This window comes from Anabaena sp. FACHB-1391 (assembly GCF_014696755.1).
GTDB classification, from domain to species: Bacteria; Cyanobacteriota; Cyanobacteriia; order Cyanobacteriales; family Nostocaceae; genus Dolichospermum; species Dolichospermum planctonicum.
The window spans coordinates 1-57,671 of the sequence record NZ_JACJQS010000031.1 but is presented as its reverse complement, the minus strand read 5'-3'; the positions used below and the strand labels follow the sequence as shown (position 1 = coordinate 57,671).

48 protein-coding genes and 2 pseudogenes (1 of these 50 running past the window's edge) are annotated in these 57,671 nt (G+C 38.6%); 20 read left to right on the top strand and 30 right to left on the bottom strand.

What is annotated here, in order from left to right; translation table 11 throughout:
* Positions 1-919 carry the 3' portion of a UDP-glucose 4-epimerase GalE gene (gene galE, locus H6F62_RS14955; protein WP_137909042.1) on the top strand. Its footprint begins 80 nt before the window's first position, so the window shows 919 of its 999 coding nt (coding positions 81-999); its start codon lies beyond the left edge, outside the window; it ends in the stop codon at positions 917-919.
* Positions 920-983: 64 nt separating this feature from the next.
* On the opposite strand, the gene H6F62_RS14950 is transcribed toward galE, so the two are convergent.
* The 3 genes from H6F62_RS14950 to H6F62_RS14940 all read right to left on the bottom strand — a co-directional run bounded on the left by H6F62_RS14950 (position 984) and on the right by H6F62_RS14940 (position 4,707).
* A complete protein-coding gene (locus tag H6F62_RS14950) occupies positions 984-1,631 on the bottom strand; it encodes a hypothetical protein (RefSeq protein ID WP_190372368.1) in 648 nt (215 codons plus the stop codon).
* Positions 1,606-2,811 carry a sulfite exporter TauE/SafE family protein gene (locus H6F62_RS14945; RefSeq protein ID WP_137909040.1) on the bottom strand — a complete coding sequence of 402 codons (1,206 nt, stop codon included), beginning with the start codon at positions 2,809-2,811 and terminating at the stop codon, positions 1,606-1,608. Before H6F62_RS14945 ends, H6F62_RS14950 begins: the two co-directional genes overlap by 26 nt.
* 354 nt (positions 2,812-3,165) lie before the next feature.
* Complete coding sequence (locus H6F62_RS14940) at positions 3,166-4,707, bottom strand: GTP-binding protein (RefSeq protein ID WP_137909039.1); 1,542 nt, start codon at positions 4,705-4,707, stop codon at positions 3,166-3,168.
* A 373-nt stretch (positions 4,708-5,080) separates the two neighbouring features.
* Here H6F62_RS14940 and H6F62_RS14935 point away from each other — a divergent pair, with 373 nt between their 5' ends.
* Positions 5,081-5,626, top strand: a complete 546-nt coding sequence (locus tag H6F62_RS14935) for a hypothetical protein (RefSeq protein ID WP_228036528.1) — start codon at positions 5,081-5,083, stop codon at positions 5,624-5,626.
* 98 nt (positions 5,627-5,724) lie between these two features.
* The gene (gene bchM / locus H6F62_RS14930; RefSeq protein ID WP_137909038.1) at positions 5,725-6,420 is read left to right on the top strand and encodes a magnesium protoporphyrin IX methyltransferase; all 696 of its coding nucleotides are present in this window, start codon (positions 5,725-5,727) and stop codon (positions 6,418-6,420) included.
* Positions 6,421-6,839: 419 nt separating this feature from the next.
* Here bchM and H6F62_RS20605 read toward each other — a convergent pair.
* The 5 genes and pseudogenes from H6F62_RS20605 to H6F62_RS14905 form a co-directional block, all read right to left on the bottom strand.
* Positions 6,840-7,013: pseudogene (locus H6F62_RS20605) on the bottom strand (CsbD family protein); the annotation flags it as partial.
* 204 nt (positions 7,014-7,217) lie between these two features.
* Entirely contained in the window at positions 7,218-7,679 is a 462-nt protein-coding gene (locus H6F62_RS14920; protein WP_190372366.1) for a BON domain-containing protein, read from the bottom strand.
* Between the two features lie 265 nt (positions 7,680-7,944).
* The gene (locus H6F62_RS14915; protein WP_137909035.1) at positions 7,945-8,541 is read right to left on the bottom strand and encodes a general stress protein; all 597 of its coding nucleotides are present in this window, start codon (positions 8,539-8,541) and stop codon (positions 7,945-7,947) included.
* Between the two features lie 69 nt (positions 8,542-8,610).
* Complete coding sequence (locus H6F62_RS14910) at positions 8,611-8,793, bottom strand: CsbD family protein (protein ID WP_190372365.1); 183 nt, start codon at positions 8,791-8,793, stop codon at positions 8,611-8,613.
* Between the two features lie 66 nt (positions 8,794-8,859).
* Entirely contained in the window at positions 8,860-9,756 is an 897-nt protein-coding gene (locus tag H6F62_RS14905; protein ID WP_137909033.1) for a DUF2382 domain-containing protein, read from the bottom strand.
* Between the two features lie 696 nt (positions 9,757-10,452).
* Here H6F62_RS14905 and H6F62_RS14900 point away from each other — a divergent pair.
* The 3 genes from H6F62_RS14900 to H6F62_RS14890 all read left to right on the top strand — a co-directional run bounded on the left by H6F62_RS14900 (position 10,453) and on the right by H6F62_RS14890 (position 13,597).
* Complete coding sequence (locus tag H6F62_RS14900) at positions 10,453-11,139, top strand: hypothetical protein (RefSeq protein ID WP_137909045.1); 687 nt, start codon at positions 10,453-10,455, stop codon at positions 11,137-11,139.
* 73 nt (positions 11,140-11,212) lie between these two features.
* The gene (locus H6F62_RS14895; RefSeq protein WP_137909032.1) at positions 11,213-12,970 is read left to right on the top strand and encodes an ABC transporter ATP-binding protein; all 1,758 of its coding nucleotides are present in this window, start codon (positions 11,213-11,215) and stop codon (positions 12,968-12,970) included.
* Between the two features lie 327 nt (positions 12,971-13,297).
* Positions 13,298-13,597 carry a hypothetical protein gene (locus H6F62_RS14890; protein ID WP_190372364.1) on the top strand — a complete coding sequence of 100 codons (300 nt, stop codon included), beginning with the start codon at positions 13,298-13,300 and terminating at the stop codon, positions 13,595-13,597.
* 28 nt (positions 13,598-13,625) lie between these two features.
* On the opposite strand, the gene surE is transcribed toward H6F62_RS14890, so the two are convergent.
* Complete coding sequence (surE, locus tag H6F62_RS14885; protein WP_137909030.1) at positions 13,626-14,318, bottom strand: 5'/3'-nucleotidase SurE; 693 nt, start codon at positions 14,316-14,318, stop codon at positions 13,626-13,628.
* 403 nt (positions 14,319-14,721) lie between these two features.
* Positions 14,722-16,314, bottom strand: coding sequence for a S8 family serine peptidase (locus H6F62_RS14880; protein ID WP_190372363.1), 1,593 nt, complete (start codon positions 16,312-16,314; stop codon positions 14,722-14,724).
* Positions 16,315-16,616: 302 nt separating this feature from the next.
* Here H6F62_RS14880 and rpe point away from each other — a divergent pair, with 302 nt between their 5' ends.
* Together rpe and moaA are read left to right on the top strand one after the other, a co-directional pair.
* Positions 16,617-17,324 carry a ribulose-phosphate 3-epimerase gene (gene rpe, locus H6F62_RS14875; RefSeq protein ID WP_137909028.1) on the top strand — a complete coding sequence of 236 codons (708 nt, stop codon included), beginning with the start codon at positions 16,617-16,619 and terminating at the stop codon, positions 17,322-17,324.
* Between the two features lie 167 nt (positions 17,325-17,491).
* Positions 17,492-18,478 carry a GTP 3',8-cyclase MoaA gene (moaA, locus tag H6F62_RS14870; protein WP_168358868.1) on the top strand — a complete coding sequence of 329 codons (987 nt, stop codon included), beginning with the start codon at positions 17,492-17,494 and terminating at the stop codon, positions 18,476-18,478.
* Positions 18,479-18,735: 257 nt separating this feature from the next.
* Here the strand turns inward: moaA and rpsD are convergent, their stop codons facing one another.
* The 8 genes from rpsD to H6F62_RS14830 form a co-directional block, all read right to left on the bottom strand.
* Positions 18,736-19,344 carry a 30S ribosomal protein S4 gene (gene rpsD, locus H6F62_RS14865; RefSeq protein ID WP_028082312.1) on the bottom strand — a complete coding sequence of 203 codons (609 nt, stop codon included), beginning with the start codon at positions 19,342-19,344 and terminating at the stop codon, positions 18,736-18,738.
* 869 nt (positions 19,345-20,213) lie between these two features.
* A complete protein-coding gene (gene hetR, locus H6F62_RS14860; RefSeq protein WP_137909027.1) occupies positions 20,214-21,113 on the bottom strand; it encodes a heterocyst differentiation master regulator HetR in 900 nt (299 codons plus the stop codon).
* 494 nt (positions 21,114-21,607) lie between these two features.
* Positions 21,608-24,067, bottom strand: a complete 2,460-nt coding sequence (locus tag H6F62_RS14855) for an EamA family transporter (protein WP_190372362.1) — start codon at positions 24,065-24,067, stop codon at positions 21,608-21,610.
* A 380-nt stretch (positions 24,068-24,447) separates the two neighbouring features.
* Positions 24,448-25,680, bottom strand: a complete 1,233-nt coding sequence (locus tag H6F62_RS14850) for an inorganic phosphate transporter (RefSeq protein WP_190372361.1) — start codon at positions 25,678-25,680, stop codon at positions 24,448-24,450.
* Between the two features lie 1,017 nt (positions 25,681-26,697).
* Entirely contained in the window at positions 26,698-28,440 is a 1,743-nt protein-coding gene (locus H6F62_RS14845) for an FAD-dependent oxidoreductase (RefSeq protein ID WP_137909023.1), read from the bottom strand.
* Positions 28,441-28,810: 370 nt separating this feature from the next.
* Positions 28,811-30,703, bottom strand: coding sequence for a biosynthetic-type acetolactate synthase large subunit (ilvB, locus tag H6F62_RS14840; RefSeq protein ID WP_190372360.1), 1,893 nt, complete (start codon positions 30,701-30,703; stop codon positions 28,811-28,813).
* 126 nt (positions 30,704-30,829) lie between these two features.
* The gene (locus H6F62_RS14835; RefSeq protein ID WP_137909021.1) at positions 30,830-32,083 is read right to left on the bottom strand and encodes an MFS transporter; all 1,254 of its coding nucleotides are present in this window, start codon (positions 32,081-32,083) and stop codon (positions 30,830-30,832) included.
* A 147-nt stretch (positions 32,084-32,230) separates the two neighbouring features.
* Positions 32,231-32,803: a hypothetical protein gene (locus tag H6F62_RS14830; protein ID WP_137909020.1), complete on the bottom strand. Its 573-nt coding sequence runs from the start codon at positions 32,801-32,803 to the stop codon at positions 32,231-32,233.
* Positions 32,804-32,936: 133 nt separating this feature from the next.
* Here H6F62_RS14830 and H6F62_RS14825 point away from each other — a divergent pair, with 133 nt between their 5' ends.
* The 9 genes from H6F62_RS14825 to rfbB all read left to right on the top strand — a co-directional run bounded on the left by H6F62_RS14825 (position 32,937) and on the right by rfbB (position 42,033).
* Positions 32,937-33,917 carry an aldo/keto reductase gene (locus H6F62_RS14825; RefSeq protein ID WP_137909019.1) on the top strand — a complete coding sequence of 327 codons (981 nt, stop codon included), beginning with the start codon at positions 32,937-32,939 and terminating at the stop codon, positions 33,915-33,917.
* A 39-nt stretch (positions 33,918-33,956) separates the two neighbouring features.
* The gene (locus H6F62_RS14820; RefSeq protein WP_190372359.1) at positions 33,957-34,769 is read left to right on the top strand and encodes a PD-(D/E)XK nuclease family protein; all 813 of its coding nucleotides are present in this window, start codon (positions 33,957-33,959) and stop codon (positions 34,767-34,769) included.
* Positions 34,770-34,824: 55 nt separating this feature from the next.
* Positions 34,825-37,167, top strand: a complete 2,343-nt coding sequence (gene recJ, locus H6F62_RS14815; RefSeq protein WP_137909017.1) for a single-stranded-DNA-specific exonuclease RecJ — start codon at positions 34,825-34,827, stop codon at positions 37,165-37,167.
* Between the two features lie 312 nt (positions 37,168-37,479).
* Entirely contained in the window at positions 37,480-38,034 is a 555-nt protein-coding gene (locus tag H6F62_RS14810; protein ID WP_137909652.1) for a methylmalonic aciduria and homocystinuria type D protein, read from the top strand.
* 148 nt (positions 38,035-38,182) lie between these two features.
* Positions 38,183-38,506 carry a phasin family protein gene (locus H6F62_RS14805; protein ID WP_137909651.1) on the top strand — a complete coding sequence of 108 codons (324 nt, stop codon included), beginning with the start codon at positions 38,183-38,185 and terminating at the stop codon, positions 38,504-38,506.
* A gap of 108 nt (positions 38,507-38,614) precedes the next feature.
* Positions 38,615-39,106 carry an FKBP-type peptidyl-prolyl cis-trans isomerase gene (locus H6F62_RS14800; RefSeq protein WP_190372358.1) on the top strand — a complete coding sequence of 164 codons (492 nt, stop codon included), beginning with the start codon at positions 38,615-38,617 and terminating at the stop codon, positions 39,104-39,106.
* 116 nt (positions 39,107-39,222) lie between these two features.
* Positions 39,223-39,861, top strand: coding sequence for a DUF6391 domain-containing protein (locus H6F62_RS14795; protein WP_137909654.1), 639 nt, complete (start codon positions 39,223-39,225; stop codon positions 39,859-39,861).
* Between the two features lie 130 nt (positions 39,862-39,991).
* Complete coding sequence (locus H6F62_RS14790) at positions 39,992-40,993, top strand: glycosyltransferase (RefSeq protein WP_190372357.1); 1,002 nt, start codon at positions 39,992-39,994, stop codon at positions 40,991-40,993.
* Positions 40,994-41,010: 17 nt separating this feature from the next.
* On the top strand, positions 41,011-42,033 hold the full coding sequence (rfbB, locus tag H6F62_RS14785) for a dTDP-glucose 4,6-dehydratase (RefSeq protein ID WP_137909648.1): 1,023 nt from the start codon (positions 41,011-41,013) through the stop codon (positions 42,031-42,033).
* Between the two features lie 81 nt (positions 42,034-42,114).
* Here rfbB and H6F62_RS14780 read toward each other — a convergent pair whose 3' ends face one another.
* The 3 genes from H6F62_RS14780 to H6F62_RS14770 form a co-directional block, all read right to left on the bottom strand.
* Positions 42,115-42,969 (bottom strand): indole-3-glycerol phosphate synthase TrpC, encoded by an 855-nt coding sequence (locus H6F62_RS14780; RefSeq protein WP_190372372.1) that lies wholly within the window; start codon positions 42,967-42,969, stop codon positions 42,115-42,117.
* A gap of 23 nt (positions 42,970-42,992) precedes the next feature.
* A complete protein-coding gene (locus H6F62_RS14775) occupies positions 42,993-43,304 on the bottom strand; it encodes a HetP family heterocyst commitment protein (protein ID WP_137909646.1) in 312 nt (103 codons plus the stop codon).
* Between the two features lie 559 nt (positions 43,305-43,863).
* On the bottom strand, positions 43,864-44,169 hold the full coding sequence (locus H6F62_RS14770) for a hypothetical protein (protein WP_190372356.1): 306 nt from the start codon (positions 44,167-44,169) through the stop codon (positions 43,864-43,866).
* 351 nt (positions 44,170-44,520) lie between these two features.
* Here H6F62_RS14770 and H6F62_RS14765 point away from each other — a divergent pair, with 351 nt between their 5' ends.
* Positions 44,521-45,582, top strand: a complete 1,062-nt coding sequence (locus H6F62_RS14765; protein ID WP_242026027.1) for a LuxR C-terminal-related transcriptional regulator — start codon at positions 44,521-44,523, stop codon at positions 45,580-45,582.
* A 1,118-nt stretch (positions 45,583-46,700) separates the two neighbouring features.
* On the opposite strand, the gene leuS is transcribed toward H6F62_RS14765, so the two are convergent.
* From leuS to H6F62_RS14730, 7 genes are all read right to left on the bottom strand, one after another.
* Entirely contained in the window at positions 46,701-49,280 is a 2,580-nt protein-coding gene (leuS, locus tag H6F62_RS14760) for a leucine--tRNA ligase (RefSeq protein ID WP_190372355.1), read from the bottom strand.
* Between the two features lie 127 nt (positions 49,281-49,407).
* Entirely contained in the window at positions 49,408-50,295 is an 888-nt protein-coding gene (locus H6F62_RS14755) for a DUF3365 domain-containing protein (protein ID WP_190372354.1), read from the bottom strand.
* A 59-nt stretch (positions 50,296-50,354) separates the two neighbouring features.
* A complete protein-coding gene (locus H6F62_RS14750; protein WP_137909615.1) occupies positions 50,355-52,298 on the bottom strand; it encodes an SUMF1/EgtB/PvdO family nonheme iron enzyme in 1,944 nt (647 codons plus the stop codon).
* Entirely contained in the window at positions 52,291-52,752 is a 462-nt protein-coding gene (locus tag H6F62_RS14745; RefSeq protein ID WP_347238713.1) for a hypothetical protein, read from the bottom strand. Before H6F62_RS14745 ends, H6F62_RS14750 begins: the two co-directional genes overlap by 8 nt.
* A 210-nt stretch (positions 52,753-52,962) precedes the next feature.
* Complete coding sequence (locus tag H6F62_RS14740; RefSeq protein WP_228036523.1) at positions 52,963-53,427, bottom strand: zf-HC2 domain-containing protein; 465 nt, start codon at positions 53,425-53,427, stop codon at positions 52,963-52,965.
* Between the two features lie 101 nt (positions 53,428-53,528).
* Positions 53,529-54,185, bottom strand: a complete 657-nt coding sequence (locus tag H6F62_RS14735) for a sigma-70 family RNA polymerase sigma factor (RefSeq protein WP_137909614.1) — start codon at positions 54,183-54,185, stop codon at positions 53,529-53,531.
* A 19-nt stretch (positions 54,186-54,204) separates the two neighbouring features.
* Complete coding sequence (locus H6F62_RS14730) at positions 54,205-54,342, bottom strand: hypothetical protein (RefSeq protein ID WP_162501217.1); 138 nt, start codon at positions 54,340-54,342, stop codon at positions 54,205-54,207.
* Between the two features lie 45 nt (positions 54,343-54,387).
* Here H6F62_RS14730 and H6F62_RS14725 point away from each other — a divergent pair, with 45 nt between their 5' ends.
* Entirely contained in the window at positions 54,388-55,092 is a 705-nt protein-coding gene (locus H6F62_RS14725) for a L,D-transpeptidase family protein (RefSeq protein WP_190372369.1), read from the top strand.
* A 7-nt stretch (positions 55,093-55,099) separates the two neighbouring features.
* Here the strand turns inward: H6F62_RS14725 and H6F62_RS14720 are convergent, their stop codons facing one another.
* Together H6F62_RS14720 and H6F62_RS14715 are read right to left on the bottom strand one after the other, a co-directional pair.
* The gene (locus H6F62_RS14720) at positions 55,100-55,963 is read right to left on the bottom strand and encodes a M23 family metallopeptidase (RefSeq protein ID WP_190372353.1); all 864 of its coding nucleotides are present in this window, start codon (positions 55,961-55,963) and stop codon (positions 55,100-55,102) included.
* Between the two features lie 191 nt (positions 55,964-56,154).
* Entirely contained in the window at positions 56,155-57,114 is a 960-nt protein-coding gene (locus H6F62_RS14715; RefSeq protein WP_137909611.1) for an AEC family transporter, read from the bottom strand.
* A 99-nt stretch (positions 57,115-57,213) separates the two neighbouring features.
* On the opposite strand from H6F62_RS14715, the pseudogene H6F62_RS14710 reads away from it, so the two are divergent.
* Positions 57,214-57,671 (top strand): annotated as a pseudogene (locus H6F62_RS14710) (type II restriction endonuclease); the annotation flags it as partial.

Genomic DNA, 57,671 nt, shown 5'->3' with positions numbered 1-57,671 from the left:
AGCCGGTTATGAGGTGGTAATTCTAGATAATCTGGTGTATGGACATCGGGATTTGGTAGAACAGGTTTTACAAGTAGAATTGATCCAAGGAGATACAAGCGATCGCACTTTATTAGATAATCTCTTTCAGACTCGCAATTTTGCCGCAGTTATGCACTTTTCCGCCTATGCTTATGTAGGAGAATCTGTTACCGATCCTGCTAAATATTACCGGAATAATGTTTTAGGAACATTGACATTATTAGAATCAATGTTAGCAGCTTCTATTCATAAATTTGTCTTTTCTTCCACCTGTGCTACCTATGGTGTGCCGGATTTTATTCCCATTACCGAAGATCATCCCCAAAATCCCATTAATCCCTATGGTGCAACCAAATTAATGGTAGAAAGAATATTAACTGATTTTGATGTAGCATACGATTTTAAATCGGTGCGTTTTCGGTATTTTAATGCTGCTGGTGCTAACCCCCAAGGATTATTAGGAGAAGATCATCATCCCGAAACCCATTTAATCCCTTTAATATTGCAAACAGCATTAGGTCAACGGGAAGCTATTAGTATTTTTGGTACTGATTATCCTACTCCTGATGGTACTTGTATCCGCGATTATATTCATGTCAATGATTTAGCAGATGCCCATATTTTAGGACTAGAATATCTATTAAATGGTGGTAAAAGTGAGGTTTTTAACTTAGGAAATGGTAACGGTTTTTCAGTTAGAGAAGTAATTGCCGCAGCCGAAGATGTTACAGGTATGATAATATCAGTCAAAGAATGCGATCGTCGTGCCGGAGATCCTCCCGCATTAATTGGTACAAGCGAAAAAGCTCGAAAAATCTTGAATTGGCAACCTCAATATCCAGATATTAAAGATATTGTCTCTCACGCTTGGCAATGGCATCAAAAAAGGCATAAATAACTTTTGCTGTAATTAATCAGCACAGGGATAATTGGGTTTTGAAACGCTAATTTTCTCCTTTTCCCTAGTTTTTCTTCTTAATTTGCACCAAAAAAATGACAATTCCTCCAAATATCAACAAAATTCCTAACCAAATCAAAGGTTGTGTTAACCCAATTTTTCTCCCTTGCTGCTTTGAAATCGCATTTTCCACCCCTTGAGGACTATTAACAACCTTTCCCGTAGCCACAGTCACAAGAAACTTTAACTCAAAAGGTAGAAAACTCCCGACAGTCACAGGTGTACCACTCAATTCCAACTGATAAGCCCCTGGTTTAGGAAAAATAAATTCTGTTCCTGGTATGCCTTGATACCGTTCAGCCTGAATGGGTTTTAATAGAGGTTGAATTAATGCCGGTTCTCCTGTGACATGAGGTTCAGCATAAACAGCTAATTGACAATCACAATCTTTTAAAGGAATTACCTGACCACCTTTACGGGTCAGGAGAAACCAAGCTTGAGTAACTTCTCCAGCGCGGGGATTATCATTAGGTTCTAAGTGGACAGTACCACCCACGTCTGCTGATATTTTTACTGTATGGGCTAAAACTTGAGTATTTTCAGCTACTATTAAACTAGATAAAACTAATAATAATAGATACTTTATTTTGATTTTGTGACGATTAAAAATAGTGAAGATATTTAATCTACCGCGATTTCTTAGGAGGAACATAAAACTTTTCTAACCCTAAACATATCCAAAAATATCGAGAACGTACCAATAAAACACCAAAAGTAATTATCCCCAACAAAATGACGGTTAATTGGTTTTGGAAGTAATGAGAACCCATTAAAACCGTATGAATAGCACTTAATAATAAAGCTGGTACACTAAAAAGATGAATTTGCCGCCAATATTTACCTAATGACTTTTGCAGAAAATCAAAACTTGTACAAGCAGCAGGAGTTATTAATACTAATGCTACAGCCCCAGCACCTATTCCCCATTGAAATTCTAACGGTAAAAACCAAAAAGCGCTGAAATTCCATTTGAGGGAGTGTTCAAGATGATGAATAGTATGTACCCCAGATAGCATAAAAGCCCCAACTCCCAAAGCCCGACGGTAACGCAGTGGTGCAGACCAAAAACTATTGACAGGCCGAGCAATCAATGAAAGAATTAAACAGATTAGGGCGGCGTGGCCGTTATAGTCTGTCATGGTGTCTCCCGTCCGCAGTAGGGTAATAACACCAATAATCAAAGTTACCCACCCCCCCAACTGGAATAATTGACTACGGCGATCTTTACTAATTAATGCCGTAGAAACACCTACACCCACCATGATGGGTAGTGTGCCAATCCCAAAAGCTAACATTGTCCCTGCACCTTGCCACAAATTCCCTGTAGCCGCTGCTTTGATTTGGGCAGCGTATAAAAAACCACAGGGCATTAGTCCCCATGTCATGCCCAAAAGTGCCGGTGTCCACCATTGAGTTTGTGAAGATAACTTCATCATGCCCGCACTGAGGCGGTTGTGTAAGTTACCTTTTAATATAGGGTGTAAAAGGGGAATATGCGGTAAAAAACCCGGTTTAATTTGTCCTAAACCAAACCAAATCAGCATCGTACCCGTAATTATGGCTACCCAATGCCGCAAATCGCTACCAATTCCCGCTAGTTGTCCACCTTCTACTAATACTGAACCTAGTGAGCCAATGCCAGCACCGACTAAAGTATAACTCAACATTCGCCCCAAGTTCAGTAAAGTATGAAATTTTAATTGTTGTTGCCAACTCGGATTTTCTGGCTGCTTAGAAAGGGAAAAGGCCACTGTTAATGGTCCACACATTCCAAAGCAATGTCCAAAACTGCCCAGAAAACCTAGCAGGATTATAAGTGACAAGTCTAGCATATTAATTAAATTATGGAAACTGGGGAAGTATTCTATTTTTCATCTCTTACCATGAGGTTCATGTCAAAAGACAAGCTGTCAAACTTAGTCTTAGTGTTGCCAGACTCGGATTCCGGTAGAGGGACTAAAAATTACTGTATAAAGACACATATATACTAAAAAAGACCCCCGGTTAGAAACCGAGGGATTCTGCAAGTCGGAATTATCGCACAAAGACATTCGCGTACCTAACATAGCAAAGCAACAAATCAAAACAATGCCAAAATGCCAAAATGCCAAAATCTAAAAATGTAATTTATATGTAATTTATATGTAATTATATGTAATTATATGTAATTTATAACGTCAATATTTTTACTTATATTCTTCTTTGTCTGTAAAGCTATCAGTTAAAGGTTTAACGACTTTAGCGATCGCTTCTTGAACAAAAACTTTGATAAACTCATCTCGACGATTAATCTGAAACTGCTGTTGTACTACTTCTGTCATTCCCCCGTCACCCCAATCTTGATCATGACGAAAATACTCAATAAAGCTTTTCCCAGCAATGCGGGTTAAATAAGCGGCTGTTACACCTTGAATTGCTCTACCGACAATAAAAGTAGTTACATTGAGTTGTAAAGCTGTTGATAATAATTGAATTGCCCCTTTGACGATACCTAAACCAGCGATAGTTTTTCCTAAAGATAGGGCTAATTCTTTACCCCTTTCCATGTTTAAATCGCAACCGTATATCTTACCAATTTCTACTACCATTTGGGCATTAACGGCAGCAGTTGCCAGTAAATCTACTACTGGTAATGGTGTTACAGAAACCACACCTGCCCCAATCCATTGGTAACGGACGATGACTTTATCAGCTTGACGACGACGCTGGGAGTCTATGAGTTTGCGGGCTTCTTCTCCTAAGCGCAGAGATTGTAAGAGAATATTATCCGCAATTAAATCCTCACCTTCAGCCCGTAAGATAGAAGCCATGCGCCGCAACAGGGGGATAATATCCGGTTCTGGTTGGCAGGTTTCGCCGGTTTCTAACTTAGCTATTTGCGGGTTAGCAGCGATCGCTACCACATCATTAGTAGCAATAAAACTACGTACTCTCTCCCGCAATCTCCCCAAAATCACATCCCTATCAGTATCAGTATATAAATCCGTTTTATTTAGCACTAAAAGCGATCGCTTACCAATTTCCGCCAACCCCCGCAGTGGTTCATATTCAGAACGGCGTAAATCATTATCTACCACAAATAGCAGTAAATCCGCTTCCGTAGCCAAAGCCCTAGCCAGTTGTTCCCGTTCCGTACCCTCCACCCCTGGTTCTAAAATCCCTGGAGTATCGGTAATTAATATCTTCCGTTCCAAACCCTTCAACCGTAAACAATAGGTTTCTCCCACCTGAGTTGTCCCCATAGGCGCGTTGACTTCACCCACTATCCGCCCCATAATGGCATTAACTAAGGACGTTTTGCCGGCGCTTCCTGTACCAAAGACAACAACTTGAATTTCTCCCCTAGCTAAATTAGCCTCAATGTCCCTAGTGCGACTGAGTAAAGCTTGGCGTGTCACCTCATCTTGAATTTGGGCTACTTGTTGACGCACTGCTTGTAAAGTGGAAGAAGCAGCATCAGATTTAGCCGCAGGAATTTGGGCTGGAGTCACTCTTTGGCGTTGTCGTCGGGATTTTTCCTCTCCTTTTCGCAGCACTAGTACATAATAGACAAAGGCGGCGATTAAACCACCAATCAAGAAAATTAGCAGTAATAATAGTAAATTACCCAACAATGGTGAATAGGACAACTGCCAGTACAGCCGAGAGAGAGAATCAATCAGCCATAAGGTTAACGCCAAAATGACGATTAGGCCAACAATCAGTGTTACTACGCGAGACAAAGGCATGAATGATAAATTTATTACTTGTATAATGGGTTGTTTAATTTTCTCAAGTATAAAGTACCAGGTATCAAGTACAAAGCACTTTTTTCCATATCCTAGCCTGTAGTCAGAACTTTAGTCCTGTTTTTCCAACCCTACCGCCACAAAATCAGGGATAAAGCCCAGACAACAAAGAAAAAAATATAAAAAATATAATTTTTGTGACATCTATGTAAATCCGATCTGGGCAAAGATGATTCTCCGGCTTGGAGAGTAGAGAAAAATAGTCTTTCATTTACCTGAAATATGCTGTAGAATCATATAATTCCACTACTTAATCCTCAATTCTGCTATAGAATTGATCATGAGAAACATTAAAAATAACGGGTAAAAATCAATGGGACTGTTTGATCAAATTCTTGGGGCTGTTAATAGTTCCACTCAAGTCGGTGGCTTAAATGACTTACTAAATGTTGTTAGTAATTCCACTCAAGGTGGTGGTTTGGATGACTTGCTAAATATTGCCAATACAGTTAAACAATTAGGTAATAACGTTGGTGCAGACTCCTCGACAATCCAATCAATTTTATCAGTTGTTGGTAAAGAAGTACAATCATCTTTGCAGGTGAAGCAAGCTACCGACGGAACTGAATCCGTACAGGATTTTGTCAATCAATTTGCAGGAACTTCACCTAATTCTGAAGCGGTAAATACCCTATTTTCTCCAGATATTCAAGCAAAAGTCACTGAAAACGCCGCCCAGGTCGCCGGCTTAAATGTTGAGAAAATTCAAGAACTATTACCCAGTTTAGTGCCTTTAATCTTGAGTTTCTTGCAATCTAGTGGCAATCCGTTCTTAAATAAATTTCTAGATATTGATGGTGATGGTAATGTTGATATTGCTGATTTACTTAAATTAGCTAGTCGCTTTTTAAGAATTTAATCCTGATTCATCCCGACTGCATTTGTTCAAACATTATAGCAGGGAATCCACCGACAAATGATAACTTTAAGAATTGTAAACCGTTAACAATTGAGTTTATGAATGCAGCCGAGGATAAAACAATAGTCCGCGAATACTTTAACTCCACAGGCTTTGATCGGTGGCGACGCATCTATGGTGATGGTGAAGTCAACAAAGTCCAGTTAGATATTCGCACTGGACATCAGCAAACTGTAGATAATGTCATTGGCTGGCTAAAAGCTGACAACAATTTACCAGAATTATCAATTTGTGATGCTGGCTGTGGTGTGGGTAGTTTAAGTATTCCCTTGGCTATGGAAGGCGCTAAAGTCTATGCCAGTGATATTTCTGCTAAAATGGTATCAGAAGCCCAAGATAGGGCTGTAAAGGCTTTTTCCAATACCATAAATCCCTCCTTTGCGGTACAGGATTTAGAATCTTTGAGTGGTAATTATCACACCATCATCTGTTTAGATGTTCTGATTCATTACCCCCAAGACAAAGCCGATGAAATGATTTCTCACCTGTGTTCTTTAGCACAATCAAGAATTATTCTCAGTTTCGCGCCCAAAACCTGCTTTCTGACTATCCTCAAAAAAATCGGTAGTTTCTTTCCTGGACCGAGTAAAGCCACTCGTGCCTATTTACACCGTGAATCTGATGTCATTAAAGTCCTACAAAAAAATGGCTTTTCAGTGCAAAGACAGGCTATGACTCGTACACGCTTCTACTTTTCTCGCTTACTAGAAGCAACTCGTATACCTGCTGAGTAATCAAAAGTATTATGTTCAACATAAAAACTCTAAAAACCTAACCCCTAACTCCTTCCCTACTGGGGAAGGGGAAGGTAAAAACAAGATTTTCAAAGTCTCTCCCGTAATAAACTAACCATTCTTATAATATGAAAAATATTAAAAATAAAAATAACTGGAGGCTGGGTGCAGCAACAGCGCAAGCAACCCAACCAAATCCTAAAATTGTTGGGTAACATAGGTTAACCCAAACTATAAATCTTAATCAAGAACTACTTAAAAGTATCGCGGATTTGATCTTTCATTTTATCTGCGGGGTTACGAGATTCGCTTTTCGTATCCTTAGTTTTTCCCCCAGGTAGGTAATTAGGATTAACAATACTATTGTCTATTGCCCTTTCAGTTTTAGCTTCAATATCTTTTGTCACCGACTTTGACTTTTGTTTCCAAATCCCATCTTTTATATCTTCAACTGCATTACGAACCTTGCTTTCCGCTTGCTTTGCTTTTCCCATAAATTGATCTTTTTTGTTTCCTCTAACATTACCAATAGCTTCCTGGATTTTACCTTCAATATTCTTAGTTGTTGCTTCCACTCGATTCATGCTTGCAATTTGAGTTAGGCTATTTGGTTGAGTCAACAAAGTTGTAGCCAAACTATCCTCAGCAGCAAAAGCTGTAGAAGTTACCAAAAATAAAACTAAAGTAATGGTGAGAAAAAATTTGCGAAATGCTTGAAGTAATATCATTGAATTTTGCTCCCTCATTTATAGATTGGTAATTAGTTGGTAATTAATTTATTAAAGGCCTGATCATGGTCAATTTCGCACAGCCGGGGCAATTTTAACGACAACTTTCACACTTTTAACGCCTCTGATTTCCTTAGCAAGAGGATCGATTTTGTTTAATTGTTCTTGAGTTTGTACAGTTCCAGCTACGACAACTTCCCCATTTTTAGAAGTAACTGTTAGTTGACCAGAGGGAATATTGGCTTCCAGTTTAGAGCGCACCTCACTGGCAATATCGGCATTAGCCCGATCTGAACTTCCCCCAGTGATGTTATGACGTTCCTCACGAGCGCGAATATCTGCATTAAGTTGATCTCGACGGACTTTGCTAGTTGCATCTTTTTGGTTACTTTCGACTGTTTTATCTGTGGGAACTTCACCAGTTTCCTCAGTCGAATTGGGCGCACTGCTGCTAGTTTTAGCCTTATTGTCGCAGGCAACGGTTCCCAGAAGTAGAATCCCGCCGAGAACTAAAGGCATGATTTTTTTCATGGTTCAAATCCTTGACCAAAAATCTGGGATACAAGCCCCGTCCTTTTAGGACGGCTTTATGTTAAAATTTGGTTATAGTCGCCATAGGGCATTGGGAGACTTTAAACGGACATGGAGGGACGATAAGACCACTTGTGGCGTGTTCCAGTGAAGTGTCAAGAATCATCGCACCTTCAGGTCGGTGAGTATGTCAATGTCCCGTTATTACCCCTTAAAACTGGGTTCTTTCCGGTGGAGAAATTCAAAAACATTCTTTAGCAGTAAATTAGAAACCAGAGACAGCAGTATCGGCATAACGACTAGTCGCCGGGGGATTGTAAACTTCCCATTCATGCAGTCCTTTACTCTTGAGAATCGTTTCTGCCCGCATGATTTCCGCCTCTGTACCATCTACAATCACCAAATAATTGCCATCAACCACATAATCGTGATAGACCTGGGCCCGGTGTTCAGGAATTCCTAAACCCACCAGTCCACCAAGCAAACCCCCAACTGCTGCGCCAATTACACCACCAGTTAGGGTTGTAGCGATCGCCGTAGCTGCTGCCCCTGCTAACATTACCGGACCGACTCCAGGGATAGCTAGAGTTCCTAACCCCACCAGCAAACCGGTTAGTCCCCCAACTACTCCTCCTGCTTCCAATCCAGTTTTCGCTCCTTCGTCAACATGAGTGGTTTCGGTTACGTCTCTAATCCGTGTGTCACCAATCCGGTAACTCTGACTCAACTTTTCATTGTCTTTGGCAATTACAGATACCTGATTCATGGCAAATCCGTTATCTCGCAATTCACTCAGAGCATTCTCTGCCTGTTGGTGACTAGAAAACACTCCTACCGCTCGTTTATGAGAAATCAAAGTCATTTTTTTCTCCTCTCAAAAAGTGAACAAGTGGCAGGTAATCAGGGAAAACCCCCGCCCTGCCTGTTTATGCTAGTCAATCAGTTTTTTGGCTTCATCTTTTACATCTTCAACTGCGTGGCGAATTTTGGCTTCTGCTTGTTTTTCTTTACCTTCTGCTTGAGTTTTTGGATCTCCAGTTACATCACCTACTACTTCTTGAATCTTACCTTCAATGTTTTTAGCAGTTGCCTTGGCTCTATTTTGCATACTCATAATCTGCTCCTGATAGAAAATGATGAAAATTAATTAATTGATATCAAATGATGTGAAATCTGGGTTTTATCTCCTTTCCACATTCGGATGTTCTTGGGTGTTAATATCTAACTCTTCTCGACGCAGAGTTTCTTCGGCTTCAATGGTTTCGTGATCTACAACTTTATCAACTCTGACTTCTTCACGTAAGAAGGCTTCTTTATGAATGTCCGCAGTTTCTTCATAAAGATTTATATGAGTTACTTCTGTTGTCCCAAAGCTATCAGCCCCTAAAGTAACTGCTTCTCCCGCATTTGTAGGAGTTATTTTTTCAATTACAACTCGTTCTTTATCTATTGGTACAGAAACCCGCGCTTTTTCTGTTTCTGTATGTTTACCAACAATAACTTCTCCCGTCTTCGTGCGGATTTTATTGGCAATTAATCTTTCTTGATATAGTTTGAATGTTTGATGATCTTGCTCATTCAGGGCATATAAAGCTGGTTCTTGTTGATAGTCATAGCCACTGCCATTACCAGACTTCTGAGGTGGGGCTATAGGCGCTACCATGGTAGCTCCAGCAGTTCTAGAGGCAGCTGTATCCATAGAACCAGAACTTTCTAAGAATGCTTCCGAACGATATACTCCTCTTACTTGTTCTTCATAGTTATAATCAATTTCTTTGTGTTCGTTAAATTCAGGTAAATTCTCCGCTTGTTGCTTGGTCATTCCCACTGTATAAATCCGTCCAGAGGTATGATCAACTCGTGAACGACCAACCGGTAATAAAACTTTTTTACCGAAAATCCATAAGCCTAAATCAACAACAAAATACCGGAAATGTCCTTTTTCATCTACTAAAATGTCACTGACTGTACCAATCTTTTCATCTACACTTACATAGACACCCATGCCTTTGATGTCTTTGCCTTCAAAACTATCACGATAATTTGGATCAAATTCTTTGATTTTTAAAAGAGTCATAATTTTTTCCTCTCCAATTTATTAGCTTGTTTCCGGGTTTAAATTCCTATTGTGTGCAAATTTCATCATGAATCATGATCTGAGGTCATTGACTACCCGGAAAGCGATTAAGTTCAAGTTCAATTGATTATTCTCAACATTAGAACCTGGTAAAATTGAATTTTTAGTTCTTAGTTGTTCTGTTCTAATAGATTCATATTAGATATTTTTATGATTAAGACCTTCCATCAAAGGCCTGATTATGTTTGTATGTCATTAGATAGATATTCTCAATTAAGTAAGTTTATAAAAATCAATACAATTTTCACTTAAACTAATAAAGATACCCCACCTCTTTTTTGTTGTAAATAGTAAATATTTGTTGTAAATAAATTTAAATAAATTATGAGTATTTATGATCACTTAAATTGATTGTATAAACGCAATCAGTTTAACTCCTGTGGGGTGAGCATTCCTTATCACTAGACATTAGTAACACTATCCAAACTTAATACACGGATATTTTTCCAAAAATTCCTTCAGGAAAATTGGCAATAATACACCCAGTGTCAAAAAATTGCACTAAAATCACTACGACGGTAATCTTTGGGTGTCAGGTATGGGGTATTTTGAAGTCAGCTTGACGATAAAATTAATCCACTATCTGTAGCCTATGGGCTTACGTCCCTAAAAAATTAGAGAGTTAACTTACTTATGATGTTTCAGTTGTTAAGCCGGGTCTTGCTATGGCTCTTAATTGGTGTTGTAGCCTATTCCTTGTTTCAAAGATTCTATCCCACAGGAACTTTTGTCGGTAGATTCATTTTAGGGCTGGTAATTGTTGTTTTAGCCTTGGCTTTTCTTAATCCCAATGAACCAGCAGTATCTTCTTTGTGGCGGTTTATCTCCTTTCCCCTCAAGCCCTTGGGTGCTTCGGTTTTAATGTTGTGTTTCGCTGCTCAAAAAATCAAAGGAGGTGGTATAGACAAACCGGGCGGTTACTTACTAGGATGGGCTTTAGGTATTTTACTTTTATCTAGTACACCAGCGATCGCTTATTTCTTAGTTAGATCACCAATTGCTACAGTGGAGGGTAATAATCTCAATTACCAATCTTCTTCATCTGCTTTAGTAGCCTTAGCTCCAGTCAATACTAGTCCTAGTATCTCAGATATACAGCAAGATATCATCCTACATCAGGAAGAGATCAATTCTCCCATTATAGCTTTCAATAGTATGAATAGGAACATTCCCTCCTATCTACTCCAAAATCCCCAAGAAATCAGAAACCGTGGGTTACGGGTAGAGGATTTTGTCCCTAGTGCAGAAACGCTGCAACTTACTACCCAAGTATGGGAAAGTTATCTCAACCAAATTTATGTTTTCTTGCGTGGTCGCCCGTGATCATGTTTAAAATGTGACTGGGGTTAGGGGATGAAGGTGGGAACAGATTAATCATTAATCATCAATTGCTGGCATGGCCAAATCGCACAGACTTGCTAAAATCGCTCACTATTTACGTCCCTATTGGCGGGAAACTATATCAGGTATTATCGCCTTATTACTCGTCAATGGACTGGGGGTGTATATTCCTTTGTTAATTCGTTCTGGAGTAGATACACTTTCAATTTCCACGAATGTGAGTTTTCACCAGGTAATACATTACGTGGTGATCATTACTCTACTCAGTTCCGCCATGTGGATGGTACGAATGGCTTCCCGTATTTGGATATTTGGTGTGGGAAGACAGGTAGAATTTGACCTCAAACAGCGGATTTTTGAACATTTACTCCGATTAGAACCTGCTTATTTTAACGTTAATACCCCTGGGGATTTAATTAGTCGCGCTACTAGTGATGTAGATAATATTCGACGATTATTAGGCTTTGCTGTCTTGAGTTTGGCAAATACCATGTTCGCCTATGCTCTAACATTACCAGTCATGTTATCCTTGAGTGTAGACCTGACATTGGCATCATTAGCAGTTTATCCCCTGATGTTTCTCGTGGTGCATTTTTTTAGCGATCGCCTGCGTGACGAACAAACCGCTGTCCAGGAAAAACTTGCAAATATCAGCGAACTTGTCCGGGAAGATATTAGTGGTATTACTCTCATTAAAATTTACGCCCAAGAAAAAAATGAGCGTCAGGCTTTTAATCGAGAAAATCAACAGCTATTAACTGCTAATTTGCAATTAGCCAAAACTCGTAACACTCTATTTCCTCTCATTGGTGGTTTAGCTAGTCTCAGTTCTTTAATAATCATCTGGTTAGGTACAGCACGAATATCTACTGGTTCTCTAGCAATTGGGGATTTTTTGGCGCTACTAATTTATGTAGAGCGTTTGGTTTTCCCCACGGCTTTATTAGGATTTACCATTACAGCTTATCAACGAGGTGAAGTTAGTATTGACCGATTAGAGACTATTCTCAGTGTAACCCCCAAAATTCAGGACACAGCTAATAGTCAACATATTGAAATCCGTAATATCCAAGGAGAACTAACAGCAGTAAATTTTAATTACACTTACCCTGGTGTCAATACCCCAGCTTTAGATCATCTCAATTTTACCATTGCCCCTGGGGAAATAGTCGCCATTATCGGTCCTGTGGGTTGTGGAAAATCAACTTTAGCCAATGCTATCCCTAGATTATTAGATATTCAGCCCGGACAATTATTTTTAGATGGCTGGGATATTACTCAACTCGCTGTGAGTGATTTAAGAAAAGCCATTGCTTACGTACCTCAAGATAGCTTTTTATTCAGTACCACCATCAAAAATAATATCCGTTATGGCGACCCCCTAGCCCCAGAAGAAAATGTAATTTACGCGGGCAAAATGGCGCAAATTGATTCAGAAATCGGTAAATTTCCCAAAAAATACGAAACCATTGTGGGAGAGCGCGGTATTACCCTTTCTGGTGGACAACGACAACGCACAGCTTTAGCAAGAGCTATGTTAATTGATGCCCCAATTTTGCTTTTAGATGATGCCCTTTCCAGTGTAGATAATCAAACTGCTACACAAATTCTGGCTAATCTCTCCACAGGTACAAAAAGAAAAACTGTGATTTTCATTACTCACCAACTTTCCGCAGCGGCCACCGCTGACCGAATTTTGGTCATGGAGCAGGGCAAAATCGTCCAAAGCGGTAATCACTCAGAACTTGTAGAACAGCCTGGACTTTATAAGATTTTGTGGAATCAACATCTTGTAGAAGAACTACTCCATTGAACTAAAATAGCTTGATTTTGTGAATAATTAGTGGTTATATTACTAATAAGAGAACTCCAGAAAAAGAAATACTCAGGGTTTGGAGAGATATTTTGGGTAGATTTTATCACTTCCCAAGCATTCTCTTAATAATCAGGAATTACGTAAAACGGAAGGAAAGTAAGGGTAATTCATGAATTACCCCTAGGTAATAATAAGGCTTATAGCTACACCTGACTGTTAGCTATATTCTGTTTAAGTCCTAATAATGCTGATGATTTCACTGTTGGCTGAATATATAGGAATATCACTGTAATGATTTTTTCTCAAAATTGGAGCAAGCCAGAAATGATTGCAATTGGAGTGGAAACCAAAGTCAGCAGGTTAGAATCTATTGTTGAACAAATTGGAGACGCTGTACTGTCTACAACTGAAACAATTGAACGTCTTGGTCAAAGAGTAGATTCCCTGAGTTTACAACTAGAAATCCAAGGAAAACAAGTACAGCAGCAAAGTTATCAGATTTTTGCCTTGTGTGACGCTGTCCAAAGTCTGGCGGACTCTCATAAGGAGTCAATACGACAAATCACTCAATTGTCACAAACTTTAGATGGACTCCTATCTTTAATCCAAAATTCAGATGAATAATTACCACAGTTGATGTTAAAAGCTAATGTTAAACTCTTAACTTTGTCACCGCAATTTTTCCAGAAAAACATATATCAACATCACTATTAGGAGTTCGCTCTCGTTGCCCGTATTCTCCTATGTAGCAAAAACCATCATCTTGTATGCGATAATTAACAGGTAAAGGCTTTGTACAAGGTTGACAAAATATTACCTCTGGAAATGCCGCCTCTGGTGACAAATGGGGTAAATTGACATTCCAAAAACATCCGGGTTCTAGAGGAAGTTGAATTAAATTCTCTAATAATTGGGAAGTCCATTTACTAGCTGCATCCCAATTATAATCGAGATTGCCGCGACGATAGTGAGAAACAGCAATTCCTGGAATACCGTGTATTGCTGCTTCTCTCGCAGCAGCGACAGTACCGGAAATATATTGATCAACTCCTAAGTTTCCACCAGCATTAATACCTGAGATTACGTACTTGACATTTGGATCAAGATGTGATATTGCAACTCTCACACAATCAGCAGGAGTTCCTCCTACTGCATACTCCAAATCAGAACGACGTTCGACGTTAATTGGCTGATGGGTAGTCACTTGATGTCCACAGCCTGATTGATGTAATTGTGGTGCCGCAATAATCAGTTTAGTCTTGTCATATTTAGTGCTTACGGCTTTGAATAAAGCTGCAATACCTGGGGCATCAATACCGTCGTCATTGGTTAAAATTATAGTCATTATTCGTTAGTGAGTGGTCACTTGTCAATCTGGAATATGGTTTGGTGGGTGATACTACCGGAAGTTATTTTAATTCACCGCCATATAAATGTAACATAACTTGAGTAATTTTAACATCTTTGTTGTTTATATTTGTTGTTTATAATTGTGATTTAATGAAATTACTTGAGTAGTTTAGTATAGAAATGGTTAAGGTGTCAAGATGGGACAGTTCCCAAACTTGCTGCTAGTTAGTGCTTTTACCTTTGGTATTGGTATCACCGCTTCTTTACATGGTGCAAACACTCATAACTTGTCTGGGTTAGCAGTATGCAGTATGTGACAATTATACTTGTGGTGTAACATAGCTGATAGCGCGTTTTTTAGTGGTTCATCTTCATTATTGCAATTATAAAAAAATAGATCACTTTTCACCTACAGTCCACCAAGCTAAAGCATAAGGTTGAACAGCTTCATTAACCTGCTTCTTAAATTCTACCCGAATTTTATAATTACCATTAGTAGAAACTGGACAAAAGATATGTTCAATATTATCCACTTCACTCACAGAAGCACACATAACAACTTCATTGTTCTTCCCATTTTCCTCAACCAAATAAACATCAAGATTATTTAATCCCTGATCTTTAAATGTTTCCCCCAGATCATATTGTTGATTATTATTTTTATCATTTAACTCTACCAAACGATCCCAACTTAAAGTAATAGCTACAAAATTATTTGCTTTTAAACCGCTTTTAAAAACATATTCCTGAGCAGTATTAGCATTAACTCTATCATAATTCCAACCAATTGATGGTATAGGCGCATTAGCTTTCCATTGACCACCATTTAATTGTTGATAAGCTCGAAAAGCATTTAGATGACCTGCTCCCATTTGAGCATCTAAGGGAATTTTTACATCTTGATAAGCTTCCGTTACTAACCAATCTTGATTTTGTTTATCAACTAATGTTCTCGTCATTCCTAACCGTAAACCATCACCACTATCTTGAATTTTATCTGCTGCATTGAGTAATATAGCTTTCATCACTTGATGACGACGAGCATCAATGCTCCAATTTAGTTGTTTATTTCGCAATTGTCTATCAGTAAACTCTTGCAATAATGCTACAGTAGCAGTAACCTGTGGTGCAGCAAAACTAGTACCTGTAGATTTATTAATTTTACCATCGGGATTAAGTAAAGGAATATTAGTACCAGGAGCAACTAAACTAATTGCTCTTCTATTACCAATATTAAATTCCTTTCCAGTTAAACGATCTTTTATTTCTTGACTGTTATTAGTCAAATTAGAAACGTGAACTTTATCAAAAATTCCGTTTCGTTCTGAGGAAAAAGCCACATTAATTGCGTTAAAATTGTCTGTAGGAATAGGAATCCCGCCTTTACCTTGATTTCCCGCAATAGTATACACAACATCATGCACACGACTAGACCAGTCAATACATAATGTGAGTAAAGCATTTCCATCTAAAATAGCTTCTGGTCTAGAATCACGATTTAATGGTTCACCAAAACTAAAATTAATAGCTCGAACATCACCACCATTTTGTAAAGCGATGTGTTGCGCTGATAAACACTCCTCCGGTTGACCATTTTTTCTCATAGACCCCACAGCGGAAGAATATAATCGTGCATTGGGTGCTACACCAGGAAAAGCTTTATCTTGACTTACCATGACAGCAGAAACATTATAGGCATGAGACTCAACATTAAAATTTGACTTAGCTACAAGATTGCGGATAAAAACCGCTGTTGGTGATACAGCACGATTTTTAGACACGGCTTTGTCCCAGCCAAACATTCCTGGACGACCGATTTCTACTTGACCAATAGCAATTTTTCTTCCGGTTAAATTATAAGGAGCTTGATGTAACTTCAAAGCATCAATACCTTTATAATCTAAAAAATTTGTAACTTTTACACCAGCAAAGGTTGGTAGAGTTAAGCAGGAAAAACTTAAACCCCAAAAAATTATCCAATTTTTGTTCATGAGCTACTAAGTAAAATACAAGACTTAAAAGATATGGTACAAAAGGCAATGTATAAAATCTAAGAAGTGAAAGAGAAGATGCAAAAGGCAATGTATACAATGCTAAAGGTAAAAGAAAAAATGCAAAAGGCAATGTATAGGGTATCAGAAAGATATGATTTTTATCTTTTCTTTCTTCTCCTGAGTCCCGACTTCTGACTCCTGATTTTCACTAAAAAACTTTTTTACTCTTGCCTTAATTAATAATTTATCCATATTTTGTTACAATACCTACAGACGAAGACGCTTAAAACCCACTAACCATGACCCAAAATTCATCTCAAAAGCCCATAGTTATTGCTCCATCTATCCTATCAGCAGATTTTAGCCGTCTGGGTGACGATATTCGCGCCGTAGACAAAGCGGGAGCAGATTGGATTCACGTTGATGTAATGGACGGACGTTTTGTCCCTAATATTACAATAGGTCCTCTGATTGTGGAGGCGATTCGTCCGGTTACAACTAAACCCCTAGATGTCCACTTGATGATTGTTGAACCAGAAAAGTATGTAGAAGGTTTTGCTAAGGCTGGTGCTGATATTATATCCGTCCATGCTGAACATAACGCATCTCCTCACTTACACCGCACTTTGGGACAAATCAGAGAACTTGGTAAGCAGGCTGGAGTTGTACTGAATCCTGGTACACCTTTGGAGTTAATTGAATATGTGCTGGAATTGTGCGATTTAGTGCTAATTATGAGCGTTAACCCCGGTTTTGGTGGTCAAAGCTTCATTCCTAGCGTAGTTCCTAAAATCCGCAAATTGCGTCAAATGTGTGATGAACGCGGTTTAGATCCTTGGATTGAAGTTGACGGGGGTCTGAAAGCTAATAATACTTGGCAAGTTTTGGAAGCTGGTGCTAATGCTATTGTAGCAGGTTCGGCTGTATTCAATGCTCCTGATTATGCTGACGCGATTCACAATATCCGTAACAGTAAGCGTCCAACTCCAGAATTAGCTGCTGTTTAATTTAAATACTTCTGATCAAGTACAACTTAGATCCTCGATTTCTTTGAGAAGTCGGGGATTTATTTTATATTTTTATAAAATTTGATGCCTTTGAAAAATCAGTTAAGATGATGTTAGTACAATCGCTCTAAGTAATTGACTTCCCTAATATGACAACCAGCGCAACTATAAACAAGGTGGACTACCTCCGCATCAGTTTAATTGATCGCTGCAACTTTCGTTGTCAATACTGTATGCCCGAAGGTGCAGAACTTGATTATATCGTCAAACAGCAATTATTAACTGATGAGGAACTGCTTACCCTCATTCAAGAGGTATTTATCCCCGTTGGTTTTACCCGCTTTCGTTTAACTGGTGGTGAACCTTTACTCCGTCCTCATGTAGTTGATTTAGTTGAGAAAATTGCTCATCTTCCCCAAACTGAAGATCTAGGAATGACTACAAATGGATTTCTACTCGCTCCCATAGCCCAAAATCTCTATGATGCAGGTTTAAAAAGAATTAATATTAGTTTAGATTCTTTAGATCCACATATATTTGCAGAAATTGTCGGTAATCATGGACGTGGACGCTGGCAACAAGTGTGGGAAGGTATCCAAGCTGCTTATAGGGTGGGATTTAACCCGTTGAAATTAAATGTAGTGGTAATTCCTGGCGTTAATGACCATGAAATTTTAGACTTGGCTGCTTTAACTATTGATAAACAATGGCACGTTAGATTTATTGAATTTATGCCTATTGGGAACAAAGACCTATTTAGCGATCGCGGTTGGGTATCTTCAGCAGATTTACGTCAATCCATTTATGAGCGTTGGGGCTTGACAGAATCGCAAGTTTGTGGTAATGGACCTGCGGATATATTTCAAATTCCTGGGGCTAAAGGCACACTAGGATTTATTAGCCAAATGTCAGAATGTTTTTGCGATCGCTGTAACCGGATGCGTCTTAGCGCCGATGGTTGGCTACGTCCTTGCTTATTAAATGAAACCGGTCAAATTGACTTAAAATCATCTTTACGCGCTGGTATTAGTACCACAGACCTACAAACACAAGTGAGACAAATTTTAAATATCAAATCAGAAATAAACTTTAAACAACGTGACTCTGGTACTCTCGGCACTTATGCCCGTACTATGTCCCAGATTGGTGGTTAGTCAGTTAATATCAGGGAATCTTAGATTTTATAGGGCTGACACAATTGTCACAAAAAATAAATTATAATCTTCTGTTTTTAGCTAGAGATTTAGCTCTGATGATTGTTCTCGTAGACTCTCGAAGAGAGGACTAAAGTCCTCACTACGATTTAGGGTATTATGCCAGCAAGTTCTGTTTTAGATTTTGGATTGTCAATGCCAAGAAAAACAATTCCCATCCAAAATCCAAAATCCAAAATCCAAAATCCAAAATTGTCCTAGGCTTGACGTGAGTAGTATTCCACCACAAGTAGTTCATTAACTTGTAGTGCCACCCATTCCCGTTCAATTATACTATTGACCTTACCAGCCAATTTAGTTTTATCAAACTCTAAATGACTAGGAAGATTAGCTAAACCGGGATATTGCAGGTTAGCTTCCACTAACTTCTTAGAAGCTTCTCTGTTTCTCACAGCAACTTCCTCACCGGCACGGCATTGATAGCTGGCAATATTTACTACTCGACCATTAACAGTTACGTGACCATGATTCACCAATTGACGAGCGGCCGGGATTGTCGGAGCCATACCCATACGGAAAACGGTATTATCCAAGCGCATTTCTAACAATTGCAGTAATACCTGTCCAGTAGAACCAGCTACTCGTCTAGCTTTACGGACATAGCGCAGCATTTGTTTTTCGGTCAAACCGTAGTTCATGCGGAGTTTTTGCTTTTCCTCTAAACGGATAGCATACTCAGATCGCTTTTTACGGTTTTGACCATGTTGTCCTGGGGGATAAGCGCGTCTAGCACTCTTCCGAGTTAAGCCTGGTAATTCGCCTAAACGACGGACAATTCTGAGGCGGGGTCCTCTATATCGGGACATGAGTTTCCTTAATTTAATCCTTCTAAAATTTTATTCAGACCTACTATTATGACATAGTTCCCAATCATAATAGACATTTTATAGGTAAATTGTCTTCTATTTACAGATAATATTCACAGCAATCAATCAGTTAAATCCACCAACTTTTGGCGTATTTTTGGTGATTACACCGACCTGACTGAATGGGAGAAGATGGGGAATCAGATTCTCAGGTAGCATAACCTTGGTTAATTGGAGAATAGTTATCGAAAGAAAGCAAAAAAATTAGTAACTTTGGGAACAAATCAACAAATTATTGCTTCACTGTATTTACAGCATCATTGATAATTATAGGTGATTGTTAACCAGTAGTTTAGCGACTATGACTGTTACCGATTCCTATCGAGACGACCATCAGGTTTGTACCTACTAGCTCATTGAGTATAAGTACCACAGCTAAACCAGCATCTCAAATTTTTGCCCCAACACTTCAACCACGGGAGTGATCCTGATTATGTAGTCAGAATTTATCAGCCTACACAAATTACACCTGTGGTTGCCCTTGATTTCTGTCACCACAATATCCACAGGATTTAGCAACCTGTGTAGATAGGATTAGTAACAGTGATCAGATATCAACAAATTTAGACACTTTTGTTAAGTGTGTCCCCGGTTTACGTCGGCAAATTGATTTGTGTCCCACCTAGGCATGAGATACTTTTATTGATGCCAGTGAAGGATATAGAGTTTTGGCGGATTATCTACCAATATATTGGGTTACAATCCAAATAAGAGAATATAGGCAAGCCCATCAGTTCCCATGAATAAATAGATTTATCACTGTACTCCTGGTAAGTGTGCCACCCTACGCAAGATACAAATAGTGTCTTCTATTCATCCTTATGACCAAAAACCATTTGTAAGATCATTGGTACTCCCCCCTCCTGGTGATATTTATCCCCCCAAGAACGAATAACTTCGTCTAATTCGTCTATTGCTTGCTCGATTTGATCAGCCGGAATATCCAGTTCTTCCACAGCCCGCATCGTGTTTGGTTTCCGATCTGCCCAATATTTCATCATCCGGAAATATCGGGCTGTATCCTCTACCATCGTGTATGTGCGCTCTTGATCATCAGCAGGAGAATAAAAAGGACGAGTTAGAGCATAAAAGGGCATACCCCAAGGAGAATCAATGCGTGTTACTGTTCCTGAATACAAGAGCCGACGCTTGATATGTTCTGCTAATGCTTCACTCAAGGGCATTTGGTGACTAGGGGGTAAGTCCTCCTGCGATCGCTTATGAAGAAAGTCAATTAACTCCATAAATTCAAATGAGGTGACTAACTTAGCATCAGGAAGATTTTTCGGTAGCTTTTGCTCAATTTGTTTTTTCTCTTCGCTGGTTAGACTCGTACCAGGAACACGGGATCTTCCTGGTTGCCAAGGATATTTTTCCATCCAGACATAAGGAAGTTGAATCAGATAGCGAGGTTCTTGGGAACCTAGCATTTTTAGCAGTTTGCCCTCAGTTAAAGCTTGTCTTACTTCTTCAACAATTATTTTAACTCGCTTTGGCTCAAGGTGGTGCAAATGTCCGGTCATTCGCAGGTTTTGTCCCTGCTCTAAATAGGTCATGTAAATTGCACACTTGGCTGCTGTTGCGGCTGCATCTAAAAATGCTCCATGCCTGTGTCCACCTGTCCGCATGGCACTGAAGGCTAGATAAAGCATGATCTGATCCATAGCACTAGGTCCAAGACGCTTAATCAGATCTATGTCGTTGGTCATATTCTACAGACGGTTTAATGGCTCGGTTACAAGTATGATGTTCAAATTAAATTACTGATTATACACCCATTTTGAAAAAATGATCTCTCAACTTCAAACCTAAAAAAAATGATCTCTCAACTTCAAACCTAAAATTACTGGTTGACTCGGAAATTTTTAGGTAGTAAATGTTCAGGGAGCAAATTGGCAATTTTTTGCCTCAGACTAACTAACCCCTCCCTCTGGTATGACTCGGAAACTTTAAATATCGAGGGTTTTGGGATGCAGGGTTACAGAGGAGGACGGGTAAAGTAGAATGATTTGCATTTTTTCTATTAGAACCCAGTATAACTTTCTCTTTCTTAAATATCTATATATTTTGCAAAAAAATTTCTTCCAGTCTTTTCTTACGTATGATTTTTGATACTCGTTAATCTGGACTGAATAAGTTCTAAAGGGAGGACAGGTAATAGGTAATAGGAATTTTACCATTACCAGTAGCCACTGAGAACTGACTATTTAGAAGGTTGTGGCTGATTTGGTGTTTTTCTCCAGCTAATACAGGCCGCACCCACAGTAACTAATATAACTCCCATAATCTGTACAATATCCAGGGATTCTTGCAGCATTAAACCGGCGAAAATTACCGTAAAAATTGGGACTGTAGCCCCAATTAAAGAGGAGAGAGGAGCGCCTAGTTTACGAATGCCAAAATTATTGAATAAGTAACCGCACAAGGTTAAAACACCTAATATAAAAGCACTTAAAACCAGTTCGAGTACATTAGATGAGTTAATTACTAAACCTAAATTACTTGGTAAAGGTATGATTAAGCACGTAAAACTTAATAACAGCATGGTAGTAAAGTTAATTAGTGTCAAAGATACGGGATGTAATTTGAGTTTGGTGGCGCATATTCTAGTAACAATGACGTAAATTGCAAATACTAGCCCGGATAGAATGGCTGTAGTGCTTCCTAATGAGGTATTGTTCACCACTACCTGACCACCCAAAATTAACAATTCACCAGCGAAAATTGCCGCCATTGCACCAGTGATAAATAAATTAGGACGCTCCTGAAACAAAAACCACGACAGAAAAACACTCATAACCGGATAGATAAAGAAAAGAGCGATCGCCATGGACGTGGTTACTTCACCAATAGCCAGATAAACAAGTACCTGTGATAAAAATAACAAGAAACCGCTAATTACTGATAAAAATAAAGCCTGTTTAGTGTTGTTCTGGCTGGGAATTGCTTTCCCCCGTAAGGAAGCAAATAAATTTTCTAAGTCTTGCCAAATTGGGGGATGTAATATAGGCGACAGCAATAACATTAATGGCACAACCACTAATAAACGTAGCATTAAAATTAAGAAAATATTACCCAATGTAGGCAAGATCAACTGCTGTGTTTCCAATCCTCCCGAAGAATTAAAATTAGAACCCGTAAAGAAGATTGCCTTAATGGCCACATTGTAAAGAGACGAAACCACTGTATACAAGGAAATCAAGAAAAAACCTATCTGCAACTCTGACGAGTTGGGAGATGTTCGTTGTCTTTGTTGTCTCGGAGTTGTTTGTTGTTTGGGTGTTATTTCCCGCCTTAATTTTGGTGCAGGAGGTCGTCTGGTTGATAAATTAGCAGTTAAGACAGAACTAAGTTCAGGTGGTGTATTTCCTAGTGCTGGTGCTGTTAATACTTTAGAAGTCAAGACAGCAGTAAGTTCAGGGTTTTCATCTTCTGGTGAAGTAGTTGGTAAATCTGGATTTATCAAAGAACCGGTTTCAGGGTTTTCATCTTCTGGTGAAGTAGTTGGTAAATCTGGATTTATCAAAGAACCGGTTTCAGGGTTTTCATCTTCTGGTGAAGTAGTTGGTAAATCTGGATTTATCAAAGAACCGGTTTCAGGGTTTTCATCTTCTGGTGAAGTAGTTGGTAAATCTGGATTTATCAAAGAACCGGTTTCAGGGTTTTCATCTTCTGGTGAAGTAGTTGGTAAATCTGGATTTATCAAAGAACCGGTTTCAGGGTTTTCATCTTCTGGTGAAGTGGTTGGTAAATCTGGATTTATCAAAGAACCGGTTTCAGGGTTTTCATCTTCTGGTGAAGTGGTTGGTAAATCTGGATTTATCAAAGAACCGGTTTCAGGGTTTTTCGCTGCCGATGGAGATAATATAGCGATTGTTGCTGCTGATGTAGAATCACCCTGTGGTAATTCATGAGGAATCAAAGCAACCGGTTCAATAATGATTTTTTTTGTAGATTTTTCCCCATTACCATTTTGATGAGTTATGGTTTCGCCACGTAGACTATCAGCCAATTGTAAAACTGTTGGCGCGCCTCCCATGGCTATATTTAGAGAGTTTGTGTCTCTATTTTTTTCTAGTTCATTGCGTAGCCTGTTAACAAACTCTGCTAATATTGTTTCTCCTTGCTGCTGTTGACTATACATCCGCGCCAACTGTTGAGAAAGATCACTTTGATAGTTTTTGAGTTCTTGTGATAGTGAACTAAAGGCATTAGTGACAGTATGATCAAGACTGTCTATCATGGTACTAACATTCTGTCCGTTCTCATTAACTGCACTATCATTAAATTGAGTATTTTTAAGTGAAAGTTGGTTAGAGGGGTTATGCTCTAAGGTTTGCGTAGCTAAAGTTTTCAATGAGGATTGTAATTGGGAAGAGATGTGTTTAGCTAAAACTTCTGCTAACTGACGAATTAACACCTGCTGTTCAGTAATTTGTCGTGATTGCTGTAACTGTTCTTTTTCCTCAATTAATTTTTGAATATCTTGAGATAATCGGTTTTTTTCCGCTTCTAGCCGTTTTACATCTTCCTGTAACGTCCTCAAGAGATTTTGTTGAAGATTTTCTAAATCCTCAACTACATCCCACAGAGCATTTTCTGCGGCTCTGGATAGCTCACCTCTAATGCGTGGGTTTTCTGGTCGCTTCTCAAATCGCCCCATCAGTTTCTAGCCTCTAACACCTTGATGATTAAGTAGCTGCTCCGAATACCGAATCAACACTTATATTAAGTTTCCTTCAGAAAATAGAGGAAACTGAACAATTTCACTAGATTTATAAATTTACTTAACTTATACAAGATTAGTACCCATCTTATGATTACGGAATTATAGTTGTGAACAGGTCGGCATCTCTTAGCTAAAAGAATGTCTGATATGTGTCTATTCCTTTTAATTATAGTGATTAATGGGCAGAAATTGTGGAAAAATCTTCTCTCTTTTCCAGAGGGTGTGGCAAAATTCAAGAATTTACAGGTGGGGTCTGAAGTCGAGGAGGAAGAATTTTCCTATTTATTAACTTATTACTTATTACCTATTATCTATTATCTATTAGCGATAGTGAAGATAATAGCGCTCATGGCGGCGCTGATGGGGACTGTAATTAACCAGGCGGCGGCAATATTTTGGATAGTGGAAAGTTTGATAGCTTGAAGATTTTGTACCAGTCCAATACCGACAACTCCACCGACAAGGGCGTGGGAAGTGGAAACGGGTAAACCTAAACGGGAAGCTAGTAAAATTGTCATTGCTGTGGCCAGTTCGGCGCAAAATCCACTGCTAGGTTCTAAGGAAATAATATTTTTGCCAATGGTGGTAATAACTTTTTCTCCCCAAACTGCTAAACCTGCCACAATTCCCACAGCACCTAAAAGCAGAATCCAAAGGGGAATAGTGAGTTGATCATTAGGGACTTTACCTTGTTGATTGATGTAGTAAATTACTGCCAGGGGAGCGATCGCATTACCAACATCGTTAGAACCGTGAGCAAATGCGACAAAGCAAGCACTGATAACTTGAAATTTGGCAAATAAACCTTGAATTTGATTGTCAATTTGACTATTTGCTAATTCTCGCCAACTGATCAAAGTCAGGGCTATTGCAGCCATTCCAGTGATGAATAGGGTAATATCGTGAGGAGGAATATTCAATTTTCTCTCTGTAAGTAAAAACTGGCTGAAAGGTTGAGTAATTGTGGGGAGAACAATAACACCAAATATACTCAATAGCAATGTACTTAACCAGGGAGTCCATTCTTGTAACTGGGACAGGGGATGAAGTTGATTAAAAATCCAGTGTCGAATTAGACCATATAAACCAGCGGAGATTGCACCACTAATTATGGGTGTTAAAATCCAGCCAATGGTAATTAAACCGACAGACGACCAATCTATTGCCTCTATTCCTAATGATACCCAACTAAAGCCAGCGATCGCCCCGACAATGGCATGAGACGACGATACAGGTAAACCCCTGGATGTGGCAACTTGTAGCCATATTCCACCCGACAGGAGTACCGAGATCATGCCCATGACTAAAGTTTGTGGTGTCGTAGCAAATAAAGCTGGATCAGCAATTTTTGTTCCCAAGGTAGATGTTACCTCTTGTCCAAATAAGACAGCACCAAGAAACTCTAACACCCCAGCCATAATGATTGCCTGTGTGAGTGTAATCGCTTTAGAACCCACAGAAGTTCCCATGGCATTAGCGACATCATTTGCACCCAGATTCCAGGCCATATAGAAGGCTAAAAGGGCGACTATTACAAGTATTGCCATAAAATAAACTATGCGCCCCGGTTAACAGGTAAAGATTTTGATGAATGATTTACATTTTCCATTTTTTTGGCTGTCAAAATTCAGGCGAGTTAGTAAGCTCGACAAAATAACTTGATCTATCCATCACTTGAGGGGAATGTCTCCTTTCACGACTGATAGCTTTTAACCTTATGCACCAAGTACAACTCTCGAGTCTAGATGTTGCCTGTGGTGCTGGACAAAAACTAAAGTTAATGAGACATTCTTGTAAGAGACAAGGATTAACTATATTCCTGATTAAGAGGAATACAGGTTAAGAGGGTAAGTAATTACCGGATGTTTTGATGAAATAGTGAACAATTTTCTGTCGATATGAAGTGCTGTAACTGTCTATGTTTTTAGCAGAGAAATTGAAATACTTATAGCTTAGGTGCTGAAGAGCTATATAACTGATCAAAGATATAGTGCTTGTAACTAGCTATATCTAGTGTCAGTACAAGAGAAACTTATCGACGATAGAATCCCACAAGTGTAGTGCTGTAAATGTCTATGTCGTCTCAATACAAGAAGTGGTAGGCAGAATTAATTGTCTGATAATCCGGTAATATCATCTTGATCGTTGGCAGGTATTAATATCTAACTACCTGTTAAATAACAGAACTGACAATACTCCCAGTTATCCATCTAGACTTCTGCGACCACTACCTCGATGAGGATTGGGCGTTTGTGGGTCATTAGGACTAGGTTTAGAGTTATCAGCCAGGTTGAACTTCGTTTCACCAAAAGTGAAACTCTCGTTGGTCAAAGGTGAAGGCTGGTAATCGGACTTGAGCCTAGACAGAGTGGAAAAACGAGTCTGTACTGCTTCGCAGTTAAAAGCTAAGGAGCCAAATACCAGACTCGATACTAAAAGTGAAATGGCAGCACGCATAGTAGATGTCTATTTTAGAACTCTCTACTTCATTAATCCTTGATATTTATATGTCTATCCGGAAAATTTGCAAAAAAGTATTGTATTTTACTGAATAAAAGTTAATTTTATACTTCTTCAAGATGCTCAACAAGTAACCAATTCCCAGAGGGATTTGGCCGCCCCCAAATCTTGAGTATTTTTGCTGAGGGAAGAGTTTGTAATTGCTGGTCTATATGCGATCGCAATGCCACAAGCTGCCAATTTGTCGTCGTTAAATTGGTTTTTTCTGTGATATTGAATTGGTAGTTTTGCTCGTCCAGCCGTTTAAATTTCCCTGTAAAGCAGTTGAGGTTGAATTTATTATCGGTCTGGTCCAAAATACAAGGACAATTACCATCAGCAGGATAAGCTTCTGGGTGGTCTAAATAATAAGTTTGCCAGTGTAACCAATCAGGATGATCAGTTGATAAGTTAAACAGGGGAACAATTAAGACTGGTGCATAGTCATCCGTCAATAATGCAGCCTGCAAACTCTTCACTGGTAAATCTCTGGGCTGACATCCTAGCACAACACTCATAGCAGCTGCCATACCGGCGGCTTGACCAATTCCCATGACCACAGGTTGGAGTCTGGTGGCCCCATTAGCAATATGGGAAACGGAAATGTTCTTTTCGCAAACCAGAAAACCATCTGTATTGGCGGGGATGAGCGCGGAATAGGGGATAGTAAAGGGTGTTCCTGTCCATCTTCCACCCCAACGGATAGATTTAGGTTGCAATAAAAACTCAACACCTGGATAATGGTGATCGTTGGCATAGTTAGCGACAGCGATGGCATCATGAAATGGTGGTGCGGTTTTACTGTTAGCTAAAGGCAGAATATCTTGTTCACAAACAGTTGTTAAGCCTACTAAGCGGCGACTTTCCCGATAATAGGGATGAAGGGCAAAAGCGGAATTAGCATGAGGAAAAAGGTTTGCAGCTAATCCGTAACGCCTACCAAACTGAGTTTGAATGAAATGAGCGAAATTCTGACTGTGCCAGCAACATTCTCGCACAAATTCCTGCTTTTTCACCCCTGCATCTAGCAACCGATTGGCATTTTGGCAGTAGTCGTTGCCCGCAATAGGCCAATTAATCATAAATCGACTGCCGGGCAAGCGTCCATAGTTCAAAAATTTTTCTGGACCATAGTCATCCCAAGCTCCTGTAAACTGGGATGGATCATAGTTAGGGGCTGGAGAAATTTCTGGGGCGATATTGTTCCCAAAATCTTGCATTACTACTACCCAAGTGGGTGCTTGCACTGGATAGGTTTGGGTCAGGGAGTTAAAATTTGCGGGTGCGCTGGGTTCTCCCCATTCTGACTGTAATTCCCAACCCCAACGTAATGGTATTTCTCCTAAAGCTAATAAATCTCCTAATTCTGTGCCGTCAAGAATAATTTTGGCGTTGACGGTGAAGTCAGCAAAGCGTACACCTGTAATACAGTCCTTTGTTCGCAAAACCTCTAAAGGAACTTTTCTGGAAATCCATTGAAGATTAGGTAATTCTCGCACCCAGTCGGCAAATATTTCTGCACCTATGCGCGGATCATAACTAAAAAAGCTGACCCAACTATGATCTAATCCTCCTGGTTGCCTATGTTGCAATTCTTGTAAAAAAGCACCCCATAAACCTGTTTGAAAGGCTTGTAATTCGTTGCCGTCGGGTGCAGATACCCCCGCAGAGGTAAGCATTCCTCCTAACCAGGCAAATTCACTCACTAGGATGGTTTTTACACCTTTCCGCGCTGCTTGGATAGCGGCCACAGTTCCACCTGTGCCACCACCGACAACTAACACATCCGTTGTATAAATTTGATTCATGTTATATTCATAATATTAATTTAAAAGACATTTACCACAGATGATAAAAAACTGTGTGTTTGCTTAATCGCTAGTGCAACCCAACAAAAACTTTGATAATGTTAGGTTTGCTTAGGTTAACCCAACCTACATCTATAAAATTACAGCAATTATTCTCTTATATATTAGAAGATCCATTCAATACATGAAAAGCTGCCCAATTAGAACTTAGGCAAAATATGTCTAGAGTCTATTAACCACCACTTCCCGTCCTAGTTATGTACAGGAATAGGGAAGTTCACCGCAGATAATTTTCTACTTGTCAGGACTAGAACAGGGTAAAGCGCAATGTGCTTTACCGTTCTATAAAATCTAATTACAATTTATCTAATTACAATTTAGTCCCGCACTCAGAACAGAAATTATGATTAGCTTGGTTTTGTGTACCACAATTGCTGCAAGAAATTGATTCCACAGCGGTTTTTGGTGTTTGTTGAGGTAAACCAACCATTTGGGAGTTATTCTTACCAGGGGCTACCATGGGATAGCAGTTTTCATCTCTGGTTACATGAACATTGACAATGACAGGTCCATTGTGTGCCAGCATTTCGGCAATTTTATCTGCCAACTCTTCCCGCTTAGTAATTACCATCCCCTTGATCCCATAAGCCTGGGCTAAAAGCTCAATATCAGGCATTCCTACTTCCATGTTGGAAGACGAATAACGTTGACCATAGAAGGCTTCTTGCCATTGTCGCACCATTCCCTGCCAACCGTTATTTAAAATTAGGGTCTTGACATTAATTCCATATTGTGCTAAAGTCCCCAATTCTTGTAAACACATTTGGAAACTGGCATCACCACTAATACAGATCACTTGTTCGTCCGGGAATGCCACCTTCACACCCATGGCCGCAGGGACACCAAACCCCATTGTGCCTAAACCGGCACTAGAAATCCAGCGTCTTGGACCATTTTTGAGGAATTGGGCTGCCCACATTTGATGTTGACCGACATCTGTGGTATAAAATGCGTGCGGAGCTTGGCTACCAACTTCGACAATTACTTCTTGGGGAGAAATACTATCGGCGTGATGGGGGACAATTAAAGGGTAATCTTGTCGCCAACGGTTAATTAAGTTTAACCATTCTTGATTTTGGTTAGGTGTGGCTTTACTATTTGCGTCTTGACATCGCCGTAATAAGTCTTTTAAGACGTTTTTAACATCCCCCACAATGGGGACTTCGGGAACGCGGTTTTTACCGACTTCTGCGGGGTCAATATCAATGTGAATGACTTTGGCTAAAGAGGCAAATTCGTCTAATTTACCTGTAACTCGGTCATCAAATCTCGCACCAACGCAAATTAATAAATCACAATCTGTAACAGCAAAATTTGCGTAGGCCGTGCCGTGCATTCCCAACATTCCTAAGGAGAGGGGATGATGTTCATCAAATGCACCGATACCCATTAAGGTAGTGGTGACGGGGATATTAAATAATTCTGCCAGTTCTTTAACTTCTTCGTGGGCATTGGCAGCGATCGCTCCTCCTCCAACATACAACAAAGGGCGACGACTTTCTCGAATTAATTGAATGGCGGCATTAATTTGGCGGGGATTTCCCTTGACTGTGGGACGATAACCCGGTAATTTAATCGAACCTGGTGCTACAGGAACATAATCAAATTCTTCTAACGCTACATCTTTTGGCACATCAATTAAAACAGGTCCCGGTCTACCTGTGCTGGCAATGTGGAAAGCTTCAGCTACAATCCGCGCCATATCTTTAGCATCGCGGACTACGTAAGAATGCTTAACAATGGGTAAAGTAATCCCATAAATATCTGTTTCCTGAAAAGCATCTGTACCAATTGCGGCTCGTGGTACTTGTCCTGTGACTACAATCATGGGTATAGAATCCATGTAAGCTGTAGCGATACCTGTCACTAAGTTGGTTGCCCCTGGTCCAGAAGTACCAAAACATACTCCTACCTTACCAGTAGCACGGGCGTAACCATCAGCCGCGTGGGATGCTCCTTGTTCGTGTCTGACCAAGATGTGCTTAATAGTACCCGCTGCTTCTATTTTATAGAGGTCATCATAAATAGGTAGAATTGCGCCACCGGGATAACCAAAAATATGCTCAACACCATGACGAATAAGACTATCTATGAGCGCGAAACCTCCAGAAGTCCGTTGGGGGTAAACTGGGGAATTTGGGGAGACAGGAGACTGGTTGTGATTTTCAGATTTTGGGGGGCTGATTGAAGAAGACGAAAGCACGGTTTAGGCCTCAAGGTATAACTAAAATTAACGCTTAGATTTTGTATTTAAGACTTGATTTTAATTTAAAAATTCTCACAGATCATAAATTGAGATGCGATGAGAATAGATTAAGATTGTACAACTTTAGATTACATCTTGCAATACTTTGCGAGTATTTTGCCAGGACCAGATACCGATAGCTCCCACAACTACACTCATTCCCAATAATACAACAGATAAACCAAAGGCATTAACTAACTTGGTTGTAATTAATAGAGGTGCGGTCAGGGCGATATTAATGGCATGATTTTGAAAGCCAAAGACCTTACCGTGCATTTCTGGTGGTGTTTGTTGTTGAATTAAGGTTTGCATTGGCACGTTAACAAAAGCAGCACCTACACCTAAGAAAATACACAGTCCTAATGCTAAGGGTTGGTTGTCAATAAAAATGAATAAGCCTAAAGAGAATGCCATAATTATAAACCCAATTAAAGGCAAGGGTTTATGATGTAAACGATGGCCGAAATGCCCTAAAATAGCCGCACCTATAACCATACCCACCCCAGCGGCAGCCACAAAAGAGCTAAATTCTTCCGGTGCTAAATGTAACCTGGCTGCCATGCCAATGGCTAATTCTATCAGGGCGGCAAATACGCAGTATAAGGTGACAATTTGCAGCATAGCATTCCATACCAGCCGATTTTGTTTGAGATAGCGTAGTCCTAACATAAATTCAGCCCAGGGATTAATTGGGGCTGTTTCCTGGTTAGGTCTGTGTTCTCGAAAATGAATGGGCATCATGATCAGGGCAGAAAGCAGGTATAAGCAGCCAACTACCAATTCTTTACCAAAACCCTTGTTAAAACTTTCAAACCAATTTAACATAGGAGTGGCCACGGCATTGCCAATAATTAACGCAGCCATCATTGTGCTGCTGAATAGGGCATTGGCAGCCATTAAACCTTCTTTTTTGACCAAAAGCGGAATAGCAGCCTGTTCTGCGGGGGCAAAAAACTGGGTAACGGTGGAGATAGAAAAGGTGAAGAATAGGAGAATGGCAAATTCTCGCGGTAGGAAGGGAATTAAGAGCATTAACACCCCACGCACCGCATCTGAAGCGACCATAATCAGTTTTTTTGGTACACGGTCAACGATAATACCACCAGCAGAACCAAACAACATGGCAGGGACGGTAAATGCCATATACAAATAAAAACGTCCGTCTTCTCCTCCACCATTAACGGGCAAATAGAGTTTGAGTAAGGCAATCATTAATACAAAGAATACCTTATCTGCCAATTGGGAAATCAGTTGCCCAATCCACAGGAGCATAAAGCCCCTATTTTTTACCAGTGCGGCAAATCCGTGATTAATAGTAGTAGATTTAGTGGGCAGCATTAGATACTTAAATTTGGAGAACAATTGATGTAATTACGCATAACATAATCAAGGCTATGGGCAAAAAAAAGGGATATGTCCAGATGAATTACTCTTGATTAACAATAAGCTCTTCGGTCGCATTTTTCGTAATTCCTCAAATAATCACTATTTATTGTGATACTGTTGTAATATGAAATTGAGAAATTCAGAGGCGGTAAGGTAGTTTTTGGGTGGAGAGAACCCAGCGGGGGGGTTTACCCATTTCCCTGGGACTGTTTGGGGGGAGTGCCACATTGATAGATGGTCAACTGCTGGATCTGCGTAAAAGTTATTTTCTCTTATACCGAGATAAGCTGAAGTCCAATGGGTGTAATGATCATGACTTAAACGATGAATGGGAAAGTTGCCCCCTAGAGGGACTCCCCAACCGTCAATGGCAATAAAAGCCTGAACGTGACCTCCCAAAAGTTGCCACCCTGTAGCGGCACCTATACCCCCAATTACACCAGCACTAAAGCATAAGAATATAAGAGGAGATTCTAGTTTATCACGGAGGCGATCGCGCAAAAAATGTAAAATATGAAATGTTGATAAAGTTAAATAACCTTCTCCCGGAAAAATTAGTATATCTGTGGGCTTTCCCATATCCAAACTTTCTTGGTCTTTATTTAAGCACTCTTGGATAAAACTTTTAGTTAATTCTGGTGCATGAATTCCCGGACAAATAATAATGGTCATTGGTTTTTTATTTTCGGATCTGTCAGAATTTTATACTAAATTAAAATAAAAATTTACTGTGTAAAAAATTGGCGTGATTCGTGAATAATTAGTTTTATAATAAATACAAAAATTTTCCTATCTTAATTAAATTATGCAAACCGACTATTTACTAAATCTACCTCCCATGGGTTGCGGAACTTGGGCTTGGGGAAATCAATTACTTTGGGGATATAATCAGAGCATGGATAACCAGTTGCAAGAGGTATTTAATCTCTGTGTTAGCAGTGGTGTCACATTATTTGATACAGGTGATTCCTACGGTACTGGCAAATTAAAAGGACGCAGTGAGTTACTTTTAGGCAGATTTTCCCAAGCATATCCAGGAATAAATAAAGAGAATATTTGCATTGCGACTAAGTTGGCTGCATACCCTTGGAGGTGGACTAGAAACTCGATTATATCAGCTTGTCATAGCTCGGCAAAAAGATTAGGTAAAAATGTTGATTTGGTGCAAATGCACTGGTCTACAGCTAATTATGCACCTTGGCAAGAAGTGGGTTTATTAGATGGTTTAGCAGATTTATATGAGCAAGGTTTAGTTAAAGGTGTGGGTTTGTCTAATTATGGCACAAAAAGACTTAAATGGGTGCATAAAAGATTTCAGGAAAGAGGAATACCTATTAAAACTTTGCAGGTACAATATTCACTTTTATCTACTTATCCAGTCACGGAATTAGGTTTAAAGGAAGTTTGTGATGATTTGGGAATTAGATTAATTGCTTATAGTCCTTTAGGGTTGGGTTTATTAACAGGTAAGTTTTCAGAAAATGGGAGTTTTCCTAAAGGTATTCGGGGATTTTTATGCAAGCAGTTATTACCAGGAATGAAACCGCTTTTGGGCTGTTTGCAAGAAATAGCAAATATGAGAGATAAAACTATGTCTCAAGTGGCTATTAATTGGTGTATTAGTAAAGGCACAATTCCTATTCCTGGGGCTAAAAATGTGGAACAAGCAAAAGAGAATATCGGGGCTTTAGGTTGGTTTTTGACTGATAGTGAGGTGATAGAATTAGATGCTGCTGCTAATAGGGTGGAGAAGAAAATGGTGCAGAATATTTTTCAAACTAAGTAATAAGTAATATTCAACCCCATAATACATAACAAAAGAATCATGCTAAAAACTTCTACTTTTATATTCCGTCTTTCCCAAGGACATTTGAATTTACTCACAGTTTGTCCTCGCAAATTCCAATATAGCTATTTAGAACAACTTAACACACCCATAGACCCTCAAAAGGAAGAATATCAAATTTTGGGTAGTCGTTTCCACTTACTTATGCAGCAGCGAGAAATGGGTTTATCCATTGATAATTTGTTAAACGCAAATCCTCAATTACAAAATTGGATGACTGATTTTACGAAAATTGCCCCGGAAATATTTACAACTAATATTAATAATCATCATAATCAAACTTTTCGAGAAAGTGAACATTATCGAACTTTGCAAATTGGAGACTACCTACTCACAGTTATTTATGATTTATTAATTACTGATCAAAATCAAGCCCAAATTCTCGACTGGAAAACCTATCCCCAACCACCAAAACCAGAAATATTAGCCCAAAATTGGCAAACAAAACTGTATATGTATATATTAGCAGAAACTAGCAACTATTTATTAGAAAATATTTCCATGACTTACTGGTTTGTACAATCAAAAAGGCAAACTAAAAATATCAAATTCACTTATAATGCACAACAACATCGAAAAACAGCACAGGAATTGAATCAATTATTAAACAACCTGACAAAATGGGTCAAAGATTATGAAGATAATACACCATTACCGCTTCAAGAATCTGATCAAATCTGTGAATCTTGTCAATTTGCTGTGCGTTGTCACCGTCAAAAAAACAAGGAAATAACTATGAATATTAACCAGCATTTTCCTAACTTAGAAAATATTGCAGAAGTATCACTTTAAACTTAATTTAATACTTAATTTAATACTTAATTCTTATTTGCATCTTAGCACCAAAATGGAATGGATTTTAAAAACAACGGAAAAACCCCCTGGTTGGTTTATTGAATTGGTGAAACGCTCCGCACCGGGAATAAATGGTAATTTTGCTGCTCAATTATTTTGGCAACGGGATATTAAATCTGAGGAAAAATTGGCGGCTTTTATTGATTATCAAGGTTATCAAAGTGCTGATTTTCGGGAATTTGGACAGGAAATAAATTTGGCTGTGCAACGGTTAATAACTGCGGGAAAAAAAGGAGAAAAAATTGCTATTTGGGGAGATTTTGATGCGGACGGAATTACTTCCACTGCGGTATTATGGGATGGTTTGGGTGAATTTTTTCTACAACATCGTCAATTAAGTTATTATATTCCCAATCGTTTCACAGAATCTCATGGTTTAAATAAGTCGGGAATTGATATTTTAGCCAAGGCAGGTTGTAAGTTAATTGTTACTTGTGATACGGGAAGTACGAATATTTCAGAAGTTATTTATGCCCAAAGTTTAGGGATAGATGTTATTATTACAGACCATCATACATTACCTTCAGAACGTCCTCCAGTAGTCGCAATTATCAATCCTCGTTATTTACCACAGGAACATCCTTTGTTTCATCTTTCTGGTGTCGCGGTTGCTTATAAATTGGTGGAGGCTTTATATGCAAGTTTACCAGATATTGCCGAAAATCCCTTAACTGATTTATTAGATTTAGTAGCAATAGGATTAATTGCAGATTTGGTGCAATTAAGTGGAGATTGTCGTTATTTAGCACAATTGGGAATTAAACAATTACACACAGATTATCAAAAATTACCAACGGACAGAAGAAGGCCAGGAGTGGGTAAATTACTAGAATTATGCCAGAAAAATGGCGATCGCCCTACAGATATTTCCTTTGGTTTGGGACCGCGAATTAATGCTATTAGTCGCATTCATGGTGACGCTAGTTTTTGTGTGGAATTATTGACGAGTAAAGACATTGAACGTTGTCAAAAACTTGCAGAAGAAACGGAATTAGCTAATTCCCGTCGCAAGTCTTTACAAAAAGATGTCCAAGCACAAGTTACTAAAAAACTCGCACAATTAGACTTATCAACTACTAGTGTTATTGTTTTAGAAGATTCTCAATGGTCTGCTGGAGTTTTAGGTCTGGTGGCTGGCCAAATAGCCCAGGAAACAGGTCGTCCGACAATTTTGTTAAGCACAGAAGGAAAGGAAAGCGAGGCAGATTCTAGCCAATTTATAGCGCGAGGTTCGGCACGTTCTGTGAATAACATTGATTTATATCAATTAGTTCAAGAACAAGCCCATTTATTACATCGTTTTGGTGGACATCCTTTCGCAGCAGGTTTGAGTTTATTAGTAGAAAATATCCCTTTATTTACGGCCGCAATTAATCAGAAATTACGGCAATCTTTAGGAGGAATTAATCTGACTGTAACGGTAGAAGCTGATTTAGTAGTGACAGTTGCAGATTTAGGTAAAGATTTATTTTTAGAACTAAAACTTTTAGAACCTTGTGGTATGGGAAATCCTATTCCCAAATTATTAATTAAAAATTGTTGGTTTGAAAATTCTTGGCATAAAAATCAACAGGATTTGCAAGGCAAGAAAGTACAATATATTAAAACAGATTTTAGTATTCGAGATGATTCTACTAATAATGCTTTTCCAGGTATTTGGTGGGGACATTATAAAGAAGAATTACCTATTGGTAGATGTGATTGTATTGCAGAAATTGATTTTAATAGTTTTAAAAAACGCTATGAAATTAGATTAATTGCGGTTCGTTCTCATGTTGAATATGAAATAAAAAATCATAATTTTCCTGCAATTGTAGACGCGAGAAATCTGGAAAATTTACAGGAAATGACAGATAAAAAATCATTATTAATTATGAAAGATTGTCCTACTAATTGGGAGGATTTACGGTTATGGTTCAAAAAATCTCTTGATCATCAACAACAATTAGTTATTGCTTGGAGAAAAACCCATAATCAAGAACCCAGAGATATTTGGTTAAATTTGGTAGGTATTGCTAAATATCTGAGTCGCACAAATAAATCTGTTAGTTGTATGCAAATCTTAGCCAGACTGGGTATTAGTAAACAAAGCCTATATTTAGGATTTCAAGCTTTAAAATATTTAGGGTTTATTGTCAAAATTAAAGATGATTATTTACAAATAATCTGGGATTCTATATATGATCAAAAACCTACTGATCATCTGATTAACCAATTTTTAGCAGCAGTCAAAGAAGAACAATTTCAACGGGATTATTTTTTTCATGTTCCTTTATCTATTATTGTTGCCATGATCATTGATTTTTCCCCAGTCTCAAAAAAAGGGGTGAATTAATGACGATTTCCCAGCACCCCAATCTCCGTGTCAGGAGTGGGGTTTGCAGTTATACAAGTAACAAGTATCAAATGAACATTATATTATGTATTGAGACCAAAATCTCAGCCGTGACCTGTGATTTTGGTATAAATTAGTTAAAATGGGTATGAAAATAAATTACTCATGTTCAAACTGAGAAATCAGAGAAATAGGAAAATAAATAATTGTCGTCTTCTACTTATTCGCAAAAATAGATGATTTATCTGTAGATTTAGGAGTTATCATTTTTAGCAAAGATAAATTAAAAAACTTTTATAAACCCAAATTAATGTGGTGTATTCTCCAAAAGTTTGTATTTCCCAACCTAGCTGTCCTATTCATTTAGTTGGCAAAACAGGACAAGCTGTAGAGATTTCGATTCATACTCCCAGTCCATATATCTGTGCCAACTGTGAACAGATATTACCAGACTGGAAACAACAACAGTTTTTGTGGGTGGTGCTTGTCTTGCAACAATCACGATATCCTCTGGAGGAAATGACCGCAGAAACGGAGAAAGAAAAAGAAAAACTGCGGGAAAAATTTATGCGGTTTGGTTGCGATGTAGCATTTAATTTGCGCGATCGCGGATATTTAACGGACTTGATAGATCCCCGCACAGGTTATCCATTACTATCTCATTCCGGTTTATTTCCCCATGATGATACAGCAGCAGCACAAGCCTTACTAAAATATCCCGCAATTGAAAATAAATGCCATGTCCTTGTACATCCTCATTGGGGAACTGCTGTTTATCCTAGTGTTATGCTTTCGGAAGCTCCCCCAGATATGATTGAGTTAGTAACTAAAGCTGTAGCACCAATGCACGGGTGGACAGAAAATTAAAAATGAGACTTGTGTATTTATCCTCCTAATTGCTGCTGCTGCTAAATTTGCGAAAATAAATGTGTAGGCTAGAATTACTAAGCTTTTAGCATGGCCTGGTTAATTCCAAACCGTTAGTTCATTTAGCAATAAGTCAGAGGAAGGGAGTATGGATAGTAACAATTGGTTGGAACAGCTAATGATGTTGGGTATTGGCACAACTTCTTTAGTTGCAGATAAACTTAAGCAAGTTAGTGATGAACTGGTAAAGGATGGTAAACTCAATCCTGATCAAGCTAAGGCCGTCATGGATGATCTTGTTCATCAGTTAAAGTCCGAACAAGGCGGTTGGGATGAGCAAATGCAACGACAAGTGCGAAATGTGATGCAGGATTTGGGAGTTGCGCGTCAGTCAGAAGTGGACGAACTACGGGGTAGAATTGACAGGTTAGAGCGTCAAGTTCGGGACTTGGAAAATAAACTGTGGCGCTAAAATGTCCTTTGTGATTTACACTAATTTGTGTTCTGTCGGTAATCTGATTACCAGTAATTAAAACAGAGAGGGCTGATTTTGAAAGGAATTTTCCTCAGCGTGGTGTTCATGCTGGTATGTGTTGGCGTTTTAGTATTTACTCAAATTAGCGGTCAAAAAAATGCTGCAATCGGTAATGCATCGCCTTCAACACAACCAACCACCACTATCATTCAAGAAAACAATACTCCAGGAGCGAAAAATACTATGTCCCCAGCCAATGCTGTTACTACCCCTTCTGGGCTAAAATATGTTGAACTAGAAGAGGGAACTGGTGCAACTCCCCAACCAGGACAAACCGTTGTAGTTCACTATACTGGCACTTTAGAAGATGGGACTAAATTTGATAGCTCACGCGATCGCAATCAACCCTTTAGCTTTAAAATCGGTATAGGACAGGTAATTAAAGGTTGGGACGAAGGACTAAGCACCATGAAAGTAGGTGGCCGTCGTCAATTAATCATCCCTTCAGAATTAGGTTATGGTGCGCGAGGTGCTGGTAACGTAATTCCCCCCCACTCTACTTTACTTTTTGATGTGGAATTGTTAGCTATTAAATAAGTAAGTAGAGATAGTTAAATATAACATTGGCGGGCAGAATCTACAATAGATTATCACCTTTGCAAAGTGGGATTCAGTCCCGTCAATGTCCTAAAAAAAACTCAGATTACTCGATGATGAATACTTCTGATTTTGGCAAATCTTCTACCTTTAGCTTTGATTTTCTCCCACCTCACCCCAGTCAAGATACTGATTTACTCCAACAGCTATATTTTGTCCCTGGGTTGAAGGAAATCCTGCTTTTACGTCAAGTTCACGCTTTAGAACACGCTACTGTTTGGGTATTAGGAGAAACTAAAAACTCCTATTCTCGATTAGGAATAACTACTAATGTACAATTAGATGATCAATTATTAGGTGGCTTGTCTACCGAACAGGGATTTTTTCTCTATGGTGATGTGAATATTAGTGATTTACGACGCGCAGTAACATTAGCTCAACATCGTCTTATCAGTGGAGAATGGGATTTAGCTGTACATCCCCGCTGCGGCACAAATCTATCTGTAACTATGCTTTTAAATTTAGTCTTGGCGGCATCTGTACCTTTTCTACTACCATTTCGACCAATTGAACAGCTTATTGGTTTAGGTTTAGCAGCAACAGCAGCAACGGAACTTGCACCAGATATGGGAATGCTTACTCAGCGTTATATTACAACTTCTATTCCTTTTAATTTAGCTGTTGAAAATATCACTATTGCTCGTGATTTTTGGGGGAAGGAAGGTCATTTTGTTAAGGTATCTTGGGAGGAATAGGAGTTAAGAGTTAGGAGTTAGGAGTTAATGAACCACGAAGGAATGAAGAACACGAAGCAAGAAGGAAGAAAGAAGAAAATTCTTGACTTACACTCTTATTTATAAAATGTAAAATTAGATATTTAGTATTATGAGAAAGCTTTATTTTTTGCTTCCAGGAACAGATGGTAATTTTGCTTGTGGTGGTCTTTGGGCAGAGTTGAAAACGGTTAATTTGGTTCGACAATTTTGCTCTGCTGAAGTGGTTACTTATCGTCAGAAAGAATCTGGTAAGTTGTTTTTAGATGATTTATTAGAGGAGAAAATTTTCAAAAATTTAGATGATGTCATTTTTGTGATTAGCTGGGGATTTGATGTGGCTAAATTGGCTGCTAAGTTGCAAAGGTATAATGTGATTTATCATGCTCATAGTGCCGGTTATAAGATGAATCTACCAGCGAATATTCCGATCATTACGGTTAGTAGAAATACCCTGGGTTATTGGGGACAAAAATCACCAAATTCTCTGATTTATTATTTACCAAATCAAATTAGTGAGGAATTTACTAATTTAGATCAAAGTCGAGATATTGATGTTTTAGTCCAAACTCGGAAGTCTTCTCAATATTTAATTAAGTCGTTAATTCCCGCTTTGAAAAAAAAATGTCATGTCTTGGTTGTTGATAGTTATGTGGAAAATTTACCAGTTTTATTTAATCGTGCTAAAATTTACCTTTATGATTCTGCGGAATATTGGCAATTACAAGGAGTTAGTGAAGGATTTGGTTTACAACCAATGGAAGCCTTAGCTTGTGGTTGTCACGTCTTTTCTAGTGTCAATGGGGGATTATCTGATTATTTAGATCCGGGCTTTAATTGTTATAAAATCGCTGGTTATGCTTTAGAATATGATCTAGCCAAGATTTTACAGGTTCTAGAAGCAACAACATTACCAACTTTATCGGAAACTGTTTTAGCAGAATATAGAAAGGACAATATTATTCAACGTTTACAGGTAATTTTAGCAGAAATCAATGATTTCTTTGATCATAAAAATAATTACTCGACTAAAATTCCAGATTTAACAAAAATCCAATTAGCAAAATTATTTGTAGAGAGAATTTTTGCTAAAGTCAAAAGCAAGTATTTATAAGGGAATTAGGAAATTTTATGAATAAACGATTGTTGGTTACTGGGGGTGCTGGGTTTATTGGTACGAATTTTGTCCATCATTGGTGTCAAGCTTATCCAAATGATAGATTAGTGGTATTAGATGCTCTTACCTACGCTGGAAATCTCTCTAATTTGACCTCGGTTGCATCAAAAGACAATTTCCGCTTTGTCCAGGGAGATATATGCGATCGCTCTTTAGTTGAAAAACTACTTTTAGAGGAAAATATAGATACTATAGCTCATTTTGCGGCTGAATCTCACGTTGATCGTTCAATTACCGGACCTGCTGCATTTGTCCAAACTAATGTGCTGGGAACTTTTACTCTTTTGGAAGCTTTTCGTCAACATTGGGAAGCAAAAACACAACCTCATAATTATCTATTTCTTCATGTTTCTACCGATGAAGTTTATGGTAGTCTCACCCCAGATGAACCAGCATTTTCAGAAACTACAGCTTATAGTCCCAATAGTCCATATTCAGCTTCAAAAGCTGGAAGTGATCATTTAGTTCGTGCTTATTATCATACCTATAAATTACCCACAATTATCACCAATTGCTCTAATAATTATGGTGCTTTTCAATTTCCAGAAAAGTTAATTCCTTTGATGTGTATTAATATTCTAACTGGTAAAAAATTACCTGTTTATGGGGATGGAAAAAATGTCCGCGATTGGTTATATGTTGGTGATCATTGTCAAGCTTTAGATCTGGTACTTCATCAAGGAAAACCAGGAGAAAACTACAATATTGGGGGTAATAATGAAGTTGAAAATATCAGCCTTGTGCAAAATTTATGTCAAATTATGAATGAGTTAGCACCAGATTTACCAGTCTATCCAGCGGAAAAATTAATTACTTTTGTTAAGGATAGACCTGGACATGATCGAAGATATGCTATTAATGCTAATAAGTTAAAAACAGAATTGGGTTGGAATCCATCTGTCACCATTACTCAAGGTTTACGTTTAACTGTAGAATGGTATCTTAGTAATTGTGATTGGTGGAAAGCTTTGTTATAGTCCACGCAAGTGGACTTAGTTTGTGTATTAGCGATTTATCATCGCCCCTAGACCGCTTTGAAAACAACCTCTTAGCAAACCCTAATGATGAATGGGAAATTTAGATTGGAGTAGATTTCTGACAGCTACTTCTAAATCACTTTCTTTCAATAAAGATTCTCCCATAATTACTGTTTGCACTCCAGCTTCAGCAACTAAAGATAAATCATCAGGGGTTTCTATTCCTGATTCACTAATCACTAAAATTCCTAACTTTTGCAGTTGGGATTTCCTCGCTGCTAATAGTTCCTGAGTGGTGTGAATATTGATGGTTGAATCACTTAAATTCTGATTATTAATGGAAACTATCCGTATATCTTCCAATTCGAGAACTCTATCCAAATCAGTTAAATTATGAACTTGGATTACAGCATTCATTCCTAAGTAGTGAATTACTCGTAAAAAGTTTTTTAGGTCTTTATCCGCAAGAATAGCAGCCATTAATAATACCGCATCTGCACCAGCAGAACGCGCTAAATAAATTTGGCAAGGATCAATGATAAAATCTTTGCAGAGTAAAGGTAATGCTACCCGATATCTGATAGCACGCAAATGATCAAAACCACCTTGAAAAAACTTTTGATCAGTAACAACAGATATACAAGATGCTCCTCCACGTTTATAAGCTTGAGCAATAGTAACTGGTTCAAAATCTTGTCTAATTACACCTTGATAAAGGGATACTTTTCTCACTTCTGCAATTAAACTAGGTTTATAAACACTCTGCTGTAAAGCAGTCAAAAAGTCCCGCACAGTAGGAGCAGCAGTTAACTGACGTTGCAAGGAAGCCCAAGACATATCTTGTTGCATTTGTACAACTTCCAGTTTTTTATGCCACACAATTTCTTTGAGAATTGCTTGCATTTGAGGATGATAAATTGTGATTGGATAGATAATAAAATCTGGACGAGGGTGATAAATTATTTTTGTAAAATTTCACCTTTCCCTTTTCTTGTCTGAAAAAAAGTCAAGGATTTGACATCAAACCTGTCAACTTTTTCCACCGGTGGCTGATTTTTCTGGGAATTACCGAGCAAGCGGTTATCTTTAAGTAATCTGATATATGTACGATAGGGCATATAGTCTGTAGGGTTGTAGCCAGCAAATTGTAAAACCAAAACACAAGCCCAAGAATATTTTCCGCTTATAATCGCTTTAATTATTTGTTCTATTTGCTCGGTCTTGATCTTTTTGCTAATGGATGGATTATACCCAGTAAAATTTTGATTCATGATTTTGCTCCTGTTTGTCAAACGATGCAATGGTTTTTGAGGATTTTCCCGCCATTTATCAATAACGGCTTCTTTACTAAGAGTATCCAAATCCAAGTTCCCAATACATAAACTATTTTTTGATTAACATGACTATTTTTTTGCTCTTATTTTTTTGAATTTTTGTTAACTATCAGAATTTTGATTTTTAAATATACAGCAAATTTCAACTTAGTAAGGTATAAAATACACCATCACCGTAGCAAGCCATTCATTACCTGTATCTTTATTAACAATTAAACAACGGGCTTAATATTGAAAGAATAGAGTGGGTAATGGTATCAAAGATGCTAGTGTAAAGAGAGGTTTATGTATACTTTGGATTTTAAAACAGCTTCTCAAGACATTTCTTCGACAGTTCTCTACAGGACTTAGGAGTAAAGTCTGCTTAATTTTTGATGAGGATATTCTAGGACAATACTCACTCTAATTATCATTAATAATCCGACTAGGATATATTCTAAAAGAATCGAAAAAATTAGCAGCTTCTGTAGTTATTCATCCTTGGCTCTAGCTCCGATTAATCCTGAGATATAGTTCTATTCTGAGGAATAAAAACAGTATTTTTTTCTATAGCAAGCGATGTATTAACTGCTACGAAATAGTTACTTGCAGACAGCTTAGAATCAGTATCACTACCCTTATATGTGGATGCTGGGGTGTTGACTGGTTGAGTATTATTAGTGTTTTGATCTACTGAATCAGTCGAGTTAGAATTTTGAGCCATTAAGTCGGCCGCTTTCCTAGAAACTGACTCCGCTTGAGCAGGAGTCGTGACTAAAGTAGCTAATATAGCTAACCCTAAAAAGCACTTGTGTTTATTCATGATGTAGGCAACCTTGATTTTCAATTTGAAACACGAAAATTATCTCAAGCTAGAGACTATGCAAAAGCCAGTTGATCTGCGATACTAGTAAAACTTCTACTGAATCTTGAATCTGACTGACTTTCGTGATAGAAACATTTTCCCCCCCCATGTATGTCACAAAATTTAATTTATTTTATTTTGTGATATACAATATAATCATAAATCTGACATATTTTCTTGTAAGTGTCAACCCCAAACCAGAAATTTATATTTCTCTGACACTTACGTAGATTTCATTCTCATCCGAGTCATAATTATGACTCATAATCAACAACCTAACCCTGAAATAAAATAGTCACAGCAGTGAATATGAAACTGATGCAATTTAAACCAAGAATGAATGAACAAGAGTTTGAGCGCGTATTTGACAATCTCACAGAACGACGCAAAAACGTATTAAGGAAGATACTAGCGGGCGAAACAGATGCGGATATAGCTCAATCTATGAAGATTGGAGAATCGTCCGTAAGAAAATATGTTGAAAGAATATGTCTGGAATTTGGACTGAATAATGAGCCTTCTGATAGCCGTCGCTATAAACGGTCAGAGTTGGTGACATTATTTGCCAAATACAAACCGGAATTACTGAGTGAAAGTAAAACTGGCTCGACAAAAGAATTAACAATAATGACGGATGAAAATGAATCAAATATTACTGAATATATCCTGCATTTGTTATCCTTTAATCAGCCCATATCAGAGGATTTGCAACAGATACTAAATCGCATCAAGTTTCATGAACAAGAAAGGAAACAAATTGCGAAAGCTCTAAATGAAATAGGGCATAAAAATTACCTAAATAACGACTTTACAATTGCAGCATCCTATTTAGAATTAGCAGTTGAATTTAACCCAAACTATGGAGCGGCTCATTATAATTTAGGAGCAGCTTATGAAAAGTTAGAGAATTTAGATGGTGCTTGTTACCACTATCAGATTGCGAGTAAATATCAAAATCGTGCTGCTGATCCTGCTGCGAATAATTTAGCTAGGTTGCAAATTCTGCAAGGAAATAGTGCAGCAGCGGTGAAGATCATTGAATCAATTTTGCCCAAGGTTAGAGATAAAAGCATAGAAGTTACATTGTATAAAAACCTTGGCTGGGCATATTTTCAGGAAAATTGTTTTGACAAAGCAAAACAAAATTTACTGATCTGTTTGAAATTAGAAAGCAATTATACTCCAGCTTATTGCTTACTAGCACAAGTGCAAGCAGCAGAGGGAGATCATCAAAGTTCCAGAGAATCATGGCAAACTTTCCTAGAATTTTATGCCTATGAGCAGGAAGAAAAAAAATTTCGTGGACAATTACCAGAACTAGAAGTTTGGAAACTTGAAGCCATGAGAATTATTAATGCTCAAGGGGAGTAATTCAAAGAGATACAGCGTTTTCCGCTCTGATGAGGTACAAAGTTAAATCATGAAACTCTTGTGGTGCGGGCATCTTGCCCGCTAGATATGTACCTCATAACACCGGGAAATGCTGTAAGTATCAGAATTGAATTGATCCAGATTCTTCCGATAAAGAGTGATTTACTGTCGAGGTTGGGTTAACCTATGTTACCCAACATCAATATGATCAATATGATCAAGCAATCATTCATCTGGGAATAAATTCCCAGTCTAATAGCAAAAGTCGGCTCAAGCCGACTATACAGCAGTTTCCGGTATTATGAAGTACAGTAATGATAAAACTCTTGTGGTGCGGGCATCTTGCCCGCATAAAGTGTACCTCAGTAGTTTCCGGTATTATGAAGTACAGTAATGATAAAACTCTTGTGGTGCGGGCATCTTGCCCGCATAAAGTGTACCTCAGTAGTTTCCGGTATTATGAAGTACAGTAATGATAAAACTCTTGTGGTGCGGGCATCTTGCCCGCATAAAGTGTACCTCAGTAGTTTCCGGTATTATGAAGTACAGTAATGATAAAACTCTTGTGGTGCGGGCATCTTGCCCGCATAAAGTGTACCTCAGTAGTTTCCGGTATTATGAAGTACAGTAATGATAAAACTCTTGTGGTGCGGGCATCTTGCCCGCATAAAGTGTACCTCAGCAGTTTCCGGTATTATGAAGTACAGTAATGATAAAACTCTTGTGGTGCGGGCATCTTGCCCGCATAAGGTGTACCTCAGTAGTTTCCGGTATTATGAAGTACAGTAATGATAAAACTCTTGTGGTGCGGGCATCTTGCCCGCATAAGGTGTACCTCAGTAGTTTCCGGTATTATGAAGTACAGTAATGATAAAACTCTTGTGGTGCGGGCATCTTGCCCGCATAAGGTGTACCTCAGTAGTTTCCGGTATTATGAAGTACAGTAATGATAAAACTCTTGTGGTGCGGGCATCTTGCCCGCATAAGGTGTACCTCAGTAGTTTCCGGTATTATGAAGTACAGTAATGATAAAACTCTTGTGGTGCGGGCATCTTGCCCGCATAAGGTGTACCTCAGTTGGGTTTCACTTCGTTCTACCCAACCTACAAACCAAAAACCTAACCCAAAACGAAATTCACCAACTTACCAGGAACAACAATCACCTTTTTAACTTCCTTTCCTTCAAGATAACGCTGTGCCACCTCCGACTCCCGCGCATATTTTTCCAACTCTGCCTTATCAGCTTTTGCAGGAACTTGAATAGAACCGCGAGTTTTACCCATAATTTGAATTACCAAAGTAATTTCATCAACTATCAAAGCCGCAGGATCAAAACTTGGCCAAGGTTGGGTATGGACAGAATTTTTATGCCCTAATAATTGCCATAATTCATCACCAATATGTGGTGCAAAAGGCGCTAACATAATCACCAAAGTTTGCATCCCTTCCCCATAAACTGGGGAATTATGACAATCAGCATCAGTTAACGCATTACTTAACTTCATCAATTCCGAAATAGCCGTATTAAATTGATATTCATCCTGCACATCTTCGGTAATTGCTTGAATTGCAATATGAATGAAGCGACGTAAATCTTTTTCCGCTTTATTTAACCTATCAACTTCCACTTTTTGCTGACAAACTCCCGCAGATGCGTAATCTGTAACCAACCGCCAAACCCGATTTAAAAAGCGAAATTGTCCCTCAACATCAGCCTCATCCCATTCTAAATCTTTCTCTGGAGGTGCTTTAAATAAAATGAACATTCGCGCCGTATCAATGCCATATTTATTAATCACATCTTCCGGCGCAACACCATTACCTTTTGATTTGGACATGGTAGCATATAGCTTTTGTAAAGGTTCGCCAGTTTGCGGATCTACAGGATTATTAGCATCAACTAAATGCGAAGGAATCCATTTATCCTTACCACCTTTTTTCGGGTTCATGTAAGTTAAACCCTGTACCATGCCCTGAGTTAATAACTTTTGAAATGGTTCATCAAAGTTAAATAAACCTCTATCTCTCAATACTTTAGTGAAGAAACGCGAATACAATAAATGTAAAATTGCGTGTTCAATTCCCCCTACATATTGATCTACTGGCATCCAATCATTTACTTTACCAGAATCAAAAATCTTTTCTTCATTTTTGGCATCAGAATAACGCAAGAAATACCAAGAAGAATCAATAAAAGTATCCATTGTATCGGTTTCCCGTTTCGCAGGAGTACCGCAAGTTGGACAGGTGACATTTACCCAACTTTCTAATTGTGCTAAAGGTGAACCACCACGGCCACTTAATGCAATTTCTTCTGGTAATTGTACAGGTAAATCTTTTTCTGGTACGGGGACAATTCCACATTCGGGACAATGAATCACAGGGATAGGTGCGCCCCAATAACGTTGTCGAGAAATCAACCAATCTCTGAGGCGATATTGTACTCTTAATTTACCAAAGTTTTGTTGTTCGGCAAATTCAATAATGGCCTTTTTTGCATCTATAGAATTCATCCCATTGAAGTCACCAGAATTAACTAAAATGCCCGCTTCTGTATAGGCTGATTTTAAAGTTTCCTCTGCACCAATTTCCGGGACAATCACCACTTTAATTGCTAAATTCTGTTCTTTGGCAAATTTGAAATCTCGCACATCATGGGCTGGTACACCCATTACCGCACCTGTACCATATTCATAGAGTACATAATCTGCAATCCAAATCGGTACTTCTTCCCCGGTAAAGGGGTTAATAACTTGACCACCCGTAGGAATACCCCGTTTAGGTTTGTCTTCCGCAGTCCGTTCTAACTCACTTTGGTTGCTGACTTCCTTGATAAAGGCTGCCACCGCTGCTTTTTGGTCTGAAGTTGTCACCACTTGAGTTAAGGGGTGTTCTGGGGCTAAAACGACGTAACTCACGCCATAAACGGTGTCGGGACGGGTGGTATAAACGGCGATTTTTTCATCTAAGCCGACAATCGGAAATTCTAAATAAGCACCGGTGGATTTTCCTATCCAGTTGGCTTGCATTAATTTAACTCGTTCTGGCCAACCTGTGAGTTTATCTAAATCATTTAATAATTCTTCTGCGTAGTCGGTAATTTTGAAAAACCATTGACGCAATAATTTACGTTCTACTATTGCTCCACTACGCCAAGAACGTCCTTCATTATCAACTTGTTCGTTTGCTAATACAGTTTGATCAATGGGATCCCAATTAACTGCCGCTTCTCTTTGATAAGCTAAACCAGCTTCTAAAAATTGCAGAAAAATCCACTGTGTCCACTTGTAGTAATCAGGAGAACAGGTAGCAACTTCACATTCCCAATCTAAGGATAAACCCAGACGTTGTAATTGTTGCCGCATTTGGGCAATATTTTGATATGTCCATTTGGCAGGGGGTACACCTCTATCAATGGCGGCGTTTTCTGCGGGTAGTCCGAAGGCATCCCAACCCATTGGATGTAATACACGATACCCTTGCATTCGTTTGAGGCGAGCGATTACGTCTGTAATTGTGTAGTTACGGACGTGACCCATGTGCAAGCTACCGGAGGGATAAGGGAACATGGAAAGCGCGTAGAATTTTGGCTTATTTTGGTCTTGAGGCGTTTTGTCTAAGCCAAGTTCTAACCATGTTTTTTGCCATTTTTCCTCAATTGCGGCTGGTTGGTATGATGTTTTTTGGGGGGACTCCACAATTAAAACTCCTAATGCTGTTACCTAATCTCGCTATTGTGGCATAATTTAGATATAATTTTTTCTCACGCAGAAGTGCAAAAGTAAGAGTTTTGAGAATTAATTTCAGCGAAGTTGATACCTCAATTTAGGAACGCGGCCTTTTTATGGCAATTTCTAAGGTCGTTTTTACACGCCTGAATGCGTCCGCTAGACGACCTATTTCATCCTTGTATTCATTCTCAAAATTAGCATCCATGTCGCCTAAACTCACGGCCTCTGCAACTTGAGTGATTTGATTAAGAGGTCTAACAATATGTTGTTTCAGCCAGAGATTGACTAACGATATGGATATAGCAAAAATCGCCATAAAAATTCCTAAAATGATCAGAAAATTTTGCTTGGTAATTTTATCAACTTTATCAGCAGGGACGTAAATAATTTTAGTGCCGATAACTTTATCTAATTCCCAGCCAAATCCGTTATTACCAGTATATACACCTTGTTTATATAAAGCCTGTAATGATTGAGGAGATGTTTCCAAACTGGTATGACAACTCAAGCAACTAGTTTGAGACTTTTCAATTATGATAGGACGGGCTGTATAAAAATAGCGCTTGTTTTCCCCATTCATGGTGAGATAACCTTCAGCTATATTTTTCCCCTTTGGTTTATATTGTTGGCTTAATTTCTCGATAATCTTGATCTCATTTTCGTCAGCTTTATCCTTGATATTTGTCGGGTTAATCATCGCATTTCTATAACGATATTCACCATACTTATCTTGAATAGCATTGGTAAAAATATCAAATACCTTGACCATAGCAACAGAAGGAATTGCTTCTATTAACATTTTCTCTTCTGATTGCTTTTCTAATAAAGGAGTCACTCTCTCCGCGTTATATTTCCGAATAGCGTCCACAGTTGAAATCAGTAAATTAGCTTGTGTATTTACTTCATTTTCAGCATTTCCCAGCAGAATATTATAATAAACCACACCGCTAACAATAATCCCACTCAGAAAAATTGCAAGCATGAGGGTAGTTAGTTTCTTGCTGAGGTTAAAATTTTTGGGTATTAGTGCCAATATTTTCATTATTCACCCCATACAACACGAAAACCAAACAGGTTACAACCGCAAAAACCGGCATCTGCATAAAAACGAAAAGAGGAATGGCAATTTTCAGAAGGAATGAACCAAGATCCTCCGCGCAGCACTCGTCTATTATTGCTATTATTTAGCCACACACTACCATCATCAGGGGCGTTTATATAATCTTCATGCCACCCGTCTTCGCACCATTCCCATACATTGCCACACATATCATATAAACCGAAAGGGTTGGCGGGAAATTTTCCAACTTCTGTGGTTTTTCCCTGATATTTACTATCATAATTGGCTAATTCTGGGGAAATTGTTTTCCCAAAATAGAATGCTGTGGTTGTTCCTCCACGACAGGCATATTCCCATTCTGCTTCACTAGGTAAGCGATAGGCTTTATTTGTTTTTTGCGAGAGTCTGGCACAAAATTCTTGGGCTTCATACCATGATAGACCCTCAACAGGTAAATTCTCACCTTGAAACTGTGATGGTTCAGGTTCTAAATTAATGTTTACTTTGGGTAAAGCCGCTACAATTCGCCATTGTTTTTGTGTGATTGGATATTTACCCATGAAAAACCCATAAACTGTAACTTGATGTTGTGGACTTTGAGATTTGTCGTAACCTTCCTCATTTTCTGGAGAACCCATTATGAAAGTTCCTCCGGGAATATTTACCATTTCTAGAAATACACCATTTCCTATGTCTTCCGTAAAATACTTCCCACTTTTAGGAATATATTTAATTTCCGGTTTTCTTACAAGACCCAGTAATTGACTTTTTAAACTTATCTCAGCGGTTTCAAACTCAAAAGTTTTTAACTGATAACCAAATTTGTTTTTTTCTGCTTCTGCTTCTCGCTGTTTTTGATATTCTGCTTCTTTACCAGATGTAATTTCTAACTCAATAGATGCTACATCTTCATCTCTCAAACCTAAAACATCTTGGCGATAATCTTTTAATATCTTCAAAGTTTGTTCATTTAAAGGATATTTCTGCTCGACTTCTTCTGCAAAATATTGTTGGTAACTTTTTAAATTTACTAACCGTCTCCGAAAAGGTTCTAAAACTTCTCTTTCTATTTCCTTGGCTACTGCATCTGTAATTCCCAAAGTTTTCCGTTTTTCTGTTAGAACTAAAATAGCAACTTTTTTTAGTTCACCATTTTGAGTATATTTTTCAACTAATTTACGATACTCTACTTCTGGATTTTTAGGAGTATAAGCCAATAAAATATCATATCCTTCCTTATCCAGAATAATATCTGGTTTCATATTAGGTTTTACAGCTTGGACTTTTGCTTTAGCGTAAGCGTGTAGTTCTTGAATATGAATTTTACCATCACTATCATTATCTGCTGCACCTGTCTCAATTCCCTCAACTAAATATTGAGTATAGAGTGAAAGTGTTGCACCTTCTTGTGTAAAAGAAGTTTGAGTTGCACCAGAAGATGTCATCACAACTCGTCCTTCTGCACCTAATTGTTTTTTGATATCTACACCAATACTTTTTGTGTGCCAACCATTAGCAAAAGCACCACTGTAACAAGCATCTAAAATTAAAACTTGTCGTTTAGAATAACAATTTCTCGACTGCGCTTGAATAAAATTTCCATCTACAGCGGTAGCTTCAAAATTATCTTTAGCCGTATTGCAAGTTGCTAAATAGAGATGATTATCGTCATTAATCATCCCATGTCCAGAAAAAAAGAATAATAATAAGTCCTCTTTTTCTGCATTTTTAAACAGATTGAGAATTGCTATTCTCATAACTTCTGAATTAGGGTTGAGTAGTTTTTCTACCTGTGTAAAGTTTCCTAAGTTCGGATTTTTTAAAACTCGTTCCATAGCCTCTACATCATTGAGCGCAGATGATAGGGGTGGGATATTTTCACCATACTCGCTAACTCCAATCAGCAGTGCTATTTTTTTAGCCATTGTCACCACCCATTGCAGCTAATAGGTCTTTTGCTATTTTTTCGCTTTCTAGCAGTTCTTGACGGCTTTTAGCCTCGATAATGACTTCTTTATCACCGACCTTGACACTAACTTTTATGGGTTTATCTCCCAAGCGATCGCTCAAAAAGCTGAAAAAACCTTTAATATTTTGTATATTGACTTTAGCTGTAATAAATCCGATTAAAGTGGCAAATCCTGGTTTGCTTCCTGGTTCTGGGTACATATCTTCGCTAAGATATGCTTTCTCCACTTCATTTAAATCTCGCAATTCCCGCAGTAGATTAACGGCTATTTTTTGTCGTCTGTTATCGTCTAATTCTGGGTAATCAACAGCAAAAGTAACCTGAATTGTGCGATCATTGGTCATATTTACCTCCACAGTGCCATTATGTCCTGTTTGCGTCGTCTTAATGGCTATTTTAGTAGTGATCACTGTTTTAGCATACTCTAAGGTAAACTTATGCCAATATTGTCAAATTTATGGAATTGGCAGTAAAATAGAGTATTAGTGGGAGTAAAAATGATTACAAACAGGAAAAAGCCCAAAATTAAGTATACCACTTGATGGCTGGTGGAGCAGTTGTGGTTTATTTATAGTTTATTTATATAAATTATTTATTTAATTGAGGTTATTAACTAGCTTTTATTTGGGGGCTATTGCTGTTTTCGGAATTTCCATGACTGGTTTGTTTAAAGCTACCATTAGAGAAGAATCAGAGGTTGCTGGCTGTGTCATGGTCGGTGTTAATTCTGTCGTTTCTGCCACCTGTAGTATTCTGGATGAGTTACCGGGGAATAAACTGGAAACTGTACCCAGAATACAAGCTGCTAAGGCCGCCCCAGCAAACATCCAGGCCAAGTCATAGGGTCGGTTAACACGCTTCAATACTTGCTCAATTGTGGTTTCCGATGACTGATTAGTTGGGGGAACAGGTATGTTTTGTAACCCTTGTCTAAGGTTTAATAGTCTCTTGTATAAGCACTTGACGGAGGCATCCGTTGATAACCACTCTTCGACTTGCCTCCGTTCAGTAGCTGTTACTTCGCCATCCAGATAAGCACTTAATAACTCAAAACAGTCGCGTTTTTGCATATCCATATTACTCATTGATTCGTTTTTGCTGCTCAGTAGCAGAAAATATATATTTTCGCTGACAGTCGTTAATACTTCTTAAATTCTGTCAGAGAATTGAGGAAACATGATGTAGATTATATATCTAGATAGCTTTGTAATTGAGTTTGTAATCTAGATCTGGCTCTGGCTATTCTAGATTTCACAGTTCCTAGAGAAACTCCGGTAACTTCGGCAATTTCTTCATAAGAGAGGCCTTCTATTTCTCTCAGGATAATAGTAGTCCGAAAAGCTTCAGGTAAATCCGCGATCGCTTCTCGCAACTGCTCATAAAATTCTCTAGTAGTCATTTGCTCATCTGGACTTGGTGTATCACCGGCAATTTCCCAATCCATTTCACCATCTTCTAGACTCCGGGGAGCATCTAGCGAGAGGGGACTAGCCACCCGTTTACGTTTACGTAATTCATCATAAAACAAATTAGTGGCAATACGACTTAACCAACCCCGGAACTTGGTAGGTTCTTGTAATCGGCCAATATTTCTATAGACACGAATCCAAACTTCTTGGGCTAAATCGGCTCTGTCAGACCAATCAGGGGCTAAATGATATAAAACTCGATCAACTTGGGTTTGATGACGGCGTAGCAGTTCTGCAAAGGCAGCACGGTCTGGACGCAATCCGACTTGACAGCGTAAAATAAGATCGTGGTTTGAGAGTTTGTCAACTTGCACCGATGCTGCTGGGTAGGTGGCACCAACTGTTGACCAGGATACACTAATGGATTGACTCATGGATCGGATTGGCTTTAAATCAAATCACTCTTCCCGATTTGACTGGATAATTAATTAAAAGTTCCCCAAGGGTGACGGGTTTATAATTGAAAGACGGAAATAGGGTAATTGGTAATGGGTAATGGGTAATTGGTAATTGGTAATTGGTAAAATTCACATCAGTTACTAGTTCCCAGGAGATGTCAGGGAGAAATAATAGGCGATAGCAATGGCAAGAAATGAATCTCTAGCGAGTATGGTCATGTTTCTCTGTTTTGGTACAGCAATTTTATCTCTAGCTGTCCACTTGCAAACGACAAGAAAAACAGGAGCAGGGGAGTTAAATTATTCCAGGTCTACAGGGGTCTATCCGCAGGATTCACTGGTGACTGGGTCAAGTGCAATTGCGGCTTCCGTACCTACCTCTCCCCAAAAAGCTGGGACAATTAACTTAGATTCTGATCAGAAACAACCCCAGTCAAGTTTGGCTAGTATTACAGGTACAATTAACAATACAAGCCCACCAGTATCAGCGGCGGACACTACCCAAGTTGTAGTAGATTTAAGCGATCGCCGTGTTTATGTCTCTCGATATGATGAGGTAATAGCTAGTTACCCTATCGCTATTGGTAAAAAGGGTTGGGAAACACCCACCGGCAATTTTCAAGTTATCCACAAGGAACATCATCCCATTTGGCGACATCCCATTACAGGAGCTATCTTTGACGGTGGTACTAATAGTCCTTTGGGGGATAGATGGATTGGTTTTTGGTCAGATGGCCGCAATGAAATTGGCTTTCATGGTACACCAGATGTTGATTTAGTGGGAGCAGCTGTTTCTCATGGTTGTCTGAGAATGCGTAATCCTGATGTACGGATGTTGTATAGCCAAGTTTCTTTAAATACACCTGTATTAGTCCGTGATTGAATTAGGTTCATTTAATTTCCTGGGATTTCCACGGTAATGGATCAATTGATTGTCCGTTTACATACAAACCCCAGTGTAAGTGTGGTCCAGTAGATGCACCAGTTGAACCTACTGCACCAATTTTTTGACCAGCTTTGACAAAATCACCTTCTTGAACATTTATACGACTCAGGTGCATGAAAATACTGACTACTCCCTGACCATGATCAATGCCGATGACGTTACCATGAACCCGGAAGCCTTGGGATACTGTCCCCACTAAAGCAACTCTTCCCGCAGCAGGGGCTGTGACAGATGATCCTGCCGCTCCCGCGTAATCCTGTCCACGATGGTAGTAATCATTCGCAAATACACCATTGTAGTAGCGACGGACACCATATCTAGTGGATGTTCTCCCTGCGTTGGGGGTGAGAAAAACACCGTTCCAGTATTTTTCCGGTGTCTGGAGGGCTTTAAATTCAGCTACTCGCTTGAGTTCATACTCGGTCGCCCCAACCCCAGCTTTACCCGGTGGTAAAGTGATGCGTTGGACTGGGAATTTGCGATCGCGCACTTGTATAGATAGTTTTTGTTCCTGTCCCTCCTCGGAAACTTTAATCGTTCTCACTCCAGCTTTTTCTAAGGGAGTTGTGGGAATAAAGGAACGGTATTGACGGGGTGCAATTTCAAAAGCTGGATAGTTTTTTTCGCCAACTGTCACCGTAGGATTACTAAGACTTTTCTGATCATCCGCCTCAATTAATACTGAAATTGTATCTCCCAATTGGGGATTTTTAGGCATGATCTGTACTTCTAAAGCCTTTGCGGGTAAGCCTAAAGCCATGGGAATGGCAGTAATTATGCCCAAGAGTATCTTAACACGGTTGCTCATTGTCAGAATCAAAATTAAAAGATTAACAGAATAAAAACAGAATAAAAACAGAATAAAAACAGGATAACAACAGTATTTAAGGTTCTTCCTGTGAACGGGGAGAGGTTTAGCAGTCAAAGCCAACCGTTAATTAACCACCTATATTGGGTTTTCTCAACCCAGACTACGCTGAATCATATTGAATTATAGATTTAGCCAAACCAAATTAACCACAGAGGTAGCACTAAAAATAAACCAATAAAGGTTAAAGCAATGCTGCTGGCTAATAAATTCCGATCCAAGTCGTAAACTTCCGCTAAAATCAGTACAGAAAGTCCCGTGGGTGTCCCTGACATAAGTACCAAAACTAGACGCTGTTCCCCAATCATACCCGCATAAGTCGCACCTAATCCTACTAATAAAGGAATAATCAAAACTTTCAAAATACTGGCTATAATGGCAATATCCAGATTTTGATATTCTTTTATTGTTCCTAGTCGCAAACCAACTAGCAACAAAGCGAGAGCAATTACCACCCACACAGCCTGATCTAAACCTGACTCAATCACTGCGGGTAATTGCACAAATTGGGTATTTAACCCAATGAAAAACGTCCACAGACTAGGAACAGTAGCTATATCTCGTAATTGTATCCACCAATGATTTTCAGTGGCTCTCTGTCCAAAATAACTGGCAATTAAGACAGCAATTCCATAAGTACCAACAACATTATTTGTGACGCTAAATAATACCGCCCAATCATTATTTTCTGGTCCTGTTAGCACTTGTGTTAGTGTTATTCCAACAAAACCCGTATTTCCTAAAATTGTTGCCAAAATAAAACTTCCTAAACTCGCTTTTTTAAAAGATGTAGATACTTCTACGCCTTTCTGCTCTGCCTTGATTTGATTAAACAATTGCCAAAACCACCAAGTCAACAGTGCTAAAACTAAACTTAGTAGTAACACTACTAATCCTATAAATGGTATTAATTCGCCATTTACCGCATTAGTATGACGTGCTAATACTAACAATTGTAGTGGCACTCCTACCCAGTATAGTGACTGTCCTAACCACTTGGCAAATTTATCGGAGCTAAATCGAGATAATATTAGACCTAACCCTATCCAAGTAAATAGGGGAGTATAAGCTTTGAATAGGGTTTCAATCATGATCAAGTGGTTAGTTATTTTTGCCCGCTGTATGAGTAATTATAGTTGCAAATCATGAGTTACAATACTCATTGCTGATAAAAATCACGATTAAAACTAATGATAGGAAATAAAACACAACCCAGAGAATCATTAAATAAAGCCTTGCTCAAAATCAATCCTTTTAGAAATGATATTGAAACTTTCAAAAAACATCTAAAAAACCTAATTGCAAAAATTAACGAATCTGAATCAGAGGAATTTCATAAAAACCTGATTGCTGACTTTTTAAAGAACACATATTACAGTTCTAATCACTTTATTAATACTCAAGGACGAAATGACCTGGTTATTCATAATGGTCAAGACCCTAAAACCAGTGTTGGTGTAATTTTAGAAGTTAAAAAATTAGAAGTTAAAAAGCCAACAAATAAAAGCGAAATGCTCAAAATTGATAATTTAAATACTAAAGCATTTCAGGAATTAGTTTTATATTTTCTCAGAGAACGTTTAACCGAAAAAAATCTAGAACTGAAATATTTAATAGCAACTAATATTTACGAATGGTTTATTTTTGA

Coding starts and splice junctions, on each gene's coding strand:
- H6F62_RS14950 (WP_190372368.1), bottom strand. CDS start 1,631: ATGTTCCTCCTAAGAAATCGCGGTAGATTAAATATCTTCACTATTTTT.
- H6F62_RS14945 (WP_137909040.1), bottom strand. CDS start 2,811: ATGCTAGACTTGTCACTTATAATCCTGCTAGGTTTTCTGGGCAGTTTT.
- H6F62_RS14940 (WP_137909039.1), bottom strand. CDS start 4,707: ATGCCTTTGTCTCGCGTAGTAACACTGATTGTTGGCCTAATCGTCATT.
- H6F62_RS14935 (WP_228036528.1), top strand. CDS start 5,081: ATGGGACTGTTTGATCAAATTCTTGGGGCTGTTAATAGTTCCACTCAA.
- bchM (WP_137909038.1), top strand. CDS start 5,725: ATGAATGCAGCCGAGGATAAAACAATAGTCCGCGAATACTTTAACTCC.
- H6F62_RS14920 (WP_190372366.1), bottom strand. CDS start 7,679: ATGAAAAAAATCATGCCTTTAGTTCTCGGCGGGATTCTACTTCTGGGA.
- H6F62_RS14915 (WP_137909035.1), bottom strand. CDS start 8,541: ATGACTTTGATTTCTCATAAACGAGCGGTAGGAGTGTTTTCTAGTCAC.
- H6F62_RS14910 (WP_190372365.1), bottom strand. CDS start 8,793: ATGAGTATGCAAAATAGAGCCAAGGCAACTGCTAAAAACATTGAAGGT.
- H6F62_RS14905 (WP_137909033.1), bottom strand. CDS start 9,756: ATGACTCTTTTAAAAATCAAAGAATTTGATCCAAATTATCGTGATAGT.
- H6F62_RS14900 (WP_137909045.1), top strand. CDS start 10,453: ATGTTTCAGTTGTTAAGCCGGGTCTTGCTATGGCTCTTAATTGGTGTT.
- H6F62_RS14895 (WP_137909032.1), top strand. CDS start 11,213: ATGGCCAAATCGCACAGACTTGCTAAAATCGCTCACTATTTACGTCCC.
- H6F62_RS14890 (WP_190372364.1), top strand. CDS start 13,298: ATGATTGCAATTGGAGTGGAAACCAAAGTCAGCAGGTTAGAATCTATT.
- surE (WP_137909030.1), bottom strand. CDS start 14,318: ATGACTATAATTTTAACCAATGACGACGGTATTGATGCCCCAGGTATT.
- H6F62_RS14880 (WP_190372363.1), bottom strand. CDS start 16,314: ATGAACAAAAATTGGATAATTTTTTGGGGTTTAAGTTTTTCCTGCTTA.
- rpe (WP_137909028.1), top strand. CDS start 16,617: ATGACCCAAAATTCATCTCAAAAGCCCATAGTTATTGCTCCATCTATC.
- rpsD (WP_028082312.1), bottom strand. CDS start 19,344: ATGTCCCGATATAGAGGACCCCGCCTCAGAATTGTCCGTCGTTTAGGC.
- hetR (WP_137909027.1), bottom strand. CDS start 21,113: ATGACCAACGACATAGATCTGATTAAGCGTCTTGGACCTAGTGCTATG.
- H6F62_RS14855 (WP_190372362.1), bottom strand. CDS start 24,067: ATGGGGCGATTTGAGAAGCGACCAGAAAACCCACGCATTAGAGGTGAG.
- H6F62_RS14850 (WP_190372361.1), bottom strand. CDS start 25,680: ATGGCAATACTTGTAATAGTCGCCCTTTTAGCCTTCTATATGGCCTGG.
- H6F62_RS14845 (WP_137909023.1), bottom strand. CDS start 28,440: ATGAATCAAATTTATACAACGGATGTGTTAGTTGTCGGTGGTGGCACA.
- H6F62_RS14835 (WP_137909021.1), bottom strand. CDS start 32,083: ATGCTGCCCACTAAATCTACTACTATTAATCACGGATTTGCCGCACTG.
- H6F62_RS14830 (WP_137909020.1), bottom strand. CDS start 32,803: ATGACCATTATTATTTGTCCGGGAATTCATGCACCAGAATTAACTAAA.
- H6F62_RS14825 (WP_137909019.1), top strand. CDS start 32,937: ATGCAAACCGACTATTTACTAAATCTACCTCCCATGGGTTGCGGAACT.
- H6F62_RS14820 (WP_190372359.1), top strand. CDS start 33,957: ATGCTAAAAACTTCTACTTTTATATTCCGTCTTTCCCAAGGACATTTG.
- recJ (WP_137909017.1), top strand. CDS start 34,825: ATGGAATGGATTTTAAAAACAACGGAAAAACCCCCTGGTTGGTTTATT.
- H6F62_RS14805 (WP_137909651.1), top strand. CDS start 38,183: ATGGATAGTAACAATTGGTTGGAACAGCTAATGATGTTGGGTATTGGC.
- H6F62_RS14800 (WP_190372358.1), top strand. CDS start 38,615: ATGCTGGTATGTGTTGGCGTTTTAGTATTTACTCAAATTAGCGGTCAA.
- H6F62_RS14795 (WP_137909654.1), top strand. CDS start 39,223: ATGAATACTTCTGATTTTGGCAAATCTTCTACCTTTAGCTTTGATTTT.
- H6F62_RS14790 (WP_190372357.1), top strand. CDS start 39,992: ATGAGAAAGCTTTATTTTTTGCTTCCAGGAACAGATGGTAATTTTGCT.
- rfbB (WP_137909648.1), top strand. CDS start 41,011: ATGAATAAACGATTGTTGGTTACTGGGGGTGCTGGGTTTATTGGTACG.
- H6F62_RS14775 (WP_137909646.1), bottom strand. CDS start 43,304: ATGAATCAAAATTTTACTGGGTATAATCCATCCATTAGCAAAAAGATC.
- H6F62_RS14770 (WP_190372356.1), bottom strand. CDS start 44,169: ATGAATAAACACAAGTGCTTTTTAGGGTTAGCTATATTAGCTACTTTA.
- H6F62_RS14765 (WP_242026027.1), top strand. CDS start 44,521: ATGAAACTGATGCAATTTAAACCAAGAATGAATGAACAAGAGTTTGAG.
- H6F62_RS14755 (WP_190372354.1), bottom strand. CDS start 50,295: ATGCTTGCAATTTTTCTGAGTGGGATTATTGTTAGCGGTGTGGTTTAT.
- H6F62_RS14750 (WP_137909615.1), bottom strand. CDS start 52,298: ATGGCTAAAAAAATAGCACTGCTGATTGGAGTTAGCGAGTATGGTGAA.
- H6F62_RS14740 (WP_228036523.1), bottom strand. CDS start 53,427: ATGAGTAATATGGATATGCAAAAACGCGACTGTTTTGAGTTATTAAGT.
- H6F62_RS14735 (WP_137909614.1), bottom strand. CDS start 54,185: ATGAGTCAATCCATTAGTGTATCCTGGTCAACAGTTGGTGCCACCTAC.
- H6F62_RS14720 (WP_190372353.1), bottom strand. CDS start 55,963: ATGAGCAACCGTGTTAAGATACTCTTGGGCATAATTACTGCCATTCCC.
- H6F62_RS14715 (WP_137909611.1), bottom strand. CDS start 57,114: ATGATTGAAACCCTATTCAAAGCTTATACTCCCCTATTTACTTGGATA.